Raw genomic sequence first — 51,645 nt, forward strand, 5'->3', positions numbered from 1 at the left:
CCGCCGCCGGCCACTGCTCGCGGGTGAGCGGGTGCCCATGCTCGTCCACGCTGATCCAGTCCTCCGGGCACAGCATCGCCTGCAGACTGTTGCCGTTGCCGGGAATGCCCAGGATGCGGTGTGCGGCAGGGTTGGCCGACACCACCCGCAGCTGGCGATCGAACAGGACCACGCCCTTGTCGATGGACTCCATCAGCAGGCGGTAGCGCGACTCGGCCTGCCAGCGGCTGCTGAGGTCGCGCGCGACGGCCACGATGCAGTGTTCGCCCTGGTGCTCGAAGCCGGCCGAGTGCACCTCCACCGGAAAGCGGCTGCCGTCGCCGCGCATGTTGGTGACTTCGATGACGTAGGTTTCGCCCCGGTGCAGCGCCTCCCAGACCGGGTCGAGGTGGTCGCTGGGCAGGTCCGGGTTCAGCAGCTCGATCGGCTGGCCGATGATGTCCTCGCGGCTGCGCCCGTAGGCGCGCACGCCGGCGTGGTTGAGGTCCAGCACCACGCCCGTCTCGCTGAGGATGCTGACCGGGTCGGGCACGGCGTCGAACAGCGCGGCATAGCGGCGCAGGGCGAGCTGGCGCTCGTCCATCGCCTCCTGCAGGGCGGCCTGCGCGGTTTCCAGCAGCTCGCGCAGTGCGGCAGGTGGGGCCTGGGCCAGCGCGCGCTCCAGTGCAGCCAGCGCATCGACGTGGGCGGTGAGGTGATCACCGACCGCAGCGTCCTTGCGCGGGCTGCGTCGGGTCATGTGGCCGCCAGTGCCTTCCCGGTCTTGCTGCCGGTGTCGCGGCCCAGCCGCGCCGCCAGCCAGCGGCCAGTGGCCGCCAGCGCCGGCAGGTCGATGCCGGTGCGCATGCCGATGCCGTGCAGCAGGTACACCACATCCTCGCTGGCGACGTTGCCGCTGGCGCCCTTGGCGTACGGGCAGCCGCCCGCACCGGAGACCGCCGCATCAACCACGCGCACGCCTTCGTCCAGGCAGGCGTCGATGTTGGCCAGCGCCTGGCCGTAGGTGTCGTGGAAGTGCACGGCGAGCGCCGACATCGGCAGCTCGGCAGCGACCGCATGCAGCATCGCGCGGGCCTTGCGCGGCGTGCCCACGCCGATGGTGTCGCCCAGCGAAATTTCGTAACAGCCCATCGCATGCAGGGCGGTGGCCACGCGCACCACCTCGCTCACCGGCACCTCGCCCTGGTAGGGGCAGCCGAGCACGGTGGAGACGTAGCCGCGCACCTTGACCCCGTCGGCGCGGGCGCGTTCGAGGATCGGTGCGAAGCGCGCCAGCGATTCGTCGATGCCGGCGTTGGTGTTGGTGCGGTTGAACGTTTCCGAGGCCGCAGTGAACACCGCCACTTCGTCCACGCCCACCGCACGGGCGCGGTCGTAGCCCTGTTCGTTGGGCACCAGTACCGGGTAGGCGATGCCGGGCAGGCGTTCGATGCCCTGATAGACCTCGGCGGCGTCGGCCAGCTGCGGGACCCAGCGCGGGCTGACGAAGCTGGTCGCCTCGATGGTGCGCAGGCCGGTGAGGGACAGCTGGCGGATCAGCTCGATCTTGTCGGCGGTCGCCACCGGCTGGGCTTCGTTCTGCAGCCCGTCGCGCGGGCCGACCTCGACGATGCGGACGAAATCATCCATGCGCGCGCTCCCGGGACGGGATGGGGCGGGCAACCGGAAGAGAGCGGGTCAGGGGAGAAGTCACGTAGAGTCCTGGCAGGCGAGGGTGGCCCACGTTCCCCGGCGGGCCACGAAAGGGGGATACGCGGGATGGGCGGCAAAGCGGCCAGCCCGCGGTGAAAAAACGCGGCCGCCGGGGCGGCCGGCGGGCGCTCAGGCCGGGCGGTGGCAGACCGCTTCGATGTTGTTGCCGTCCGGATCGAGCACGAACGCCCCGTAGTAGTTGGGGTGGTAGTACTCGCGGATGCCGGGGGCACCGTTGTCGCGCCCGCCGGCGGCCAAGGCGGCCTGGTGGAAGGCGTCGACCTGGGCGCGGCTCTCCGCGCTGAAGGCCACGTGCACGCCACCGTGGGCGCCGGGGGCATTGCCGATCCAGAAGTCCGGCTTGCCGGTGCGGCCGAAGCCGGCATGGTCGTGGTCGCCGGTCTGGGCGGCACTGACCTGCATCACCACGCCGATGCCGAGCGGGGCCAGCGCCTGCTGGAAGAAGGCCAGGCTGCGGGCGAAGTCGGCGCAGCGGATTCCGATGTGGTCGAGCATGGCGGCGATCTCAGTCCTGGGTAACCCAATGGGGGGCGCGCTTGTCCAGGAAGGCGCCCAGGCCCTCCTGGCCCTCGGCCGACACGCGCAGGCGGGCGATCAGCGCGGCATTGTCGTGGTCCAGCGCGTCGCGGTCACGGCCCACCGACACCCGGCGGACCAGATCCTTGGCCGAGGACGAGGCGATCGGGCCGGCCTTGTCGAGCAGGCTGAGCTGGCGCTGCACGGCTTCGTCGATGCGTTCAGGTTCGATCAACTGGTGCACCAGGCCGATGCGCAGGGCGGTCTCGGCATCGAAATGCTCGCCGGTGGCGAACCAGCGGCGCGCCTGGCGCGGGCCGATGGCGTCGATCACGTACGGGGAAATCACCGCCGGCAGCAGCCCCAGCCGGCTTTCGGTCAGGCCGAAGCGCGCGCTGGTGCTGGCGATGGCGATGTCGCAGCAGGCGACCAGACCCACGCCGCCGCCAAACGCGGCGCCGTGCACGCGGGCGATGGTCGGGCGCGGCAGTTCGTCCAGGGTGCGCATCAGGCGCGCCAGCGCGAGCGAATCCTGGCGGTTGTCCTCCTCACTGGCGGCGGCCATGCCGCGCATCCACTGCATGTCGGCGCCGGCCGAGAACGAGGCGCCCTGGCCGGCCAGGACCACCGCGCGGACCTGGTCGTCGCGGCCGGCGGCCTCCAGGGCGGCGGTCAACTGCGCGATCAGGGCCGCGTCGAAGGCGTTGTGGAGGGCGGGGCGGTTCAGCCACAGGGTCAGGACCGACCCGCTGCGTTCTATCCGTAGTGCATCACTCATCGAGGGGACCTGCGGTTACTCCATACATGTACAGATCATAGCGGGCCATTGGTCACGGGCCATGACGCGACGCGGCGATGCTAGAATTGATAACCATTCCTATCAACCAGAAGGCGCTCTGTGACGCTGTCCGATCTGCCTCTGCACAGCTCCGCCCTGGTGGAATCCGTGCAGGAACTGCATGCAAACGATGCCATCGCCCGCCGGCTCCAGGAGCTGGGTTTTGTGAAGGGTGAGGATGTGCGTCTGGTAGCCCGTGGTCCGGTCGGCGGCGAGCCGCTGCTGGTGCAGGTGGGGTTCACCCGCTTCGCCCTGCGCCGCAGTGAAGCCCGACGCATTCTGGTCACTGCGGTTGCCGCCGGAGCGGTGGCATGAGCGCCGCCGCCCTTCCGCTGCGCGTGGCGCTGGTGGGCAACCCGAACAGCGGCAAGACTGCGCTGTTCAACCAGCTCACCGGCAGCCGCCAGAAGGTCGCCAATTACACCGGCGTGACCGTGGAGCGCAAGGAAGGCCGCCTGCGCGCGCCCTCCGGCCGCGAGTTCGCCGTGCTCGACCTGCCGGGCGCCTACAGCCTGCAGCCGGCGAGCCTGGATGAAGCGATCACCCGCGACCTGTGCCGGGGCTTCTATCCCGGCGAGGCGGCGCCGGACGTGCTGCTGTGCGTGATCGACGCCACCAACCTGCGCCTGCACCTGCGCTTCGCGCTGGAGCTGCGTGAGCTGGGCAAGCCGATGATCGTGGCGCTGAACATGGTCGATGCGGCCGAGCGCCGCGGCATCCGGATCGACGTCGCCGCGCTGGAACAGGCGCTGGGTGTGCCGGTGGTGGAAACCGTGGCGGTGCGCCGCCACGGCGCGCACGCGCTGGTCGAGCGCCTCGATGCGATGGTGCCGCACCTGCAGGCGCCGGTGGCGGCACCTGACACCAGCGAGGATTACCACACCCGCGTGCGCGCCATCCTGGCCGCTGCGGTGAGCATGCCGACCCGGACTGCGAAGATCGACGACGCGCTCGACCGCTGGCTGCTGCACCCGGTGTTCGGGCTGCTCACCCTGGTGGTGGTGATGTTCCTGATCTTCCAGGCGGTGTTCGCCTGGGCCACGCCGCTGATGGACGGCATCGAGGCCGGCTTCGGCTGGCTGGGCGAAACCGTCGGCGCGGTGCTGCCCGAGGGGCCGCTGACCAGCCTGCTTACCGACGGCATCATTGCCGGCGTGGGCGGGGTGGTGGTGTTCCTGCCGCAGATCCTGATCCTGTTCGCCTTCATCCTGGCGCTGGAGGAGTCCGGCTACCTGCCGCGCGCTGCCTTCCTGCTGGACCGGATGATGGCCTCGGCCGGCCTGTCCGGGCGGTCGTTCATCCCGCTGCTGTCCAGCTTCGCCTGCGCGGTGCCGGGGATCATGGCCACGCGCAGCATCCAGGACCCGCGCGACCGCCTCGCCACCATCCTGGTGGCGCCGTTGATGACCTGTTCGGCGCGGCTGCCGGTGTATGCGCTGCTGATCGGCGCGTTCATTCCGGCCAGGACCCTGTGGGGCTTCGTGAGCCAGCAGGGGCTGGTGCTGTTCGGCCTGTATGTGGCCGGCATCCTCAGCGCGCTGGCGATGTCGTGGGTGATGAAGAAGTGGCGCCGCGACAAGAGCGAGCACCCGCTGATGCTGGAGCTGCCGTCCTACCGCATCCCGCACCCGCGCGACCTGGCGGTGGGCCTGTACGAGCGCGGCATGATCTTCCTCAAGCGCGTGGGCGGCATCATCCTGTCGCTGACCATCCTGCTGTGGGTCCTGCTGTCGTTCCCGGGTGCACCGGAGAACGCGACCATGCCGGCGATCGATTACAGCTACGCCGGCCAGATCGGTCATGCGATGGCGGTGATCTTCGCGCCGCTGGGCTTCAACTGGCAGATCTGCATCGCGCTGATCCCGGGCATGGGCGCACGCGAAGTGGCGGTGTCGTCGCTGGCGACGATCTACGCGCTGTCCGCGGCCGACGACGATGCCGCGATCCAGGCGCTGACCCCGGTGGTCGCGCATGGCTGGTCGCTGGCGACCGGGCTGTCGCTGCTGGTGTGGTTCATCTACGCGCCGATGTGCATCTCCACGCTGGCCACGATCAAGCGTGAAACCAACTCGTGGAAGCAGGTCGGTTTCGCCACCTTCTACCTGTTCGCGGCGGCCTACCTGGCGGCCCTGGTCACCTACCAGGTCACCGTGGCGCTGGGAGGCGGTTGATGGACGCCGGGCTGCTGCTGCAGTACGTGGTGGTCGCGCTGATCGTGCTGTTCAGCGCCTGGGTGGTGCTGAAGAAGCAGTTCCCGGGCACCGTACGCAAGGTGCGCGGCGCCCTGGCCCTGGCCCTGCTCAAGCCGGGCCGTTCTGCCGCGCTGCAGGCACTGGGCAGGAAGGTCGCCCCGCCGGCCACGGGCGGCAGCGGCGCCTGCGGCGGCTGTGACAGCTGCGGCCCAACCCCGCCAAAGCGGTAACGCCGGGCGTTGCCCGCCGGGTTCGCCCCGGCGTGGGTCAGATCGCGTGCCGCCCAGACGTAGAGCCGGGTTCTACCCGGCTTGGGTCAGATCGCGTGACGCCCAGACGAAAGGCAGCCCCGTAGAGCCGGGTTCTACCCGGCTTGCGTCAGGTCGCGTCACGCCCAGACGAAAGGCGGCGCCGTAGAGCCGGGTTTTACCCGGCTTGCATCAGGTCGCGTCACGCCCAGACGAAAGGCAGCCGGGCAGAGCCCGGCTCTACGGGCTTGCGTCAGGCCGCGTGACGCCCAGACGAAAAGCAGCGCCGTAGAGCCGGGTTTTACCCGGCTTGGGTCAGGTCGCGTCACGCCCAGACGAAAGGCAGCGCCGTAGAGCCGGGTTTTACCCGGCTTGTGTCAGATCGCGCGACGCCCGAACGAAAGGCAGCCGGGCAGAGCCCGGCTCTACGGGTTTGCGTCAGATCGCGTCACGCCCAGACGAAAGGCAGCGCCGTAGAGCCGGGTTTTACCCGGCTTGTGTCAGATCGCGTGACACCCAGACGAAAGGCAGCCGGGCAGAGCCCGGCTCTACGGGTTTGCGCGCCGGCCCGCGCATGGACGGTATTTCCTCTTGTGCAGCCTTGCCCCCACCCGCTAGCCTGCGGGCATGACCACTCCCCCCCTTCGTTTGCTCATCCACGGTGCCTCCGGCCGGATGGGCCAGGCCCTGCTGCGGCTGGCAGCCGGCACCCCCCATCTGCAGGTCGTTGCGGCCGTGACCGGGCGTTCGCCGGCACAGCGCGTCGTCGACGGCGTGCCGCACTTCGCCAGCGCCGAGCTGCCCGGCGCGCCGCCGTTCGATGTGGCGATCGACTTCAGCCTGCCGGAGGGGTTCGATCCCATCCTGGCACTGTGCGTGGAGCGCCAGGCCGGCCTGGTCTCAGGCACCACCGGCATCAGCGAAGCGCAGCGCCAGGCCCTGATCGCCGCGGCCGGCCGTATTCCGCTGGTGTGGGCCTCCAACTTCAGCCTCGGCGTGGCCGTGCTGGACGAACTGGTGGAACGGGCCGCCGCCGCCCTGTCCGGCTGGGATTGCGACATCGTCGAGTCCCACCATGTCCACAAGCAGGACGCGCCGTCCGGCACGGCGCTCACGCTGGGCGAGGCCGCACGCAAGGGCGGCGCGCAGCCGCACTACGCCAGTCTGCGCGCCGGCGACATCGTGGGCGAGCACCTGGTGCAGTTCACCGGGCTCGGCGAGCGCATCGAACTCACCCATCGCGCCACCAACCGCGACATCTTCGCGCGCGGCGCGCTGTTCGCCGCCACCCAGCTGAATGGGCGCGCCCCGGGCAGTTACCGGGTCCGCGACCTGCTCGACGGCCCCGCGCCCGCCCCGGCAGGCTGAACAGGGCACGGGCCACCCTGAACCCGGGGGTGGCCGTGCGTACCCGTACGTCAGCGATTGCATGCAAACGCTGGCGTCGCGGGGTGCTTGCCTTTACAATTCCCGCTCGCCGAATCACGACAGCCGGACCGGTCCCGCACCGCAGTCCGCGCTTTTTTGCAACCGCTTTTCCGTGAAGCGTGGCGTGACTTCGGTGACCCCTCGGTAGCCAAAGTGAGATTCCCGTGACCCAAGCCGCAATCCTCGTCCTCGAAGACGGCACCGTATTCGAGGGCGAATCCGTAGGCGCGCCCGGCCTGTCCGTCGGTGAGGTGGTGTTCAACACCGCCATGACCGGTTACCAGGAAGTGCTGACTGATCCCTCCTACGCCCGGCAGATGGTCACGCTGACCTACCCGCATATCGGCAACACCGGCATGACCGACCAGGACGACGAAGCCCACAAGGTGTGGTCGGCCGGTCTGATCGTGCGCGACGTGCCGCGCCGCCCGAGCAACTGGCGCAGCCAGGTATCGCTGCAGGACTGGCTGCTGCAGCGAGGCGTGGTGGCAATCTCCGGCATCGACACGCGCAAGCTGACCCGCATCCTGCGCGAGCGCGGCGCCCAGAACGGTGCGCTGATGGCCGGCGACGACATCAACGTGGACGTGGCGCTGGAAGCGGCACGCAAGTTCCCCGGCCTGAAGGGCATGGACCTGGCCAAGGTGACCAGCACCGACAAGGCCTACAGCTGGAACGAGGGCCAGCTCGACCTGGATTCCAACACGTTCGCCAGCGCTGCCCCCCAGTACAAGGTGGTGGCCTATGACTTCGGCGCCAAGCTCAACATCCTGCGCATGCTGGCCGAACGCGGCTGCGACATCACCGTGGTGCCGGCGCAGACCCCGGCCGCCGACGTGCTGGCGATGAATCCGGACGGCGTGTTCCTGTCCAACGGCCCGGGCGACCCGGAACCGTGCGACTACGCGATCGAGGCGATCAAGGTGTTCCTGGACAGGAAGGTGCCGGTGTTCGGCATCTGCCTTGGCCACCAGCTGCTGGCGCTGGCGTCCGGCGCGAAGACCATCAAGATGGGCCACGGCCACCACGGCGCCAACCATCCGGTGCAGGACCTGGACGACGGCCGGGTGATGATCACCTCGCAGAACCACGGGTTCGCGGTGGATGAGGCCTCGCTGCCGGCCACCCTGCGCGTGACCCACCGGTCGCTGTTCGACGGCACCAACCAGGGCATCGCGCGCACCGACGTGCCGGCGTTCTCGTTCCAGGGCCATCCCGAAGCCTCGCCGGGTCCGCACGACGTCGCCCCGCTGTTCGACCGTTTCGTGACCCTGATGGCGCAGGCCAAGGCCTGATGTTCCGCTGGCAGACGTGGCAGGGCTGCGGCCCATCCCGCCTGCCGGAAACCGATGAAGCCTGGATTGACATGCTGAAGCCGCGTAAATCCCTCGTTGTCGTGCTGGGCCGTGCCGCGCTGCTTTCTGCGCTGGTCATGGCCCCGGCGATGGCGCAGGACAGCGGCCAGGCGCAGCGGATCGACCAGATGGTGGCGCAGGTTGGGTGGCAGCGGTCGCTGACCCTGATTGCCGATGGTCTGGTTGCAGAAGACCCCGGCCTGAGTGCATTGGATGGCCCGCAGCGCGCGTGCGCGGCGCGGGTGCTCAACGCCACCCTGGACGAGATGATGCGCGAGCGCCTGGCCGAGCGGATGACCGTCGAGCAGGTGCAGCACTGGCTGGATTTCGCCGCCACCCCGGCCGGCGCTGCGTTCATGGCGGCCTTCGCGGCCAACATGCAGGCCAAGCTGGAGTTCGGCGACGACAGCGAGGCGCCGTTGCCGGCGCCGGAGTACCGCGCCGAGGCCGAGGCCTTCATGTCGTCGGTGCCGTTCATGGCCTTCATCAACGCGCTGTCGCGCCAGCCCGGGTTCAATTTCAAGCGAACACAGCAATTGCATCAACGGTTCCAGTCAGACTGCGGTGTCAGCAGTCCCCAAGCTACTTGATCGACAGCGTGCGATCAGTTTCCCCCGCCACGCTGTACTGACTTAGAGAAGACAATGCCCAAGCGCACTGACCTTAAAACCATCCTCATCATCGGTGCTGGCCCGATCGTCATCGGCCAGGCCTGTGAGTTCGACTACTCCGGCGCGCAGGCCTGCAAGGCGCTGCGTGACGAGGGGTACCGCGTGGTGCTGGTCAACAGCAATCCGGCCACGATCATGACCGACCCGGAGATGGCCGACGCCGTCTACATCGAGCCGATCAACTGGCAGACGGTTGAGAAGATCATCGCCAAGGAGAAGCCCGACGCCCTGCTGCCGACGATGGGCGGCCAGACCGCGCTGAACTGCGCGCTGGACCTGGCCGACAACGGCGTGCTCGAGAAGTACAACGTCGAACTGATCGGCGCCAAGCGCGACGCGATCCGCATGGCCGAAGACCGCGAGCTGTTCCGCGTGGCGATGGGTGAAATCGGCCTGGACTGCCCGAAGGCGGCCGTGGCGCACACGCTCGAAGAAGCGATCGACATCCAGACCCGTGTCGGCTACCCGACCATCATCCGCCCGAGCTTCACCCTGGGCGGCAGCGGTGGCGGCATCGCCTACAACCGCGAAGAGCTGGTCGACATCGTGACCCGCGGCCTGGAACTGTCGCCGACCACCGAAGTGCTGGTCGAGGAATCGGTGCTGGGCTGGAAGGAATTCGAGATGGAGGTGGTGCGTGACACCGCCGACAACTGCATCATCGTCTGCTCGATCGAGAACCTCGATCCGATGGGCGTGCACACCGGCGACTCGATCACCGTGGCCCCGGCGCAGACCCTGACCGACAAGGAATACCAGCGCCTGCGCGATGCCTCCATCGCCGTGCTGCGCAAGATCGGTGTGGACACCGGCGGCTCGAACGTGCAGTTCGGCATCAGCCCGACCACCGGCCGCGTGGTGGTGATCGAAATGAACCCGCGCGTGTCGCGTTCGTCCGCGCTGGCCTCCAAGGCCACCGGCTTCCCGATCGCCAAGGTCGCCGCCAAGCTGGCCGTGGGCTACACCCTGGATGAACTCCGCAACGAAATCACCGGTGGCCTGACCCCGGCCTCGTTCGAGCCGTCCATCGACTACGTCGTCACCAAGATCCCGCGCTTCGCGTTCGAGAAGTTCCCGGCCGCCGACGCCCGCCTGACCACCCAGATGAAGTCGGTGGGCGAGGTGATGGCGATGGGCCGCACCTTCCAGGAATCGCTGCAGAAGGCGCTGCGTGGCCTGGAAACCGGCAAGATCGGTCTCGACCCGACCGGCCTGGACCTGGCCAATGAAGACGACATCACCACGCTCAAGCGCGAGCTGAAGGCCCCGGGCCCGGAGCGCCTGTTCTTCGTCGGTGATGCGTTCCGTGCCGGTTTCAGTGTCGAAGACGTCTTCGCGCTGTCGCACATCGACCCGTGGTTCCTGGACCAGATCGAAGAGATCATCCAGGCGGAAATCCAGCTCGCTGCCGACGGTATCGATGCCCTGGACGCCGCACGCCTGCGCACGCTCAAGCGCGCCGGCTTCTCCGACGCCCGCCTGGCCGAGCTGACCGGCACCAACGAAGCGGCCGTGCGCGCGCTGCGTCGCGCCCACAAGGTGCGCCCGGTGTACAAGCGCGTGGACTCCTGCGCCGCCGAGTTCGCCACCAGCACCGCCTACCTGTATTCGACCTACGAGGACGAGTGCGAAGCGGCGCCGAGCAACCGCGACAAGATCATGATCCTGGGCGGCGGTCCGAACCGCATCGGCCAGGGCATCGAGTTCGACTACTGCTGCGTGCATGCGGCACTGGCGCTGCGCGATGATGGCTTTGAAACCATCATGGTCAACTGCAACCCGGAAACCGTCTCCACCGATTACGACACCTCCGACCGCCTGTACTTCGAGCCGCTGACGCTGGAAGACGTGCTGGAGATCGTCGAGCTGGAACAGCCGAAGGGCGTGATCGTGCAGTACGGCGGCCAGACCCCGCTGAAGCTGGCGCGCGCGCTGGAAGCCAACGGCGTGCCGGTGATCGGCACCTCGCCGGACTCCATCGACCTGGCCGAAGACCGCGAGCGTTTCCAGCAGCTGGTCGACTCGCTCGGCCTGAAGCAGCCGCCGAACCGCATCGCCCGCAACGACCAGGAAGCCCTGCTGCTGGCCCGCGAGATCGGCTACCCGCTGGTGGTGCGCCCGAGCTACGTGCTGGGCGGCCGCGCGATGGAAATCGTCTACGGTGAATCCGATCTGGCCCGCTACGTGCGCGACGCGGTCAAGGTCTCCAACGACTCGCCGGTGCTGCTGGACCGCTTCCTGGACAACGCCGTGGAAGTGGACGTGGACATCATTGCCGACAAGGACGGCAACGTGCTGATCGGCGGCGTGATGGAGCACATCGAGGAAGCCGGCGTGCATTCGGGCGACTCGTCGTGCTCGCTGCCGCCGTACTCGCTGTCGGCCGAGACCCAGGCCGAGCTGCGCCGCCAGGTGGTGGAACTGGCCAAGGCCCTGAACGTGGTGGGCCTGATGAACACCCAGTTCGCCATCCAGGTCGGCGACGATGGCAATGACATCGTGTACCTGCTGGAAGTGAACCCGCGTGCCTCGCGTACCGTGCCGTTCGTGTCCAAGGCCACCGGCATGCCGCTGGCCAAGATCGCCGCCCGCTGCATGGCCGGCAAGACCCTGGCCGAGCAGGGCGCGACCAAGGAAATCGTGCCGGACTACTACTCGGTCAAGGAAGCGATCTTCCCGTTCGCCAAGTTCCAGGGCGTCGACCCGATCCTCGGGCCGGAAATGCGCTCCACCGGTGAGGTGATGGGTGTGGGCCGCAGCTTCAGCGCCGCCTTCGCGCGTGCGCAGGAAGCCGGTGGCATCAAGGCACCGCCGCTGGGCAAGGCGTTCGTGTCGGTCCGCGATCCGGACAAGAAGCGCGTCCTGCCGGTGGCCAAGCTGCTGCTGGAACGCGGCTACAGCCTGGTCGCCACCCGTGGCACCGGCGCGTGGCTGCAGCAGCACGGCATGGACTGCGAGATCGTCAACAAGGTCGTCGAAGGCCGCCCGCACATCGTCGATTCGATCAAGAACGGCGAGATCGTGTATATCGTCAACACGACCGAAGGTCGCGCGGCGATCAACGACTCGTTCTCGATCCGTCGCGAAGCGCTGCAGCACCGCGTGACCTATTCGACCACCATTGCCGGCGCCAAGGCGCTGGTGCAATCACTGGAATTCCGTGGCACCGGCCCTGTCTGGTCGCTGCAGGAACTGCACAAGGAGTTGAACGCATGAGAGCACCGATCACCCTGAAGGGCGCGCAGCGTCTGCGCGAAGAGCTTGACCACCTGAAGTCGGTCAAGCGCCCCAAGGTCATCGCTGCGATCGCAGAAGCGCGTGAGCACGGCGATCTGAAGGAGAACGCCGAGTATCACGCCGCGCGCGAAGAGCAGGGGTTCATCGAAGGCCGCATCAAGCAGCTGGAAGGTGAGCTGTCGCACGCCGAGATCATCGACATCACCAAGCTCAACGCCGGCAGCAAGGTGGTGTTCGGCGCCACGGTGGAACTGGCCGATGTCGAGAGCGATGAAGAGAAGCGCTACCAGATCGTGGGCGACCTGGAGGCCGACATCAAGCTGGGCCTGATCGCGATCTCCTCGCCGCTGGCGCGTGCCCTGATCGGCAAGCTGGAGGGCGATGCGGTCACCATCGACGCACCCGCCGGCCAGCGCGAGTACGAAATCGTCAGCGTCCAGTACCTGGACTGACCGCCGATGGCCACGGCCACGCTGCTGCTGCCCGCGCGCAGCCGGTTTCCTGCCACGCCGCTTCCGGAGGACGTGGCCAGGGCATTGGGCCGGGCAGAGCGCAACAGCGTCGAGCCCGGTGAACGTGCCCAGCTGCAGCGGCATTTCCAGCTGCAGCCGGCGCACTGGCCGGTGGCCGCATTGACCCGCCAGCTCGACGTGGGCGATGCCGCCGAGGGCGTCTGGCTGCGGGCCGATCCGGCCAATGTGGTGCCGGACATGCACGGCGCACGGATGATGGGGCACGGCGATACGCTGCGCCCCGACGCCGAGGATGTGGCCCATCTGCTGCCGGCGCTGCAACCGCTGTTCGCCGGGTTTGGCTTCGTCCTGGATGCCCCGGTGCCGTCGCGCTGGTACCTGCGCCTGCCGCCGGGCACGCAGTTGCCGGCGTTCGCCGCGCCCGACGAGGTGCTGGGCGACGATCTGTTTGCCCATCTGCCCGATGGCGATGCCGGCCGGCGCTGGCGGGCGCTGTTGACCGAGGCCCAGGTGGTGCTGCACCAGCACGACTGGAACCAGCACCGCGTCGCGGCCGGCAAGCGGGCCATCAATTCACTGTGGTTCTGGGGCGGCGGTGAGCCGCCGCAGTCCGTGCGGACCGCGCATGCCCAGGTCCGCAGCCGTGAGGCGCTGCTGCAGGCGCTGGCCAAGGCGGCCGGTGTACAGGCCGATGGCGACCAGCAGGTGGATGCGCTGGTTGATCTGCGTCAGCTGCGTTCACTCGATCAGCTTGGCAACGACGCGATCCGTCCGTTGTTGTCGGCGCTGCAACGCGGCGAACTACGTCGGCTGGTCCTCGATTTCGAAGACGGCCTGCGGTTCGAGCTGGAGAAGGGCCAACGCTGGCGCTTCTGGAAGAAGCCGCTGCAACTGCACGACGCGTAACTCCGTTCCGTCCGCCCTTCGAGCCTGCCTTGTCCTCTCCCGATTCCCCCCAGATCCAGCGTCGCGCCATTCCCGTTGCCGGCCAGTGGCCGGCCGACATGCTGCCCCTGCTGCAGCGCGTGTTCGCCGCGCGCGGCGTTACCGATGCCGCGCAGGCGCAGCCGAAGCTGGCCCAGCTGCATGCGCCCGAGCTGATGGGCAGCATGGACGCGGCGGTGGCGTTGCTGGCCGATGCGATCGCCACCGACGCGCGCATTCTGGTGGTCGGCGACTTCGACTGCGATGGGGCCACGGCCTGCGCCGTCGGTGTGCGCGGCCTGCGCATGCTCGGTGCGCGCGATGTGGTGCATGCCGTGCCCAACCGCATGCTGCATGGCTACGGTCTGTCGCCCTCGCTGGTGGCGGACCTGGCGCACCTGCAGCCGGGACTGCTGGTCACCGTTGACCACGGCATCGCCTGTCACGCGGGGGTGGCGGCGGCCAAGGCGCTGGGCTGGAAGGTGCTGGTCACCGATCACCATCTTCCCGGCGAGCAGTTGCCGCCCGCCGACGCGCTGGTCGACCCCAACATCAGCGGCGATGACTTCCCGAGCAAGGCGCTGGCCGGGGTCGGGGTGATCTTCTACGTCTTGATGGCGCTGCGCCGCCATCTGCGGCTGCAGGGCGCGTTCGCTGCCGGCACCGAGCCGGACCTGCTGACGCTGCTGGACCTGGTGGCGGTCGGCACCGTCGCCGACCTGGTGGTGCTGGATGCCAACAACCGCGCACTGGTCTCGGCCGGCCTGCGCCGGCTGCGCGCAGGGCAGGGCTGCGTCGGGCTGCAGGCGCTGATTGCCGCCAGCGGCCGCGACCCCAAGCGCCTGACCGCCACCGACATCGGCTTCGCGCTGGGCCCACGCCTGAACGCGGCCGGGCGGCTGGAGGACATGGCGCTGGGCATCGAGCTGCTGCTTACCGAAGACGTTGCCCAGGCGCGTGAGATCGCCGGCACGCTGGAGCAGATCAACGCCGAGCGGCGCGCGGTGCAGCAGTTGATGACCGACGATGCCGAACGGGCGGTGTCGCGCGCGGTCCTGCAGGCCGAGGGCGAGCGCCCGATCGCGGCGTGCCTGTTCGATCCGGAGTGGCACCCGGGCGTGGTCGGGCTGGTGGCCTCCAAGATGAAGGACCGGCTGCACCGGCCGGTGATCGCCTTCGCGCCTTCCGAGCCGGGCGGCGATTCGCTGCGTGGGTCGGCGCGGTCGATTCCCGGTTTCCACATCCGTGACGCGCTGGCGCTGGTGAACGCGGCCCATCCGGGCCTGATCGACAAGTTCGGCGGCCATGCGATGGCGGCCGGCCTGAGCCTGCCGCACGCGCGGCTGGCGGACTTCCAGCAGGCCTTCGTCGCCGTGGTCGAGGCGAGCATGGACCCGGCCGCGCTGCAGCAGCAGCTGATGAGCGACGGCGAACTCGGCGGCAACGAGCTGGACTTCCACCATGCCGAAGCGCTGCGCCTGGCCGGCCCGTGGGGACAGGGGTTCCCCGAACCGCTGTTCGACGGCCATTTCCAGGTGGCGCGCTGGCAGGTGCTGAAGGAGAAGCACCTCAAGCTCAGCCTGCGCGTGCCCGGTCGCGCCGAACCGATCAACGCCATTCATTTCAGCGGCTGGACCGGCAATGCGCCGGCCAACAACGTGCATATCGCCTACCGGCTGGTCAGTGACGACTACCGCGGCGGCGGTGCGATCCAGCTGATCGTGGAGCACTGCGCCAACGCGTGAGCGCTGCCGCTCACTCCTGCACGCGGGTGATCAGCGTCGGCATCTCCCACGCACCGCCGGCGGCCACCAGCCGGCAGAGACCGGTGCTGGATTCGGCCGTGGGCACGAAGCGGGTGCCGTCCCAGCTCCAGGCGGCGGTGTACCAGCAGTCGCCCAGCCCGCGGCCCTTGCTGGCCGAGGTGATCGTGCGGCCGTCGTCGTCGCCGCCGAGCGTGGTCACCAGCACCGGCGCATAGGGTGCGTGGTCATTGACCACCCAGTAGCCATCGCCGGTGTTGTAGGCCGCGCGCCAGCAGCCCACCGACACCAGCAGCTTGCTGGCGGACAGGCGGCTGACGGTCATTTCCTGCGGCGCTTCGCCCTCGACCAGGCCTTCGCCCGGGCCGAGTGCTTCGCAGTCATCCGGTGAGGTGGCCGCTGCCAGCGCGGCGCGCAGCGCCGGGGAGTGGGCCAGGGCCGCATCGGCCGGGCGGGTGGCGACGGCCTTGCCGAGCGTCACCACCGGCACCGGCAGCGCCGGGAGCACACTGCTTTCGGCAGCGGTGCCCTTGCGCATCAGCGCACCGGGCGTGCCGAGCCGGCCCTGCAGCGCATCCATCTTCAGCAGCACTGCCGACGCGCCGCGATCGGACAGGACCCAGCGCTGGCCATCGTTGCCGATCACGTCGATGTGGCTGTCGCGTTTGAGCGCGGCCAGCAGCGTGGCCACCTGCGGCGCGGTCAGCGTGGCGCTGCCGTCCTCGCGGTTGTAGACAAGGGCGCCCAGCGCGACCCCATTGATCTGCAGGGTCAAGCCCGCGGGGAAGGTGGTGTCGTCGTACTGGCCGAGCATCAGCTCGGCGCTGACCGGCTGGTTCGGGCCGGCACGCCGGGTCAGCAGCACCGACACGGGCGCGTTGCCCCCTTCGTCATCGTTCTGGTAGCCGGCGGCGCGACAGGTGCGGGTGTTGTCGCAGGCGAGCGTCCAGTCGTGATGGGTGAAGCGCTCGCCGGGCGCAGGGACGGCCGCTGCGGCGTGGGCAGGCAACAACGGGGTCAACAGCAGCAGGGGCAGCAGGGCGGGCAGGCGCATCGGACATCCTTGCAGGGGGGCGCGGCGGGGGAGGCGCATCTTGGCCCAGCGGGCGACGGGCGCCAAGCGCTGCCCGCGTCAAACCCCGTTTGCCGGCATCATCCGTTCAACCTGCTGTCATCGGATCGGGAGCGTCACATGGAACGCGCACTTCGTGGGATCGGCATGCTCGGCATGCTGGGGCTGGTCATGCAGGTTGGCACGGTGGATGCGCGCAGATTCCCGCCGCCGCACCCGCCGGCGGTCGCCGTCAATGCGCCGGCCGTGGCGCCGCTGCTGCAGGTGGCGGGCGCGGAGGTGCCGGTACAGCTGCGCGGCGTGGTGCTGGACAGCCGGGTGGTGGCCGGGCTCGGCGAGACGCGGATCGAGATGGAGTTCTTCAATCCCAATGCGCGCGTCCTCGAAGGGCAGCTGGCCTTCCCGCTGGCCGCCGACCAGCAGATCGCCGGGTTCGCGCTGGACATCGATGGCACGCTGCGCGACGCGGTGCCGGTGCCCAAGGCGCAGGGCCGGCAGATCTTCGAGGCCATCGAACGACGCCGGGTGGATCCGGGCCTGCTTGAACAGACCGCCGGCAACCAGTTCCGGCTGCGCGTCTATCCCATTCCCGCCCGTGGCAGCCGCCGGGTCGCGCTGACGGTGCGCGAGACATTGCCGGTGGATGGCAGCGGGCTGCGTTGGACGTTGCCGATGCAGTTCGCGCGCGATGCCGCGCACGTCTCGTTGCGGCTGCAGGCCGTGGGCACGGGTGCGCCGCAGCCGGGCAGTGCAGGGCCGCTGGTTCTCCGGCTGCAGGGCGGCAGCTATCAGGGCCAGTGGCAGGGCAGTGGCGAGGCGTTGCCCGCGCAGCTGCAGTGGTCGCTGCCGCAGGTGCGCCAGCGCGATGCGGTGACCGGCCAGCATGACGGCGAGCGCTACCTGATGGCACAGATTCCGCTGCCGGCACAGACGGCGCCGCGGGTGCTGCCCGGGCGGGTGGGCCTGCTGTGGGATGCGTCCGGCTCGGCGGCGCAACGTGATCGTGCCGCAGAACTGGCGGTGCTGGACCGCTACTTCCGCGCGATCGGCAACGGGCGGGTGCAGTTGACGGTGTTGCGCGACCGCGCCGAAACCCCGCGTGACTTCGACATCCGCAAGGGCGACTGGAGCGCGCTGCGCACGCATCTGGCCAACTTGCCGCAGGATGGGGCCAGTGCGCTCGGCGCCTGGACGCCCACGGCCGACATCAAGGAATACCTGCTGGTCAGCGATGGTCTGTCCAACTACGGCGCGCGCGGCCTGCCCACGCTGCGGCCGGACCAGCGCCTGTACGCGCTGAGCACGGCCGGCGCGCGGACCGACGCGGCACGGCTGCGCGCCTGGACCGATGCCCATCAGGGCCAGACCCTGCTGCTCTCGAGCGCGCGCGACGTGGAAGCGGCGCTGCCGTTGCTGCTGGCCCAGCGCGCCGAGGTGGTGGGCCTGGACGGGCAGGGCGTGGATGCGCTGGTGGCCGACGCCAGCGCGGCCGGACAGGGCTGGTTGCGCGTGCTGGGCCGCGTGCAGCGCGACGCAGGTGAGCTGACCGTGCGTGTGCGGCTGGGCGATGGACGCGTCGAGCAGCATCGGGTGGCCGTTGCCGACGCCCGTGCGCTGGGCGGCCGTCTGGTGGCGGACGCATGGGCGCAGGCCCGCCTGGCGCAGTACGCGGCCGACCCGCAGGGCAATGCCGCCGCGATGCGGGCGCTGTCGCAGCAGTTCGGCATGGTGAGTGCGGATACCTCGCTGCTGGTGCTGGAGACGCTCGACGACTACCTGCGTTACGGCATCCGGCCGCCCGCACCGCTGCGCGGCGACTACGACCGCCTGCACGCGGTGCGCGTTGCCGACGACCAGCGGGCGCGGCAGCGCCGGCTGGACCAGATCGCCCGCCAGTTCGCCGAGCGCGAACGCTGGTGGAACACGCGCTGGCCCAAAGGCGCGCCGGTGGTGGAACAGGCCAAGGTGATGTCCGCTGCACCCGCACCCACGGCGGCCCCGTCACCGCCGCCGCAGGCGATGCTGTATGCCGCCGAGGCCGCGGCAGCCGATGCCGCGCCGGCCCCGATGATGGCCGGCACACACGCACGCCACGCGCCGACCGCCACGGCCCGCGCCGCACGCGCGGGAGGCAGGGCCAACGAGGGCGGGATGGCGATCAGCCTGGCGCCGTGGGCGCCGGACTCGGCCTATGCCCGTCGCCTGCGCGACGCCCGTCCGGACCAGCTGTATGGGCTGTACCTGGCCGAGCGCGAGCAGCATGCCGACAGCACGGCCTTCTACCTGGACGTGGCCGACCTGCTGCTCGCCGCCGGCCAGCGCGACCTGGCCCTGCGGGTGTTGTCCAACCTGGCCGAGATGCAGCTGGAGAACCGCCATGTGCTGCGCGTGCTGGGCTATCGCCTGCTGCAGGCCAAGGCCCCCGCGCTGGCCGTGGCGGTCTTCCGTGACGTACTGGCGATGGGGGAGGAGGAACCGCAGAGCTTCCGTGATCTTGGCCTGGCACTGGAGGCCAGTGGTCAGCACCAGGCTGCGCTGGCGTCGCTGTACGAGGTGGTGGTGCGCCCCTGGGATGGCCGCTTCGACGGCATCTCGCTGATCGCGCTGGACGAGGCGAACACGCTGATCGCACGCGAACGCGTCGATCCCCGTGACATCGATCCACGCCTGCGCCGCGCCATGCCGCTGGACCTGCGCGTGGTGCTGAGCTGGGACAGCGACAACAGCGACATGGATCTGTGGGTGACCGACCCCAATGGCGAGCGCGCGTATTACGGCAACCGCCTGACCTACCAGGGTGGGCAGATGTCGCAGGACTTCACCGGCGGCTACGGGCCCGAGCAGTTCTCGCTGCGCGATGCCAAGCCGGGAACCTACAAAGTGGAGGCCAACTTCTTCGGCAGCCGTGAGCAGCTGGTCACCGGCGCCACCACGCTGATGCTGCGGCTGAGCACCCGGTGGGGCAGCCGCGACCAGCGCGACCAGCAGGTCACGCTGCGCCTGAAGGACCGTGCGGAGACGGTGCTGGTCGGGGAGTTCGAGGTGAAATGAGGTGAGCGGGAGCGGTGCAGGAGGATGTCGCCGCCGCCTACCCGGCGGCGGCATCCCGGTGTACACCGCGCGCGGCCAGCGGCCAGCAGCCCGACAAGGCGATGCCGCCCATGAAGATCGTTGCGTTGCCGATGGCGTTGAAACCCATCTCCACCACAACTGTGTCAGGGAGTGCCAGTGCGATGGCAACCGCCTCCAGCACGGGGCTGATGACAAGATACAGCCCGATCACGGCGAGAACCCGCCCGATCCGCTGCCCCGGCGTGTACGGATCCAGCGGCCATCCGCGCCAGTGCAGGAAGGCGAGGACCAGCAGCAGGCCCAGATAACGCCCAGCGCTGTCTGCCGGGACGAGGTCGGTGGTCAACCCCGCTGCCATCAGGCCAACGCCCAGCGTGGCGAGGAGGAGGTAGCGCGTTCGATTGTGATGCGCGGGCGCGGGCAGACACTGCCAGGCAAACCAACCCAAGGCCATCCCGACCAGCCAGCCACCCAGAACATCGGACAGGAAGTGCCGCCCCAGGTACATCCGTGACAGCGCCATCAACAGCGGCCAGCCGATCAACAGCGCGATCCGCCAGCTCCAACTGCGGATGCCCATGCACAGCACCAGCGCCGTCATCGCCGCCGTGGCCACGCCAACGTGGCCGCTGATGAACCCGTAGTCCGGATCCGGCTGCGCGCGCACAGCGGCAATCGCTTCATCGGTCGGCAGCGCCCAGAACGACCCGGCAGCACCGTTGGCCACCAGGGCGCCGTCCGGGCGACCCTTGTCCAGTACATGGATGTCGACATCGCTTGGGCGTGGCAGCGCCGCACTCTGTTTGATCGCGTGGGTCGCCATCGACATCAGCAGCACCGCCAGCATGATGCCCAGCCCGGCGCGCAGCCGTACGCCGAAGCTGCAGATCACGATGAGCAGGACATAGGCCCACTCGTAGCCCAGTGTGCTGATGAAGCGCATCAGCGGCAGCATCCACCCCGCATCGAAGAATGACTGCAGCCACATATGCCAATGGGTCTGGAACATCCGTATTCCTCCGTGTCGGGCCTCCGCCCGCGTGAACGGCAACGATAGCCGTAGTCGGCGCCGCCCGAAAAGCGGACGCAGCCTTTCGTCGCGGCCAGGTGACCAATGGCGGTCGCCACGGGACGGGTGGGGCGCACTACCATGCCGTGATGAGGCACGCTGACGACCCTTTGCGAATGGACGATTCAATGGCGAACGGCACAGCGGTGCGCTGGCGACCCGGTGCACGGATGCTGGTGTGGTCGGTGATCCTGCTGACCTCCGCGATGGCCAATGCGGTCGTCGAGGTCATGGATGCCCGTCGTCGCGGTGAGGACCTGGGTCTGTGGCAGCCGATGATCTGGGAGCTGAGCAGCGTCTCGATGATCCTGCTGACCCTGCCGGTGCTGTGGTGGGGGTGCCAGCGCTGGCCGCTGCATGCCGATACGTGGAAGCGACGGCTGCCGCTCTACCTGCTGGCGAGCGTGGCGTGGTCGCTGGTGCATGTGGCCGGGATGATGACGCTGCGTCATCTGGCCTACGCCGCGCTCGGGTACCACTACCAGGACGACGCCACCTGGGCGGTCCGCGCGCTCTACGAGTACCTCAAGGACGTCCGCGCGTTCTTCACCTTCGTGGCCATCGAACACTTCTTCAGCTGGTTCGGGCGGCGCCGGCAGGGCGAGGCGCACCTGCTGGTGGCGCCGGACGATGCGCCGCCGGTGGAGGCGGTGGAGCGGCCGGAGCGGTTCCTGGTGCGCAAGCTGGGGCGCGATTTCCTGGTGGCCACCGCCGACATCGAATACGCCCAGGCGGCGGGCAACTACGTCAATCTGCGCGTGCGCGGGCACGACTACCCGTTGCGCACCACGATGGCGGCGCTGGAAGCGAAGCTGGACCCGGCCGTGTTCGTGCGCGCCCACCGCAGTTGGCTGGTCAACGCGCGCCGGCTGGTGTCGATCGAGCCGCTGGACGGCGGCGAGGCGCTGCTGCACATGGACGACGGGGCACGGGTACCGTGCAGCCGGCGGCAGTTGCCGCTGTTCCGGCAGGCGCTGGCGGCAGGGCCCACCGGCTGACGGCGGAGCGCCGCCAGCCGGCCCTGGCATCCCGGCAGACCCGGGATGCCGTCGGCAGCTCAGCGCTTGCCGTCTTTCTTGATCATCGCGTCGATGCGACCGGCGCGCGCTTCCGAGCCCGGGTGCGAGGACATCAGGCCACCTTCGCTGGACAGCTTGCGGAACATGCTGGCCAGTGCGGCCGGGTCGTAGCTGTGGCGCTTCATGAAGCGGTAGCCGTACTCGTCGGCCGCGCTCTCTTCCTTCTGCGAGAACTGCGCGTTGACGAAGCCTTCGGCCAGTTCGCCGAGCTGGCCCTGGGTGAGCTGGGCGATGTTGGCGTTGCCCGACGCGGCCAGGGTGTCGCGGCCGGCCGAGGTCAGCATGGCGGTCCGCATCTTGGTCTTGCTGTGGCCCAGCTTGACGTGGCCGATCTCATGGCCGATCACGCCACGCACTTCATCGTCCGAGGCCATGTCCATCAGGCCGGAGTAGACGCGCACGCAGCCATTGGCCATCGCCCAGGCATTGACGTCCTCGGTCAGGTAGACCTTGAAGTTGAGGCTCAGGCCGTCTTCGTTGGCCAGGCCGGCGGTGATCTTGGCCAGGCGCTGGGCGTAGGGGTTGTTGGCCGGGGCGACCTTGTTTTCCTTGTCCATGTAGACGCAGGCCTGGTCGGCCGCCTTGGCCACGTCCTGGTCGGACAGGGTCAGGGCCTGGCCGGCCTTCAGGCCGGTGCTGGACAGTTGCTTGAGATCGAGGGCCGAAGCGGTGCCGGCGGCCAGGCAGGCGATGACCAGCAGGGCGGCCGAGGATGACTTCCTCATCAGGGTAGAACTCCATGTGATTGCAGGGGCGGCCGGGCGTCCTGCGGGGGCAGGGCTGGCGCGGCCGGCGGGAAGTCTACCGTTGTGGCCGGGATACAGGCGCGATCTGCGTCGAATTCTTGACGCAACCCGCCCCTTCGTGTGCCCGGCGCGCGCTTCACCCCGGCGTGAAGGGCCCGGATGGGCTATCATTGGCAGTCTTTTCGCACGCATTAACTGCCGACATGATCGAGCTCAATCCTGTCCGCCAGCGGATCACCGATCTCACCGATCGCGTGCTCTCGCTCAGGGGGTATCTTTGACTACGACGCCAAGAAAGAGCGTCTGGAAGAAGTAACCCGGGAACTGGAAAACCCGGATATCTGGAACAACGCCGAGTACGCCCAGAACCTGGGGCGCGAGCGCGCCAACCTGGAAAAAACCGTCGGCGGCATCGCCTCCATCCTGGACGGGCTGGCCGAGTCCGGCGAGCTGCTGGAGCTGGCTGAGAGCGAGCAGGACGAAGATACCGCGCTGGCCGTGGTCGCCGACCTGGACAAGTACCAGAAGCACGTGGAACAGCTGGAATTCCAGCGCATGTTCTCCGGCCAGATGGACAACGCGGCCGCCTTCGTCGACATCCAGGCCGGTGCCGGTGGCACCGAAGCGCAGGACTGGGCCGAAATCCTGCTGCGCATGTACCTGCGCTGGTGCGAGTCGCGCGGCTGGAAGACCGAGCTGATGGAAGTGTCCGGTGGCGATGTCGCCGGCATCAAGTCGGCCACGCTGCGCGTGGAAGGCGACTACGCCTATGGCTGGCTGAAGACCGAAACCGGCGTGCACCGCCTGGTGCGCAAGTCGCCGTTCGATTCGGACAACCGCCGCCACACCAGCTTCACCTCGGTGTTCGTGTCCCCGGAAGTGGACGACAACATCGAAATCGACATCAACCCGGCCGACCTGCGCACCGACGTGTACCGCTCGTCCGGTGCCGGTGGTCAGCACGTCAACAAGACCGAGTCGGCGGTGCGTATCACGCACATCCCGACCAACACGGTCGTGGCCTGCCAGACCGGCCGCAGCCAGCACCAGAACCGCGACAACGCGATGAAGATGCTGGCCGCCAAGCTGTACGAGCTGGAAATCCAGAAGCGCAACGCCGAGCGTGACGCGGTGGAAGCCACCAAGTCCGACATCGGCTGGGGCAGCCAGATCCGCAACTACGTGCTCGACCAGAGCCGTATCAAGGACCTGCGCACCGGCATTGAGCGCTCGGACACGCAGAAGGTGCTGGACGGCGACCTCGACGAATTCGTCGAAGCCAGCCTGAAGTCCGGCCTGGCCGTGGGTGCCAAACGCACCGACGCCTGACCGTCGGGGCCGCCACGCGCGGCCCCGATCCGTTGTACCCCCGGCAACGCCCGGTTTCGCAATTCCCCCCGACCATCGGCATGATGGCGGGGACCCAATCCCCCCCCCGACACACACAGACCCACGCCATGAACGATCAGACCGCCGCGCCGCAGCCCCCCGTCGACGAGAACAGCCTCATCGCCGAGCGCCGCGCGAAACTGACCGCGCTGCGCGGGCAGGGCATCGCCTACCCGAACGATTTCCGCCGCGAACAGTTCGCCGGCTCCCTGCAGGCCGAGTTCGCCGACGCCGAACAGTGGACCGCCGACGCGCTGGAGGCCGCCGACCGCCACGTGAAGATGGCCGGTCGCCTGATGGCCAAGCGCGTGATGGGCAAGGCCAGCTTTGCCCAGATCCAGGACGAATCCGGGCGCATCCAGCTGTTCCTCCAGGGCAGCACCCTGGGCGATGCCTACACCGCCTTCAAGGGCTGGGACGTGGGCGACATCATCGCCGTCGAAGGCGGCCTGACCCGGACCAAGACCGGCGAACTGTCGGTCAAGGCCACCAGCATCCGCCTGCTGACCAAGTCGCTGCGCCCGCTGCCGGACAAGTGGCATGGCCTGGCCGACGTGGAGCAGCGCTACCGCCAGCGCTACGTCGACCTGATCGTGACGCCGGAATCCCGCGAGGTCTTCATCAAGCGCTCGCGGATCATCCGCGCCATGCGCGCCTGGCTGGACAACCGCGACTTCCTGGAAGTCGAAACGCCGATGATGCATTACATTCCCGGCGGCGCCACGGCCAAGCCGTTCACCACCCACCACAATGCGCTGGACCTGGACCTGTACCTGCGCGTGGCCCCGGAGCTGTACCTCAAGCGCCTGGTCGTGGGTGGTCTGGAGCGGGTGTACGAGATCAACCGCAACTTCCGCAACGAAGGCGTCAGCACCCGCCACAACCCCGAATTCACCATGATGGAACTGTACGAGGCCTACGCCACGTACAACGAAGTGATGGACCTGACCGAAGGCGTGATCCGTGACGTGGCCAGCAAGGTGCTGGGCACCACCACGGTGGAGTGGGACGGCGCCACCATCGACCTGGCCCCGGCGTTCCGCCGCTGGCGCATGGACGAGGCGGTGCGCCACCACAACCCGGAGATCAGCGCGGCCGACTGCACCGACCGCGATGCGCTGGCTGCCCACTGCGAGCGCCTGAAGATCCGGATCAAGCCGTCCTACGGCTGGGGCAAGCTGCTGCTGGAGATCTTCGAGGCCACCGTCGAGCACACCCTGGTGCAGCCGACCTTCATCACCGACCACCCGGTCGAGGTGTCGCCGCTGGCCCGCGCCAATGACGACCAGCCCGGCTACACCGACCGCTTCGAGCTGTTCATCAACGGCAAGGAACTGGCCAACGGCTTCTCCGAGTTGAATGACCCGGAAGACCAGGCGGCCCGGTTCCAGGCGCAGGTGACGGCCAAGGAAGGCGGCGACGACGAAGCCATGCATTACGACGCCGACTACATCCGTGCGCTGGAGTACGGCATGGCTCCGACCGGCGGCCTGGGCATCGGCATCGACCGCCTGGTGATGCTGCTGACCGGCAGCAGCTCGATCCGCGACGTGCTGCTGTTCCCCTACATGCGCCCGGAAAACTGAGAACTGCATTCCGGGTGGTCCGGGAGGCCCACCCGGGTGGGCTTCCGCTGGCGTGGCCGCACGCGTATGGTTTCTGCGTGGGCTATTGCGATGTTCGGGGGTGATAGCCACTGACCATGATGGGGCGGCGCGGTGCGTGACATGCGCATCACACTGTGACGACGATCATGAACTGGGCGATCATCACCGGAGGCGGGACTCATGCAAGGTGCCAGTGTGCAGAGCGGCGGGGTATCCTCTTCGCTGCATGTTCCAGTGTGGTCCAGGAAGACGGCGGAAGCAGCCTTGAATATTGTCATCGTAGACGATCAAACGTCCGCGCGAACCATGCTGCGCCATGTCATCGAGGACATCGCGCCGGAACTGAGCGTGCACGACTTCGGCGATCCGCTGACGGCGCTGGCCTGGTGCGAGTCGCATCCGGTGGATCTGTTGCTGCTCGACTACCGCATGCCGGAGATGGACGGGCTGGAGTTCGCCCGTCGGTTCCGCCGGCTGCCCAAGCACCGCGACATCCCGGTGATCCTGATCACCGTGGTCGGCGACGAACCGATCCGCCAGGCGGCGCTGGAAGCGGGCGTCATCGACTTTCTGGTCAAGCCGATCCGGCCGCGCGAATTGCGCGCGCGCTGCTACAACCTGCTGCAGCTGCGCCAGCAGTCGGAGAACGTCAAGCAACGCGCGCTGTCGCTGGAACAGCGCCTGCTGGCCAGCATGCACGAGGTCGAGGAGCGCGAACGCGAGACCCTGTCGCGGCTGGCGCGCGCCATCGAGTTCCGTGATGCGGGCACCAGCGCGTACCTGGAGCGCATGGCGCATGTGGCCGGCCTGATCGCCGAGCAGCTGGGTCTGCCGGAGGAGGAGGTCAAGCTGATCGAGATGGCCGCCCCGCTGCACGACATGGGCAAGATCGCCATCCCCGATGCCGTGCTGCTCAAGCAGGGCAAGCTCAACGAGGAAGAGCTGGTGATCATGCGCCGGCACCCGCGCATCGGCTACGAACTGCTCAGTGGCAGCCAGAACCGTTTCATCCAGGTGGGTGCGCTGATTGCCCTGCGCCACCACGAACGCTACGACGGCAGCGGCTATCCGGACGGACTGGTGGGCGATGCGATCCCGCTGGAGGCCCGGATCGTGGCGGTGGCGGACGTGTTCGACGCGCTGATCTCGCCACGCCCCTACAAGGAGGCGTGGAGCATGGAGGCGACCCTGGCCTACCTCTACGCCCAGCGCGGGCGCCTGTTCGACCCGCGCTGTGTGGACGCACTGCTGCGCGGCCGCGAGCAGCTCGATGCGATCTGTGCCCAGCACTCCACGGCGTCGACGCGCCCGGGGATGTGACATGCAGCGTCTGTACCAGCGGCTGAAACACAGGCTGGCGCAACGCCCGGATACCGAGCACGGGCAGGCCATCGTCCGCATCGTGCTGATCACGCTGATCCTCACCTACGTGGCCATGCCCGGGGTGCGCAACGACCTGCCACCCACCCAGTACCACGGCGTGCTGGCCATCGTGCTGACCGGCCTGGGGCTGTCACTGGGGCTGTTCGGCTGGCTGCTGGCGCGGCCGGGGCGCTCGGACCCACGCCGCGTGGCCGGCATGCTGGCCGATTACGGGCTGATCGCGGCGGGCATGGTGCAGATGGGCGAGCCGTTGGCCTGGGTCTACATCGTGGTGATGTGGGTGACCGTGGGCAACGGCATGCGCTTCGGCAACAACTATCTCTACGTCGCTGTCGCAATGGCGCTGGTCAGCTTCGGCAGCACCGCGGTGATGACCCCGTACTGGCAGCAGAATGCGCGCCTGGCGTTCGGCCTGTGGCTCGGGCTGGCGGCGGTGCCGCTGTATTTTTCAACCCTGCTGCGCCAGCTGACCCACGCGATGGACGAGGCGCGCCGGGCCAGCGAGGCCAAGAGCCGGTTCCTGGCCAACATGAGCCATGAGTTCCGCACACCGCTCAACGGCCTGTCGGGCATGACCGAGGTGCTGGCCACCACGCGGCTGGACGATGAGCAGCGCGAGTGCGTGAACACCATCCAGGCCTCGTCGCGCAGCCTGCTGGCGCTGGTGGAGGAGGTGCTGGACATCTCGGCCATCGAAGCCGGCAAACTGCGCGTGACGGCCGAGGATTTCTCGCTGGGCGACGTGATCCAGGCGATCGGCCTGATCCTGCTGCCGCAGGCCAAGGCCAAGCGCCTGGATTACCGGGTCAGGATTGCCGAGAACGTGCCGCCGCTGCTGCGCGGCGACATCGGCCATCTGCGCCAGATCCTGCTCAACCTGGCCGGCAACGCGGTCAAGTTCACCGACCACGGCAAGGTCGAGATCCGTGTGGCGGTGCTCAGCGCCGATGCGCAGGGCGGGGTCCGGCTGCGGTTTGACATCATCGACACCGGCATCGGCGTGGCGCCGGCGATGCGGCCGCGCCTGTTCGAGGCGTTCGAGCAGGCCGACGTCAGCATGGCGCGCCGCCACGAAGGGACCGGGCTCGGCACCACCATCGCCAAGGGCCTGGCCGAAGCGATGGGCGGCGATATCGGCTATGACGACAATCCGCCGCAGGGCAGCCGCTTCTGGGTGGAGCTGCCGTTCGCACCGCCGCGGGTGCCGCTGGGTACGGTCACCCCGGCCCTGGTCGGTGACGGCGAGCAGGACGGCAACGGCAATGTGATCGCCTTCGCCGACCCGTTCCTGCGCCACCGCGCACGCGTGCGCAGCATGCAGATCCTGGTGGCCGACGACCACGAAGCCAACCGCATGGTGCTGCAGCGGCTGCTGCAGAAGGCCGGGCACAAGGTGCTGTGCGTCAACGGCGGTGAAGCGGTGCTGGATGCAATGGCCGAAAGCGACTTCGACGCGGCCATCGTGGACCTGCACATGCCCGGCATGAGCGGCCTGGACATGCTCAAGGAGCTGCGCGTGATGCAGGCCGGCGGCGGGCCGCGCACGCCGGTGCTGGTGCTGAGCGCCGATGTGACCCCCGAAGCGATCCAGCGCTGCACCCAGGCCGGCGCACACACCTTCCTGGCCAAGCCGGTGGTGGCGGTCCGCCTGCTGGACACGTTGGCCGACATCGCGTCCAACGGGCAGCTCAAGGCCAGTGCGCCGATCGTGCGCACCGCGACCCAGCTCGATGGAGTCCTCGACCCGGGCGTGCTGGACGAGCTGGCATCACTGGGCATGGGCGACGGCTTCGAGCGGGAGTTCATCCGCCAGTGCCTGACCGACGCCGATCAGTGCGTGGCGGTGGCCACCGCCGATGGCGAGCGTTCGGACTGGGTGCACTTCCGCGAGCAGGCGCACGCCATCAAGGGCGTGGCCAGCAACCTGGGCCTGGTGCGCGTGGCCAACCGCGCCGGCGACCTGATGCGCATGGCCGACTGGCAGCTCAAGAGCGAATGGCGCCAGCGTCTGTCGGCGCTGCAGGGCGGCATCAAGGAAGGCCGCCAGGCGCTGGATGCGCGGGCCCGCCAGCGCGCGCGACCCAGCGACAACGACAGCGACGTGCGCTGAGCCCTCACTCCGTCGGCGGTGCACTGCTCGCTTCAAGGGCGCTCATGTCCAGACCTGCCGCCTGAAACCGTGCCACGGCGGTCCGCAGGCCGTCCGTGTCGTCGCGGGTTGGTCCCGCACGCCGGATGGCCTCGGCGCAGGTGCGGTGATCGGTGCGGCATTGCTCGGGGTGTTCAAGCCGCGCGGCGGTCATCGCAATCACCACCGCCATGTGCGGAATGGCACGGACCGGCGTGCGTTCGCCGCGGTAGAACGCCGCGAACTGCTGCCGCACCCTCGACGCGGCGGCGGCGGCACCCGGGGCGGAGGCGTCCGTCGGCGCGAGAAGCGACGTCTGGCCCCCCTGTTCAAGCGTGCGCACCTCATCGGCCAGCACGGTCTCGAGAATGAATGCCTCGACCGCGCTGGGCACGTCGTCGGCCGCGAGCGCGTCGGCCACGGGGGCGATGACCAGGAGTGCCGTACACAGGAGCATGCGCATGCGGCGCGGCTCCAGATCACATCGCTGCGGAGACATCAACATCGGTCCTTGAGGATGATGGGGGAGGGCACCATACAGCCGCGCGCCTGATCGGGCCAGCCCGGGTGCGGCGGCCGGGCGACAGTGGTGAAAAGCGCCATAAAAAAGCCCGGCAGCGGCCGGGCTTGAACAACAGCAGGGGAGGGTGGAACTCAGGCGACGTCAAGGGTGGCGCGGCGGGTCTGTGCCTTGATCAGGCGGTCCATCGTGCGCAGCGACTTGTCGCCCAGCGCCAGGGCCGAGTCGACCCACACCTTGGTGATCTCCAGCAGTTCGTCATACCGCACGGCCTGGGCCAGGTTGCGTGCCGCGTTCATGGCCAGGTAGGAGTGCGGAATGCGCTGGTGCTGGCGGATCAGGTCCTCGACGGCCTTCACGCCCTGGCCCTTGGGCACCAGCACGTCCACCACGCCCATCGCGTACATTTCCTCTGCGCTGTACACCCGGCCATCCAGGATGATCTTCTCGGCCAGCTGCGGGGCCACCCGCTTGCACAGGAACGAGTAGGCACCCATGCCCGGGAACAGGCCGAACAGCACCTCCGGCAGGCCCATGCCGCAGCCTTCCTCGGCCACGATGGTGTGGCAGGCCAGGGCCATCTCCAGCCCGCCGCCCAGCGCATCGCCCTGGATCAGTGCGATGGAGCGGACGTCGCCGCCGAAGCCGGTGTGCAGGTGGTGCACGCCTTCCACGCAGCGCTGGGCGTAGGTGAGCAGACGGTCGCGGTTGCCTTCGCGGATCAGGCGGGTGAACAGGTCCAGGTCGCCGCCCAGGTTGTAGGCCGTGGCATCGGAGGCCAGTACGAAGTGGCGCAGCTTGCCGCTGTTGCGCTCGGCCGGCGTGCGCGTGATCGCGCTCATGTAGTTCCACATTTCATCCAGCATGTCCTTGCGGCAGCAGGGACGGACGCCGCTGGTGGCGTCGGCATGCATGAACAGCCAATGTGCGGCATCGTCGCCGGTGGTTTCAGTACGGATGGTGGCGTAGCGGTGGCTGACGGGCAGCTTTTCGATGGTGCTCATGGCGATTTCCTCAACGATGCGGGCCCGCAGGGAGGATGTTGTGGTCGGCGGGCCGGACGGGTCCACACGCGGCGATGCTACACCCCCCGGGCCTGCAGCCATGAAAAAGGCCTGCCCCGTCGCCGGTGCAGGCCCTGTTCGTTCACGATTGGCGCAAACCCTTACGGGGCGGGCGTATCGCGCAGTTCACGGCGCAGAATCTTGCCGACATTGGTCTTCGGCAGCTCCTTTCGGAATTCAACGATTCTGGGGTGCTTGTAGCCGGTCAGGTTCGCCCGGGCGTGTTCCTTGACCTGTTCGGCGGTCAGGTTCGGGTCCTTCTTGACGATGACGACCTTGACCACTTCGCCGGACTTTTCATCCGGTACGCCGACCGCGGCCACTTCGAGCACGCCGGGCATCATCGCGATCACGTCCTCGACTTCGTTCGGGTACACGTTGAAGCCGGACACCAGAATCATGTCCTTCTTCCGGTCCACGATGTAGAAGAAGCCCTGTTCGTCCATGCGCGCCATGTCGCCGGTGTGCAGCCAGCCCTCGGCGTCGACCGCCTTGGCGGTCTCCTCCGGGCGCTGCCAGTAGCCCTTCATCACCTGCGGGCCCTTGATGCACAGCTCGCCGACGTCGCCGGCCGGCAGCGTGTTGCCGTTGTCGTCCTTCACGCAGGCGTCGGTGGACGGGATCGGCAGGCCGATCGCGCCGTTGTACTCGGCCAGGGTCAGCGGGTTGATGCACGCCGCCGGCGAGGTTTCGGTCAGGCCGTAGGCCTCGACCAGAGTCACGCCGGTGACCTTCTTCCAGCGCTCGGCCACGGCGCGCTGCACGGCCATGCCGCCGCCCAGGGTGACCTTCAGCGAGGAGAAGTCGATCTCGTCGAAGCCGGGGGTGTTGAGCAGGCCGTTGAACAGCGTGTTGACGCCGGTGATGGCGGTGAAGCGGGTCGACTTCAGCTCCTTGACGAAGCCCTTCATGTCGCGCGGATTGGTGATCAGGTGGTTGCAGCCACCGAACTTCATGAAGACCAGGCCGTTCGCGGTCAGCGCGAAGATGTGGTACAGCGGCAGGGCGGTGATGATCCACTCCTTGCCCATCTCGATGCCCGACGCGGAGATCCACGCCGAGGCCTGCTGCATGTTGGCGACCAGGTTGCGGTTGGTCAGCATGGCGCCCTTGGCCACGCCGGTGGTGCCGCCGGTGTACTGCAGGAAGGCCACGTCGTCGTGGTCGATCTCGACCTTGGGCAGGGTGTGGCCGCTGCCGATCTTCAGCGCCTGGTTGAAGCGGATCGCGCCGCGCAGGCTGTAGTTGGGCACCATCTTCTTGATGTACTTCAGGACGAAGTTCACCACCAGACCCTTGGCACCGAGCATGTCGCCCAGGCCGGTGGTGATCACCTGCCGGATGGGCGTGTCGGCGATGACCTGCTGCACGGTGTCGCCGAAGTTGTCCACCACCACCAGCACCGCGGCGCCGGAGTCCACCAGCTGGTGCTTGAGCTCGCGCGCGGTGTACAGCGGGTTGACGTTGACCACGGTCAGGCCGGCGCGCAGCACGCCGAAGGTGGCGACCGGGTACTGCAGGCAGTTCGGCATCATCAGGGCGACGCGATCGCCCTTCTTGAGCTGGAGCTCGCCCAGCAGATAGGCGGCGAACTGTTCGACCAGCGCATCGGTCTCACCATAGGTGAGCACCTTGCCGAAACTGGAGTAGGCGGGGCGGTCGCGGAACTTGGCCACCGAGGTGTCGAAAACGGCCGACACCGAGTGGAACTCGTTGACGTCGATTTCGGCGGGTACGCCTTGCGGATAACTCTGCAGCCAGGGACGTTCCAGACTCATATTCCCCCTCCAGGAAACGTGGATGAAATGGTGCGATGACGGAGAGTATCCGTCAGTTCATGCCCCGGCAGCATACCGGGCCGAATGGAAAACGCGAAGGGCCGGTGAAAGCCGCGTGCACGCCAGGTGCAGACAGGGGCCGGCCGCCGCATGGATCTGCACGCATTCCTACAGACGCCACGGCAGGCCGCTGCGCAGAATCGGGTGCTTGACCCAACCAGGAGTTGCCCATGACAGGATTCCATGCACGGCGATGGCGCGGCGGTGCTGCGGCGATGGCAATGCTGCTCGCCTCGGCGGGCGCGCATGCGCAGGCGGCACCCGAACCGCTGCGCCAGCTCGACTTTCCGGTACTGGGGCGCGGCGAGACCGCGCAGTTCCGGGTGCTGGTGCCGGCCCACGCCGGCGGCGAAGGGACGTCCGCCTATGCGGTGCATGCGGTGATCCCCGGTTCCGGGAACGACCGCGGGTACCGGTTCTTTGCGGTGCAGTGCCCGGATGGCTTCAAACAGAATGTGCATGCCGACGACCACGGGGTGGTCTGCCACCTGGGGGGTGGGCTGCCGCATCCGGCATTCACCATGACCGTGAGCGTGCGCAACGTCGACGCGGCCGACGGCGAGACGCGCCAGGACGAAGGGCTGCGCGGTGTGGCGCTGTATGGCGCCGTCACCCGCGCGCCGTGGTTCCTGTACGGCGTGCGCCCTTGACCGGCGGGATGCCAGCGCGGCTGCGCTGGCATCTCCGGTTGTCCCCGCAGCAGGGGACAGGGGGCGGCGGCGGTCCAGGCGCGGCCTTACTGGGCCGCCAACTGGCGCAGCACGTACTGCAGCAGCCCGCCGTGCTTGAAGTACTCCACTTCCTTGGGCGTCAGCAGCATCACGTGCGCCTGGAAGCGCCTGGTGGTGCCATCGGCCCTGGTCGCGGTGACGGTGGCGGTCTTGCTGGCGCCGTCCTGCAGGTCGGTGATGTCGATCGTCTCCGAGCCGTCCAGGCCCAGGCTCTGTGCGTTCTCACCGGCCTTGAACTGCAGCGGCAGTACGCCCATGCCGACCAGGTTGGAGCGGTGGATGCGCTCGAAGCTCTCGGCCATCACCGCCTTCACGCCGAGCAGGTTGGTGCCCTTCGCCGCCCAGTCGCGCGACGAGCCGGTGCCGTATTCCTTGCCGGCAAACACCACCAGCGGCACGCCGTCGGCCTTGTACTTCATGGCGGCGTCGTAGATCGCCAGCTTCTGCGGCTCGCCGCCGCCGACGGGGAAGTACAGGGTGTTGCCGCCTTCCTCGCCACCGAACATCAGGTTCTTGATGCGGATGTTGGCGAAGGTGCCGCGCACCATGACGTCATCGTTGCCGCGGCGGCTGCCGTAGCTGTTGAAGTCGGCCGGCTGCACACCGCGCTCCTGCAGGAAGCGGCCCGCCGGCGAGTCCTTCTTGATGTTGCCGGCCGGGGAGATGTGGTCGGTGGTGATCGAATCGCCGAACAGGCCCATCACCCGCGCGCCGTGCACGTCCTCGATGTGGCCGACCTGCATGGTCATGCCCTCGAAGTACGGCGGGTTCTTGATGTAGGTCGAACTGCCGTCCCAGTCGTACAGGTCGCCGTCGGGCGACTTGATGGTGTTCCAGCGGGTGTCGCCCTTGAACACGTCGGCGTAGTTCTGCTTGAACATCTCCGGCCCGATGGTCGCGGCGATCACGTCGCCGATTTCCTTGTTGCTCGGCCAGATGTCGCGCAGGAACACCGGCTGGCCATCGCTGCCGGTACCGAGCGGTTCGGTGGTCAGGTCGATGTCGGTGGTGCCGGCGATCGCGTAAGCCACCACCAGCGGCGGGCTGGCCAGGTAGTTCATCTTCACTTCCGGGTGCACGCGGCCTTCGAAGTTGCGGTTGCCCGACAACACCGAGGTAACCACCAGGTCGCCGGCGGCGATGCCGGCGCTGACCTCGGTCGGCAGCGGACCGGAGTTGCCGATGCAGGTGGTGCAGCCGTAGCCGACCACGTAGAAGCCGATCTTCTCCAGCTCGGTCAGTACGCCGGCCTTTTCCAGGTAGTCGGTGACCACGCGCGAGCCCGGCCCGAGCGAGGTCTTGACCCAGGGCTTGCGGTCCAGACCCTTGGCGGCGGCGTTGCGGGCCAGCAGGCCGGCACCGATCATCACCGCCGGATTGGAGGTGTTGGTGCACGACGTGATCGCGGCGATGACCACCGCGCCATCCTTCAGGCGGAAGCGGGTGCCGTCCATCTCGACATCGGCATAGCCCTTGGCGAGCTGTTCGTTGCCGACGGCCGCGCCACCGCCTTCGTTGACGAACTTGGACACGTCTTCGTTGCGCTTGTCGCGGTTGGTGGTCAGCCCACCGAGGTTGTCGCGGTAGTTCTGCTTGACGTCTTCCAGCAGCACGCGGTCCTGCGGGCGCTTGGGGCCGGCCAGTGACGGCTTGACCGTGCCCATGTCCAGTTCCAGCGTGGCGCTGTAGCTGGCGTGCGCGGTCTGCGCGTCGTGCCACAGGCCCTGCGCCTTCGCATACGTCTCGACCAGCGCGATCTGCTCCTCGCTGCGGCCGGACAGGCGCAGGTAATTGAGCGATTCCTGATCGATCGGGAAGATGCCGCAGGTGGCGCCGTATTCGGGCGCCATGTTGCCGATCGTGGCGCGGTCGGCCAGTGGCAGGTGCTGCAGGCCTTCGCCGAAGAATTCGACGAACTTGCCGACCACCCCGTGCTTGCGCAGCATCTGGGTAACGGTCAGCACCAGGTCGGTGGCGGTGGCGCCTTCGGGCAGCTTGCCGGTGAGCTTGAAGCCGACCACCTGCGGGATCAGCATCGAGGACGGCTGGCCGAGCATGGCCGCCTCCGCTTCGATGCCGCCCACGCCCCAGCCCAGCACGCCGATGCCGTTGATCATGGTGGTGTGGCTGTCGGTGCCGAACACGGTGTCCGGGTAGGCCACGGCCGTGCCACCTTTGTCGGCGGTCATCACCACGCGGGCCAGATTTTCCAGGTTCACCTGGTGGACGATGCCGGTGTTGGGCGGCACCACCTTGAAGTTGTGGAAGGCCTTCTGGCCCCAGCGCAGGAAGCCGTAGCGTTCCTGGTTGCGCTGGAATTCGATCTTGCCGTTGAGATCCAGCGCGTCCGGCGTGCCGAACACATCGACCTGCACCGAGTGGTCGATCACCAGCTCGGAGGGAATCTGCGGGTTGATCTGCTCCGGGCGGCCGCCGAGCTTGACCACGGCGTCGCGCATCGCGGCCAGGTCGACCACGCAGGGCACGCCGGTGAAGTCCTGCAGCACCACGCGGGCGGGCATGAAGGCGATCTCGATGTCCGGCTCGGCCTTCGGGTTCCAGCGGGCGACGGCTTCGATGTGGTCGCGGCCCACGGTGGCGCCGCCGTCCTCATGCCGGAGCAGGTTCTCCAGCAGGATCTTCATCGAATAGGGCAGGTGGGAGATGTCGAACTGCTGTCCGAGCTTGGGCAGGCTGAAGTAGTCGTAGGTCGTGCCGGCGACATCCAGCTGGCTGCGGGTGGAGAACGAATCGCTCATGCGGGGTGACTCCTCTTGCGGATGGCTTGCATTGGCCGCCCGGGGGCAGGCCTGCTTGCGTTCGCCGATGGCCGATAGGCCCGGTGACCGTCCGAGTATGAACGATTCAGCCGGCCGTCGGCCTGCGGCATCGGGTCTCAGGCTACATGGAGATATGTATCGCTGATGTCATGGGTCGCTGCGTATCCTTATGCCCTGCAAGGCCCGGGGAGGGCCGGAGCGGGGCGGCAGTGGAAGTATGCCCCCGGAAGTATGTATAATTTGTGCATACTTTGGAGGGCGTACCGATGGAAGCCACCGTTGCAGAACGCGGACAGATCACCTTGCCCAAGGCGGTCCGCGACGCGCTGGGTCTGACCAAGGGCACCCAGCTGAAGGTTGAACTGGAGGGCAGCCGCATCATCCTGCGCAAGAGCGTGGACGATGCCATCTCGCGTGCCCGCGGCAAGTTCGCGCTGGACGGCTTCGACTCGGCGCAGGCCGCCGTGGATGCGGTCCGCGACGAGGAATGAGCTGCGCATGATTGCCGTCGATTCCCCGATCCTGATCGAACTGCTCAGCAACGGCCCGCAGGCCGATGCCGTGGAAGCCTGCCTGCGCCAGAGCCTGGTGGGCGGCCGCGTGGTGATCTGCGGGGTGGTGCTGGCCGAGATCTGCGCCGCGCTGCGCGGCGGCGCCGAGGTGCAGGAAGCGCTGGAGGAGATGGGCATCCATTTCAGCCCGCTGGAAGCCAAGTCCGCCCTGCGCGCCGGCGAGATGCACCGCCGCCACCGCCAACGCGGCACCGGCAAGCGCGGCATCGATGATTTCATGGTCGGCTCGCACGCACTGCTGCAGTGCGACGGGCTGATCACCTGGAACGACACGTTTTACCGCGACTACTTCAAGGGCCTGAAGCTGATCGTGCCGCAAGCCTGAGCCCAACCTTTTCACCGCTGTACTCAACCGCATTCTTCAAAGAATCACCCGGGAGTTGTCATGTTGGAAGCCTACCGCCACCACGTAGCCGAGCGCGCCGCGCTTGGCATCCCGCCGCTGCCGCTGAGCGCCCAGCAGACGGCCGACGTCATCGAACTGCTGAAGAACCCGCCCGCCGGCGAAGCCGAGTTCCTGCTCGACCTGCTGACCCACCGCGTGCCGGCCGGCGTCGACGATGCCGCCAAGGTCAAGGCCTCGTACCTGGCCGCGATCGCCCTCGGCAGCGAAACCAATGCGCTGATCAGCCGCGCGCGCGCCACCGAACTGCTGGGCACCATGCTCGGCGGTTACAACGTCGCCCCGCTGGTCCAGCTGCTCGATGACGCCGTGGTCGGCGCGATCGCCGCCGACGCGCTGAAGAACACCCTGCTGGTGTTCGATGCCTTCCACGACGTGCAGGAAAAGGCCAAGGCCGGCAATGCCAACGCCCAGGGCGTGCTGCAGAGCTGGGCCGATGCCGAATGGTTCACCAGCCGTCCGGAAGTGCCGCAGAGCCTGACCATCACCGTGCTCAAGGTCACCGGCGAAACCAACACCGACGACCTGTCGCCGGCGCCGGACGCCACCACGCGCCCGGACATCCCGCTGCACGCCCTGGCGATGCTGAAGAACAAGCGCGATGGCATCGAGCCGGAAGAAGACGGCAAGCGCGGCCCGGTCAAGTTCATCGAATCGTTGAAGGACAAGGGCCACCTGGTTGCCTACGTGGGCGACGTGGTCGGTACCGGTTCGAGCCGCAAGTCGGCGACCAACTCGGTGCTGTGGTTCACCGGTGAAGACATTCCGTTCATTCCGAACAAGCGCTTCGGCGGCGTGTGCCTGGGCTCGAAGATCGCGCCGATCTTCTATAACACCATGGAAGACGCCGGCGCGCTGCCGATCGAACTCGACGTGTCGCAGATGAACATGGGCGATGTGATCGAGCTGCGCCCGTACGACGGCAAGGCACTGAAGGACGGTGCGGTCATCGCCGAGTTCAAGGTGAAGTCCGACGTGCTGTTCGACGAAGTGCGCGCCGGTGGCCGCATTCCGCTGATCATCGGCCGCGGCCTGACCGCCAAGGCGCGTGAAGCGCTGGGCCTGGCCCCGACCGATCTGTTCCGCCTGCCGATGGACCCGCCGGACACCGGCAAGGGCTTCTCGCTGGCGCAGAAGATGGTCGGCCGCGCCTGTGGCCTGCCGGAAGGCCAGGGCATGCGCCCGGGCACCTACTGCGAACCGAAGATGACCTCGGTGGGCTCGCAGGACACCACCGGCCCGATGACCCGTGACGAGCTGAAGGACCTGGCCTGCCTGGGCTTCTCGGCCGACCTGGTGATGCAGTCGTTCTGCCACACCGCCGCGTACCCGAAGCCGGTGGACGTCAAGACCCACCACACCCTGCCGGAATTCATCTCCACCCGTGGCGGCATCTCGCTGCGTCCGGGCGACGGCGTGATCCACAGCTGGCTCAACCGCATGCTGCTGCCCGACACCGTCGGCACCGGCGGCGACTCGCACACCCGTTTCCCGGTGGGCATTTCGTTCCCGGCCGGTTCGGGCCTGGTCGCCTTCGCCGCTGCCACCGGCGTGATGCCGCTGGACATGCCGGAATCGGTGCTGGTGCGCTTCAAGGGCACGATGCAGCCGGGCGTGACCCTGCGTGACCTGGTCAACGCGATTCCGCTGTACGCGATCAAGTCGGGCCTGCTGACCGTGGCCAAGGCCGGCAAGAAGAACATCTTCTCCGGTCGCATCCTGGAAATCGAAGGGTTGCCGGAGCTGAAGGTCGAGCAGGCCTTCGAGCTGTCTGACGCCTCGGCCGAACGTTCGGCTGCCGGCTGCTCGGTGCACCTGAACAAGGAGCCGATCATCGAGTACCTCAACAGCAACATCACGCTGCTGAAGTGGATGATCGCCGAGGGTTACCAGGACGCGCGTTCGCTGGCCCGCCGCATCGAGAAGATGGAAGCCTGGCTGGCCAACCCGGAGCTGCTGGCACCGGATGCCGACGCCGAGTACGCCGCCGTCATCGAGATCGACCTGGCCGACATCCACGAGCCGATCGTGGCCTGCCCGAACGATCCGGACGACGTCAAGACGCTGTCGGACGTGGCCGGTGCGGCCATCGACGAAGTGTTCATCGGGTCGTGCATGACCAACATCGGTCACTTCCGTGCCGCCGCCAAGCTGCTGGAAGGCAAGCGCGACATCCCGACCAAGCTGTGGGTGGCCCCGCCGACCAAGATGGACGCCTCGGAGCTGACCAAGGAAGGCCATTACGGCACCTTCGGCACCGCCGGCGCACGCATGGAAATGCCGGGCTGCTCGCTGTGCATGGGCAACCAGGCGCAGGTGCGTGAGGGCGCGACGGTGTTCTCGACCTCGACCCGCAACTTCCCGAACCGTCTGGGCCGCAACTCCAACGTGTACCTGGGGTCGGCCGAACTGGCCGCGATCTGCTCGCGTCTGGGTCGCATCCCGACCAAGGAAGAGTACATGGCCGACATCGGCGTGCTGGATGCCAGCAGCAAGGACATCTACCGCTACATGAACTTCGACCAGATCGAGGACTATCAGGACGTGGCCAAGACGGTCGCCGCCTGATGTAGTGCCGGGCGCTGCCCGGCACCGATGGACCTCAACAACACCCGGCCCAGGCCGGGTGTTGTTGTTTGACGGCCCCGGGTTCTACCGGCGCCGTGGCGGTGTCATCCGCGTGCCAGGCTCATCAGGCGCTCGGCGATGCGGTCCAGCGGCACCATTTCCTCGGCGGCGCCGAGCTTGTAGGCCGCGCCCGGCATGCCCCAGACCACGCTGGTGGCTTCATCCTGGACCAGGGTGGGGGCGCCGGCGTTGCGCAGGTCGAGCAGGCCGCGCGCGCCGTCGTCGCCCATGCCAGTGAGGATGGCGCCAATGGCGTTGGCGCCGGCGCTCTCGGCCACCGAACGGAACAGGACGTCGACGGCCGGTTTGTGGCGGTTGATCGGCGGGCCGTCGTCGATCCGGCAGCGCCAGCGGGCACCGTCGCGGATCACCCGCAGGTGCCTGCCGCCGGGCGGCAGGTAGGCGTGGCCGGGAAGCACCGCTTCGCCGTCGCTGGCCTCGCGTACCGACATCGCCGAGTGCCGGTCCAGGCGCTCGGCAAACGCAGTGCTGAAGGTGGCCGGCAGGTGCTGGGTCATCACCACGGCCGGCGCGTCGGCGGGCAGGCCTTCGAGTACCACGCGCAGGGCTTCGGTGCCGCCGGCCGAGGCGCCGATGGCGATCAGGCGGTCGGTGGTGCGGAACTGGATCGAGCGCGGCGGCGGGACGGCGGCGGTGGTTTCCAGGGTGATGCGTGGCACGTTGGTGCGGGCCAGGCTGCGCACCCGCGAGCGGGCGGCCATCTTGACCTTGGCGATGATCTCATCGGCATAGCCCTGCAGGCCGCGCGCCACATCGAGTTTCGGCTTGGACACGAAATCCACTGCGCCCAGCGCCAGCGCCTGCAGCGTGGTGTCGGCGCCGCGCTCGGTCAGCGAGGAGATCATCACCACCGGCACCGGGTGCAGGCGCATCAGGTTCTCCAGGAAGGCCAGGCCGTCCATGCGCGGCATTTCCACGTCCAGCGTGATCACATCCGGATGCAGGCGTTTGATCTTCTCGCGCGCCAGCAGCGGATCGGCCGCGGTGCCGACCACCTCGATGCCGGGATCGCTGGCCAGGATCTCGCTGAGCATCTGCCGCACGACCGCCGAGTCGTCGACGATCAGGACCTTGCAGGGCGGGCCGAAGGTCATTCGAACAGCTCCACGCCGCCGGTGACCGGTGCACGCGACAGGCGTGCGCGCACGGCCGATTCGGTGGCGGCCACTTCGGCCTCGTGCGCGTGCGGCAGGCGCTGCACCACCACGCGGCCGGTGTCGGCGAAGAACCACACCTTGCGCGGATGGATGCCGCACAGGTCTTCGGCGATGATCGGAATGTGCTCGGCCTGCAGGTACTGGCGCACGAACTCGGCGTTGCGGGTGCCGACCGGGTTGCTGGTGAAGCCCTTGAGCACGTTGGCGCCGCCGAACACCTTGGCTTCCAGGCGCTTGCGGTGCGCGCCGCGCTTGAGCAGGTCGTTGATCAGCAGTTCCATCGCGTAGCTGCCGTAGCGGGCCGGTGCGCCGTCGCCGACGTTGCCTTCGGGCAGCAGGAAGTGGTTCATGCCGCCGATCTTGAGCACCGGGTCGCGCAGGCACGCGGCCACGCACGAGCCCAGCGTGGTGGTCAGGGCGGTGTTGTCGTCCACGGCCAGGTACTGGGTCGGCAGCAGCTTGGCGGCCGTGACCTGGAAGCGGCTGTCGAAGTAGCGCATCACGTCGTCGCTGCGCGCGGCCTGGTTCATGCCGGGGCTCCGGGCGCGCGCTTGTACAGGGTGCGCCCGCAGGGCTGGATCAGGTCGGCGGCGTGCAGGTAGTTCTCCGAGTGGCCGGTGTAGAGCAGGCCGTCGTCGCCCATATGCTGGATCAGGCGCGACAGGATGCCGCGCTGGGTGGGCTTGTCGAAATAGATCATCACGTTGCGGCAGAACAGGGCATCGAAGGGACCGCCGACGTCGTAGCGGGGCGCCAGCAGGTTGAGCGGACGGAAGTCGATCAGGTCGCGCAGGGCCGGCAGCACGCGGCAATGGCCTTCATTGGGGCCGGTACCGCGCTGGAAATAGCGCTTGCGCACGGCCGGGTCCAGGCCGGAGACGCGGTCGATGGCATAGACGCCCCGGCTGGCGGTGGCCAGCACCTGGGTGTCCACGTCGGTGGCCAGGATGCGCACCGGCGGCTTGAGCGTGCCGAAGGTCTCGCAGGCGGTGATCGCCATCGAGTAGGGCTCCTCGCCGGTGGAGGCCGCGCACGACCACAACTGCAGCGTGCCGTGGCCGCCGCGCGCGCGCAGTTCCTCGGTGAGCTTCTCGAAGTGATGCGGCTCGCGGAAGAACGCGGTCAGGTTGGTGGTCAGCGCATTGGTGAAGGCCTGCCATTCATCGCCGCCGTGGGCTTCGAGCTGGTCCAGGTAGTCCTGGAAGCTGCGCATGCCGAGGGCGCGCAGGCGGCGCGACAGCCGGCCATAGACCATGTCGCGCTTGGCCGGTGCCAGCGAGATGCCGACACGCTGGTAGATCAGGTCGCAGATGCGGCGGAAGTCGCGGTCGGCAAACTCGAATTCGCGACCGGCCTGCGAGGTGGCAACAACGGGGGGAGGGGTGGACACGGCTCAGAACTCCTGCCAGTGGCCGTCGTCGCTGGGCAGCGCGGCGCGTGGCGCACGCGGTGCCGGCGTGGCGGCTGGGCGTGCGGCGGCGTGGCGTGCGGCGGCGTGGTGTGCGGTGCGGGCCGGCGCGCTGCGCACCGGCTGCGGCGCGGCGCTGCTGATCCGCGCGGTCACCGCGCTGACCGCCGCCGCCACCTGGTTGTCGAGGCGGAAGATCGCCACGGCATCGGCCAGCTGCGTGGCCTGCTCCTCCATCGCACGCGCGGCGGCGGTGGCTTCCTCCACCAGCGCGGCGTTCTGCTGGGTGGTTTCGTCCATCTGCACCACGGTCTGGTTGACCTGCTCGATGCCGGCCGACTGTTCCTGCGAGGCGGCCGAGATCTCGGCCATGATGTCGGTCACGCGCTGCACCGAGGCGACGATCTCGCCCATTGTGGCGCCGGCCTGGTGGACCAACTGCGAGCCCTCGGCGACCTTGCCGACCGACGCGTCGATCAGCCCCTTGATCTCCTTGGCGGCGCTGGCCGAGCGCTGCGCCAGGGTGCGCACTTCGCTGGCGACCACGGCGAAACCGCGGCCCTGTTCGCCGGCACGCGCCGCTTCCACCGCCGCGTTGAGCGCCAGGATGTTGGTCTGGAACGCGATGCCGTCGATCACCGAGATGATATCGGCAATCTTCCGGGACGAGGCTTCGATCGCGGTCATGGTGGTGACCACGTGGCCGACCACGTCGCCGCCCTGCGAGGCCACGGTGTGTGCGCCGATGGCGAGCTGGTTGGCCTGGCGGGCGTGTTCGGCGTTCTGGCGCACGGTGGAGGTCAGTTCCTCCATCGAGGCGGCGGTTTCTTCCAGGTTGGCCGCCTGCTGCTCGGTGCGGCGCGACAGGTCGCTGTTGCCGGTGGCGATTTCGCCGGCCGCCTGGTTGATGCTGCTGGCCGACTCCTGGATCTGGCCGACGATGCGGGTCAATTGCGTGACGGTGGCGTTGGCGTCGTCGCGCATGGTGGCGAACACGCCTTCGAAGTGGCCCTGCATGCGTGCGGTGAGGTCGCCCTCGGCGATGGCCGACAGCAGCGCGGACAGCTTGCCCAGATTCTCGTCGCTGACCTGCATCATCGCGTTGAGGTTGGCGATCATCAGGCGGAAATCGTGATCGAAGCGCGCGCTGTCGCCGCGCTGGCTGAAGTCGCCGGCCGCTGCGGCCGTACCCAGCCGTTTGATCTCGGCATTGATGCTGCCCAGGTTCTGCTTGACCGTGTCCACGGTGGCGGTGATGGCGGCCTTCTCGCCAGGATAGCGTGCGATGTCGGCGCGCAGGTCGCCGACGGCGTATGCCTTGACCACCTCCAGCACCGCGTCCATCGTCTGCACGTGGGCGCCGACCAGGGTATTGGTCTCATGCACCATCAACCCGTACTCACCGGGGAAGGCGCTCTCGTCGATGCGGTAGCTGACCTCGCCGGCGTCATGGCGGCGGGCCATGTCGCGCTGGGCGGTGATGACCCCGTGCAGCTGGCTCTGCATGCGCGACATCGCCTCGAGCAGGCGCCCGGGTTCGTCGTGGGCCTGCTCGCCGATGCGGCTGTCCAGCTTGCCGCGCGCGATGCTCTCGGCAACGGTGGTGGCCTGGCGCAGGGGCAGGGTGATGCGGTTGCCGATCAGCCAGCTCAGGGCCAGCACGATCAGCACCAGCGCGCCGCCGGCGGCGGTCATGATGGCGGTGAACACCAGCGCCTGCTGCTGCACGTCTTCCATGTACACGCCGCTGCTGATGACCCACTGCCACGGGGCGTACATCCCGGCATAGGAGGACTTGTCGAACAGCCCTTCTTCACCGGCCTTGGCCCACTTGTAGGAGACCACGCCGCCGCCGAGGCGGGCCATGCCGACCATGTCGTAGAACAGGCGCACGCCGTCCTCCGAACGGAAGTCCTTCATGTCCTTGCCGATCAGGTCCTTGCGGAACGGATGCATCAGCACGCGGTACTGCGTGTCGTAGACGCTGTAGTAGTAGGCGTCGTTGTCGGCGCGCATGCGGTCCAGTGCCATCAGCGCCGCGTCCTTGGCCGCCGCTTCGCTCAGCTCGCCGGTTTCGGCCAGGTGGTGGTAGTGGTCCAGGATGCCGTAGGTCAGTTCGACCTGGATCTTCAGGCTGTCCTTGCGGGTATCGGTCAGGTCCAGGTACTGCATGCGTGCGGCGATCACCGCCAGGGCGATGACGCCCACGGCGATCAGCGCCGTCAGCAGGTTGAGCTTGCGACGGACGGACAGGTTGGAGAAGTACTGGTTCCAGCGGCTGATCAGGGTCATGGGCATGGCATCGTTGGTCGACGAACGTGTCGCGGCAATGCAGTTATCGGCCGCGAACGGCTGCGGTTGAGGCGCGCTGGCTGAGCGTATTCAGGTTGCAGGCGGATTGCGCGGGGCCGCAACGAAAAAGGCTCCGGTGCGTGGGCACCGGAGCCTGTCGTGTGTCTGCCGTGCAGGCGCCTGGGGCGCTTAGAACTCCTGCCAGTCGCCGTCGGCCAGCTCGGTGGCGACCGGGCGGTTCGGCGCGCGACGGACCGGTGCCGGGGCGGGGGCCGAACGGGCCGGGCGCGGTGCGGCAGCGACCGGTGCGGCGACCGGTGCCGGTGTCGGCGCCAGATCGTGCTCGTCCAGCTTGAAGATCGACACGGCATCGCTGAGGTGGCCGGCCTGTTCTTCCATCGCACGCGCGGCGGCGGTGGCTTCTTCCACCAGCGCGGCGTTCTGCTGGGTGGTTTCGTCCATCTGCACCACGGTCTGGTTGACCTGCTCGATGCCGGCCGACTGCTCCTGCGAGGCGGCCGAGATCTCGGCCATGATGTCGGTCACGCGCTGCACCGAGGCGACGATCTCGCCCATCGTGGCGCCGGCCTTGTGCACGAGCGCCGAACCATCGTTGACCTTGCCGACCGAGTCGTCGATCAGGCCCTTGATCTCCTTGGCCGCGCCGGCCGAGCGCTGGGCCAGGGTGCGCACTTCGCTGGCGACCACGGCGAAACCGCGGCCCTGCTCACCGGCACGCGCCGCTTCCACGGCGGCATTCAGCGCCAGGATGTTGGTCTGGAAGGCGATGCCGTCGATGACCGAGATGATCTCGGCGATCTTCTTGGACGAGGTCTGGATCGCGCTCATGGTGGTCACCACCTGGCCGACCACGTCACCGCCCTGCGAGGCAACGGTATGCGCGCCAATGGCGAGCTGGTTGGCCTGGCGGGCATGCTCGGCGTTCTGGCGCACGGTGGAGGTCAGTTCCTCCATCGAGGCAGCGGTTTCTTCCAGGTTGGCGGCCTGCTGCTCGGTACGGCGCGACAGGTCGCTGTTGCCGGTGGCGATTTCGCTGGCGGCCGAGCTGATGGCCTGGCTGGAATGCTTGATGCGGGTGACGATTTCGCTGAGCTGCTCGGCGGTGGCGTTCGCATCGTCGCGCATGCGGGCAAACACGCCGTGGAAGTCGCCGTGCATGCGCACGCTCAGGTCGCCCTGCGACAGCGCGGCGAGCAGGCCGGAGACCTGGTCGATGCTGCTGGCGTTGGCTTCGAGCAGGCCGTTGATCTGCTGGGCCAGCTGCAGGAAGAAGCCTTCCTTGCCGGCATCGTCGATGCGGCCGGACAGGTCGCCGGCGGCGGCCTGGGCGATGACGCGGGCCACTTCGGCTTCGACGGCCGCTTCCGGGGTACGGTCACGCCATTCGACGACGTGGCCGACGGTTTCGCCCTGCTCGTTGGCGATGGAGGACACCACCTGCGCGAACTGCGCGTCGCCGAACTGCATCGGACGGCGGCTGACGCCGTGCTGCTTGAGCTGGCTCAGGGTGCGCTGGTCCATCTCGTTGCCGTGTTCGAGCACGGTCACCGGCTTGCCGATCAGCGAGGCGGTGGCGTCGAAGTCCGGCAGATCCTTGCGGATCTCGTCCTGGTACTGGGTCAGCGTGTGCTGCAGGGCGCGGTTGCTGTAGACGATGTTGAGGCTGTCGTCGGTCAGGTACACGCCGGTGGAGCTGTAGTCCAGCGCGGTGCGGATGCGCAGGTTTTCGCGGGCGATCGCCTGGTCGGTCTCGGTGCGCTCGCGCAGGTCGCGCTGCATGCGCTGCATGGCCTGCAGCAGGTCGCCGACTTCGTCCTTGCGGGTGACATCGATGTGGCCGTCGAGCTTGCCGCCGGCAACGTCGTTGGCCACCGAGACGGCACCGCGGACACTGCCCACCAGCGAGCGGGCGAACAGCCACACCAGCACCAGGCCCAGCGCCGCGCCGCCGAGGAGGGCGATCACGGTCAGGGTGGCGGAGGCGGCGTAGGTGGCTTCGGCTTCGTCGCGCGAGGCGCGGGCGAGGCGGTTGTCCTCGGCAATCAGCGCTTCGAGCGCGGCCGAGGCCTTGAGATGCGAGGTGCGGGTTTCACCGACGAAGGTGTCGACCGCGTCGTCCGGCAGGTCCAGTTCGAGCATCTCGGTGACCGAGTCGTAGGACGCCAGGGCGGCGGTCCAGTCCTTGGCGAAGGTGTCGAACAGCTTCTTCTGCTGCGGATTGTCGATCAGGGCGGGGTACTTCTTGATCGAGGCGTCGATCCTGCCGCGCAGGTCGGCGGCGCGGGTCTTGGCCTCGGCCTTGACGTCGTCGCTGGCGCGGATCAGGCCCTGGTAGGCGGAGTTGCGATATTCACCGACCATGCCACGGATTTCGCCGGCCATGCGGATGCTTTCCATCCGGTGCCCAGCCAGTTCGGTGGTGACGTTGTTGAGCGAATACAAGCCACGATAGGCCACGATGCCCTGGAGCAGCATCACCAGCAGGATGACACCGAAGGTGAGCATCAGCTTGGGCATCAGTTTGAGGTTGTTGATCCACGGCATGGGCGGTGCAGTCTCCGGTGGCAAACGCGTCCGGGCGACTTGCCCGGTTGCAGCGACCACGCCGGCCAGTGCCGGCGTGGCATGGCGTACAGCGAATTACTTGATGTTGGCGAGCTTCAGGCCGGCCGGCGAGCTGACTTCGATTTCAGCGCGCGAGGCATCGCGGGCGATCTTGCCGATCACGCACACGGTCTTGCCTTCCAGGGTTTCCAGCGGGAAGCTGAACTTGCCGCGGTTGGCGCCGGCGATGCGGGCCGAGAAGGTGTGGCGCGGGAAGGCGCCGCCCATGTACAGGAAGGTCGGCTGGCCTTCGGAGCCTTCGGCGTAACGCGCCTTCTCAACCTTGCCGCACACCATGCCGTCCTTGCCGACCGAACGCGGGGCCATTTCCGGCGGAATCATTTCGGCCGACTGGGCGAAGGCGGACGAGGCGGTGGTGGCGAGCACGGCAGCAGAAAACAGCGCAAACAGGGACTTCATCGGATGGTTCTCCGGAGGATGTGGACAAATTGGCCCGGCCTTGGGGTGTCCAGCACAGCCGGGTCCTGATTCCAGCTATCGGCCACGCGCGCGGGAACTGAAGGGCCAAATTCGACCTTCGTCGCAGTGCGCGGCGGCCGCGGGCCTGTCATCAGGCGGCGACGTCGTCGAGGGTGGCCGTCTGGCCCATGTCGGCGCTGTCCAGCAGGGTCTCGATGTCGAGCAGGATCAGCATGCGGTCGTCCTGGGTGCCGATGCCGGAGATGAAGCGGGTGTCCACGGCGGCGCCGAACTCGGGCGTCGGGCGGATCTGCTCGGCGCTGAGAGGGATGACGTCGGAGACGCTGTCCACAACGATGCCGACGACGCGGTCTTCGACGTTGAGCACGATCATCACGGTGAAGGCGTCATAGCGCGCATTTTCCAGGCGCAGCTTGAGGCGCAGGTCGATGACCGGGACGATGGTGCCGCGCAGGTTGATCACGCCCTTGATGTAGTCCGGGGCATCCGGCACGCGGGTGACCGAGTCGTAGCCGCGGATTTCCTGCACCTTGAGGATGTCCACGCCGTAGTGCTCGGCGCCGAGGGTGAAGCTGAGGTACTCGCCACCGGAGCTGGCGGCGCTGCTGTTCTTGTCGTTCATGGAGGCAATCCTGGGTCGGGCGTGGCGGTCGAAAAACCGGGCGTCACGCTGGATATCGGCCTGGGACGGAGCGACTTTAGGCGGGGCTGGGGCGGGCTCCGTTCAGCTTTCGCCGTTCTTGCGTGCCTTGCGCTGGCGGTCGATGCGGAAGATGTAGCGCTGGATCGCGCTGTCCGCGCCGCGCGGAAGCGCGTCGAAGCGCAGGCCGACGCGTTTCATCTCCACGCCGTTGGGCAGCTTCTGCGCACGCATGTTGCAGGCCACCAGCGACAGGGTGATCGGGCTGCTGTCGGGCAGTTCCAGCCGGCAGCCGTCGTAACGCTTCTGCAGGCCGAAGACCGGGCAGTCCTCGGCCACCGTGACCGCCAGGCCGCCGCCGCTGATGTCCACCACGCGCAGCGTCAGGGCCTCGCTGCGGTCGTCGTCGATCGGCAGGATCAGCTTGGGCGAGTCGGTGATCGGCGTTTCCAGCCGGTACAGCTCGCGCCGCTGCAGGTGCACCAGCTCGGTCGGGAACGCGGCGCGGAAGCCGACATGCCCCTCGTTGTGGATGCGCACCAGGCCATCCAGCCGGAAGCGGACCATCACCCGTTCGAGCTGGCCGAAGCACAGCAGGTGGTCGGCCGCTTCGGCGGCGCGGTTGGAGGTTTCCGAGGGGCTGCCGTCGAGCAGCAGTTCGTCCTCGTCCTCGTCCAGTTCCAGCACCGCCGTGGGGAACGACTGGTCGCGGCCGTCGATGTGCGCATTGATCAGCGAACGCTGGTCGATGAGCGCCTGCAGCAGCTGGCGGATCTGCCGGGGGTTGCGGACCAGGTACTTGTCATCCGTGCCCGGATCGGGCGCGGCATGGGTTCCGTCGTGTGCGAGAAGGCTGCCTTCGGACATGGAATCTGCTGGGTTGGGCGAATGCCGGCATCACGCGATCCCGGGGCGTAGTCCGTTTATCGGCATCAGATCACATTTATGTAGGGCGAATCTCGGTAGGGCCGGTCCGAAACGACGACACCCCGCCGGGGCGGGGTGTCGGATCAAACGGTGTGCCTGGGGCGGCGCGGCATCAGAACTCCTGCCACTCCGTGTCATTGGCCAGTGCCGGCTCGCGGGCCGGCGCGCGGCGCGGCGGTGCGGCGACCGGGCGCGGACGTGCTGCGGGGGCCGGGCGTGCCGGTGCGGCCGCCATCACCGGGCGTGCGGCTGGCGCGGCGGCCGCCTGGCCGTCGAGCTTGAACAGCGCCACGGCATCGGTCAGATGGCCGGCCTGTTCTTCCATCGCACGCGCGGCGGCGGTGGCTTCTTCCACCAGCGCGGCATTCTGCTGGGTGGTTTCGTCCATCTGCACCACGGTCTGGTTGACCTGCTCGATGCCGGCCGACTGCTCCTGCGAGGCGGCCGAGATCTCGGCCATGATGTCGGTCACGCGCTGCACCGAGGCGACGATCTCGCCCATCGTCGCGCCGGCCTGGTTGACCAGCTGCGAGCCCTCGGCGACCTTGCCGACCGACTCGTCGATCAGCCCCTTGATTTCCTTGGCGGCGCTGGCCGAACGCTGTGCCAGCGTGCGCACTTCGCTGGCGACCACGGCAAAGCCACGGCCCTGCTCACCGGCACGGGCAGCTTCGACGGCGGCATTCAGCGCCAGGATGTTGGTCTGGAACGCGATGCCGTCGATGACCGTGATGATGTCGGCGATGCGGCGCGACGACGCGTCGATCTCGTGCATGGTGCTGACCACCTGGCCGACCACGTCGCCGCCCTGCGAGGCCACGGTGTGCGCGCCGATGGCGAGCTGGTTGGCCTGGCGGGCGTGCTCGGCGTTCTGGCGCACGGTGGAGGTCAGTTCCTCCATCGAGGCGGCGGTTTCTTCCAGGTTGGCCGCCTGCTGCTCGGTACGGCGCGACAGGTCGTTGTTGCCCGACGCGATCTCGCCGGCCGCCGTGCTGATGCTGGACGAGGCCTGCTGGATGCGCCCGACGATCTGGGTCAGCTGGGCAACGGTGGCATTGGCATCGTCGCGCATGCTGGCGAACACGCCGTGGAACTCACCGTGCATGCGGGCGGTCAGGTCGCCGTTGGCGATGGCCTGCAGCAGCTGCGACAGCTGCGACAGATTGCCGTCGGCCACTTCCATCATCGTGTTCAGGTTTTCGATCATGACCCGGAAGTCGTGCTCGAAACGCAGGCTGTCGCCGCGCTGGCTGAAATCGCCGGCGGCCGCGGCCTGGGCCAGGGTCTGGATCTGGGTGTTGATCGCCAGCAGGCTGGCCTTGGCCGCATCCATCGATTCGTGCAGGATCGCGCGGCTGCCCGGCAGGCGGCGCGCATTCTGCGACAGGTCGCCTGCCGCGTACTGGTTGAGCACGTCGATGGCGTCCTTGATCGCATCCAGGTGGTCGAACACCACGGTGTTGGTGCCGACGGCCAGCTCACCGTAGACGCCGGGGAAATCGACCGGCATGCGGTGGGAGATGTCCGGGCCGGCATGCATCGCGGCCATTTGACGGGTTTCGTCGGAATAGCGGCGCAGCATGGTGGTCATCTCGCCGGTGGCGGCCAGCATCTGGCCGGCTTCATCGGCGCCGGCGGTGCGGATGGTGACGCTCAGGTCGCCACGGGCTACCGACTTGATCGCATGCACCGCCTGCGACAGCGGACGGGTGATCACCCTCGAGATGACCACGGCCAGCGCGCCGGCCACCAGCGACAGCAGCACCATGCAGGCGATGATGGCGATGACGCTGGTGCGATGGACGGCGTTGGCATCGGCGATCTTGCTTTCCATCAGGCTGTTGCTGAACGCACCCAGCTCTTTCAGGTCGTCGAACAGGGTGCGACGGGCCGGGCGCGACTTCTCGTCGGAGACCTGACGCGCCAGGGCGCCATCACCGGCAGCCACGGCGGCGCGTAGTTCGGCATTGGCGTGGAAGTAGGCGTCCACGTCGGCAGCCACCTTCTTGAACAGCGCCCGCTCACGGTCGCCGGCCGGCAACGCGGCGTAGGCAGCCAGTTCATCGCGCACGAGCTTGGCGGTGGTGTCCATGCGCGTGTTGTAGTCGGCGACCTTTTCCGGCTGGTCGAACATGCTGACCTGCGCCATCTCGTAGGTGCGGAACTCGCCGAGCTGCGAGCGCACTTCGCCCAGGTGCTGCACCGACGGAATGTCGTTGCCCGCCATCGCGGCCAGCTGGGCATTGGCACCGTTGAGGCGGACCAGCGCGAACACGCCGAGAACGACGGTCATCAGGGTGGTGAGGGTGAACCCCACCGCAAGCTTGCGGGCGATGGGCAGATCGTGGAACCACTTCATGGTCGGAACTCCGGGCAGGGCGGGGTGCACAGCCGTGGGGTGCTGGGCGCAAGGGGCGTTTCGAAATGCGGGGGTGGGGCGTGGGAGGCGTGACGATGGTGTCAACGCTCTTCCGGGATAACGGCGCTGTGACGCCGCAACTTGAGTGTTGGATGTCACATTTTTTTGTGGACCAAGGCAGGGCGGCCGTCGATGCACACGCAAGCAATGGCGGGGCATTCGCGTGGCGAAAGACGGGTCGCAGTCTGTACGCCGGCGTATCGACGCCAATCAACATCACAGTTTCAGGGGAACACAGGACGACGTGCGGGACTGCGTGGAGCCGGCCAGCGGCCG

General features: G+C 68.1%; 40 protein-coding genes (1 of these 40 running past the window's edge). 20 read left to right on the top strand and 20 right to left on the bottom strand.

What is annotated here, in order from left to right; translation table 11 throughout:
- From ACO6VK_RS09035 to ACO6VK_RS09050, 4 genes are all read right to left on the bottom strand, one after another.
- Positions 1-739, bottom strand: the beginning of a protein-coding gene (locus tag ACO6VK_RS09035) for a sensor domain-containing protein (protein WP_422506543.1). 1,871 nt of this gene lie to the left of the window's left edge; 739 of the gene's 2,610 nt are visible here — the first part of the coding sequence; it begins with the start codon at positions 737-739; the stop codon falls past the left edge of the window.
- Entirely contained in the window at positions 736-1,629 is an 894-nt protein-coding gene (locus ACO6VK_RS09040; protein ID WP_422506544.1) for a hydroxymethylglutaryl-CoA lyase, read from the bottom strand. The genes ACO6VK_RS09035 and ACO6VK_RS09040 overlap by 4 nt, the downstream gene beginning before the upstream one ends.
- 192 nt (positions 1,630-1,821) lie before the next feature.
- The gene (locus ACO6VK_RS09045) at positions 1,822-2,208 is read right to left on the bottom strand and encodes a VOC family protein (RefSeq protein WP_422506545.1); all 387 of its coding nucleotides are present in this window, start codon (positions 2,206-2,208) and stop codon (positions 1,822-1,824) included.
- A gap of 10 nt (positions 2,209-2,218) precedes the next feature.
- The gene (locus tag ACO6VK_RS09050) at positions 2,219-3,007 is read right to left on the bottom strand and encodes an enoyl-CoA hydratase-related protein (RefSeq protein ID WP_422506546.1); all 789 of its coding nucleotides are present in this window, start codon (positions 3,005-3,007) and stop codon (positions 2,219-2,221) included.
- A 120-nt stretch (positions 3,008-3,127) separates the two neighbouring features.
- On the opposite strand from ACO6VK_RS09050, the gene ACO6VK_RS09055 reads away from it, so the two are divergent.
- The 10 genes from ACO6VK_RS09055 (at position 3,128) to recJ (ending at position 15,340) form a co-directional block, all read left to right on the top strand.
- On the top strand, positions 3,128-3,382 hold the full coding sequence (locus ACO6VK_RS09055) for a FeoA family protein (protein ID WP_422506547.1): 255 nt from the start codon (positions 3,128-3,130) through the stop codon (positions 3,380-3,382).
- Positions 3,379-5,238 (top strand): ferrous iron transport protein B, encoded by a 1,860-nt coding sequence (gene feoB, locus ACO6VK_RS09060; protein ID WP_422506548.1) that lies wholly within the window; start codon positions 3,379-3,381, stop codon positions 5,236-5,238. Before ACO6VK_RS09055 ends, feoB begins: the two co-directional genes overlap by 4 nt.
- Entirely contained in the window at positions 5,238-5,489 is a 252-nt protein-coding gene (locus tag ACO6VK_RS09065; protein WP_422506549.1) for a DUF6587 family protein, read from the top strand. Before feoB ends, ACO6VK_RS09065 begins: the two co-directional genes overlap by 1 nt.
- Positions 5,490-6,134: 645 nt before the next feature.
- Entirely contained in the window at positions 6,135-6,875 is a 741-nt protein-coding gene (gene dapB, locus ACO6VK_RS09070) for a 4-hydroxy-tetrahydrodipicolinate reductase (protein WP_422506550.1), read from the top strand.
- Between the two features lie 224 nt (positions 6,876-7,099).
- Positions 7,100-8,230, top strand: a complete 1,131-nt coding sequence (carA, locus tag ACO6VK_RS09075) for a glutamine-hydrolyzing carbamoyl-phosphate synthase small subunit (RefSeq protein WP_422506551.1) — start codon at positions 7,100-7,102, stop codon at positions 8,228-8,230.
- A 71-nt stretch (positions 8,231-8,301) separates the two neighbouring features.
- Positions 8,302-8,880, top strand: coding sequence for a hypothetical protein (locus ACO6VK_RS09080; RefSeq protein ID WP_422506552.1), 579 nt, complete (start codon positions 8,302-8,304; stop codon positions 8,878-8,880).
- Between the two features lie 54 nt (positions 8,881-8,934).
- Positions 8,935-12,177: a carbamoyl-phosphate synthase large subunit gene (gene carB / locus ACO6VK_RS09085; protein ID WP_422506553.1), complete on the top strand. Its 3,243-nt coding sequence runs from the start codon at positions 8,935-8,937 to the stop codon at positions 12,175-12,177.
- Between the two features lie 8 nt (positions 12,178-12,185).
- On the top strand, positions 12,186-12,650 hold the full coding sequence (gene greA, locus ACO6VK_RS09090; protein ID WP_026070814.1) for a transcription elongation factor GreA: 465 nt from the start codon (positions 12,186-12,188) through the stop codon (positions 12,648-12,650).
- A gap of 6 nt (positions 12,651-12,656) precedes the next feature.
- Positions 12,657-13,577, top strand: coding sequence for a phosphoglycerate mutase (locus ACO6VK_RS09095; protein ID WP_422506554.1), 921 nt, complete (start codon positions 12,657-12,659; stop codon positions 13,575-13,577).
- Between the two features lie 29 nt (positions 13,578-13,606).
- Entirely contained in the window at positions 13,607-15,340 is a 1,734-nt protein-coding gene (recJ, locus tag ACO6VK_RS09100) for a single-stranded-DNA-specific exonuclease RecJ (protein WP_422506555.1), read from the top strand.
- A 10-nt stretch (positions 15,341-15,350) separates the two neighbouring features.
- On the opposite strand, the gene ACO6VK_RS09105 is transcribed toward recJ, so the two are convergent.
- The gene (locus tag ACO6VK_RS09105) at positions 15,351-16,412 is read right to left on the bottom strand and encodes a DUF1176 domain-containing protein (RefSeq protein ID WP_422506556.1); all 1,062 of its coding nucleotides are present in this window, start codon (positions 16,410-16,412) and stop codon (positions 15,351-15,353) included.
- 138 nt (positions 16,413-16,550) lie between these two features.
- Between ACO6VK_RS09105 and ACO6VK_RS09110 the strand changes: the two genes are divergently transcribed.
- Positions 16,551-19,481 (top strand): VIT domain-containing protein, encoded by a 2,931-nt coding sequence (locus tag ACO6VK_RS09110; protein ID WP_422506557.1) that lies wholly within the window; start codon positions 16,551-16,553, stop codon positions 19,479-19,481.
- 37 nt (positions 19,482-19,518) lie between these two features.
- Here ACO6VK_RS09110 and ACO6VK_RS09115 read toward each other — a convergent pair whose 3' ends face one another.
- Positions 19,519-20,511, bottom strand: a complete 993-nt coding sequence (locus ACO6VK_RS09115; RefSeq protein ID WP_422506558.1) for a phosphatase PAP2 family protein — start codon at positions 20,509-20,511, stop codon at positions 19,519-19,521.
- 188 nt (positions 20,512-20,699) lie between these two features.
- On the opposite strand from ACO6VK_RS09115, the gene ACO6VK_RS09120 reads away from it, so the two are divergent.
- Positions 20,700-21,569, top strand: a complete 870-nt coding sequence (locus ACO6VK_RS09120; RefSeq protein WP_422506559.1) for a LytTR family DNA-binding domain-containing protein — start codon at positions 20,700-20,702, stop codon at positions 21,567-21,569.
- A 59-nt stretch (positions 21,570-21,628) separates the two neighbouring features.
- Here ACO6VK_RS09120 and ACO6VK_RS09125 read toward each other — a convergent pair whose 3' ends face one another.
- Positions 21,629-22,375, bottom strand: a complete 747-nt coding sequence (locus ACO6VK_RS09125) for a M48 family metallopeptidase (protein ID WP_422506560.1) — start codon at positions 22,373-22,375, stop codon at positions 21,629-21,631.
- A 224-nt stretch (positions 22,376-22,599) separates the two neighbouring features.
- On the opposite strand from ACO6VK_RS09125, the gene prfB reads away from it, so the two are divergent.
- From prfB to ACO6VK_RS09145, 4 genes are all read left to right on the top strand, one after another.
- Positions 22,600-23,725 (top strand): peptide chain release factor 2 gene (prfB, locus tag ACO6VK_RS09130; RefSeq protein ID WP_411850883.1). Its coding sequence is split into 2 segments (ribosomal slippage): positions 22,600-22,674 and positions 22,676-23,725, totalling 1,125 coding nucleotides; the frame shifts between segments, so codons are not numbered across the junction.
- 128 nt (positions 23,726-23,853) lie between these two features.
- The gene (lysS, locus tag ACO6VK_RS09135) at positions 23,854-25,371 is read left to right on the top strand and encodes a lysine--tRNA ligase (protein WP_422506561.1); all 1,518 of its coding nucleotides are present in this window, start codon (positions 23,854-23,856) and stop codon (positions 25,369-25,371) included.
- Between the two features lie 201 nt (positions 25,372-25,572).
- Positions 25,573-26,712 (top strand): HD domain-containing phosphohydrolase, encoded by a 1,140-nt coding sequence (locus tag ACO6VK_RS09140; RefSeq protein ID WP_411850885.1) that lies wholly within the window; start codon positions 25,573-25,575, stop codon positions 26,710-26,712.
- 1 nt (position 26,713) lies between these two features.
- Positions 26,714-28,885 carry an ATP-binding protein gene (locus ACO6VK_RS09145; protein ID WP_422506562.1) on the top strand — a complete coding sequence of 724 codons (2,172 nt, stop codon included), beginning with the start codon at positions 26,714-26,716 and terminating at the stop codon, positions 28,883-28,885.
- A 4-nt stretch (positions 28,886-28,889) separates the two neighbouring features.
- On the opposite strand, the gene ACO6VK_RS09150 is transcribed toward ACO6VK_RS09145, so the two are convergent.
- The 3 genes from ACO6VK_RS09150 to ACO6VK_RS09160 form a co-directional block, all read right to left on the bottom strand.
- Entirely contained in the window at positions 28,890-29,366 is a 477-nt protein-coding gene (locus ACO6VK_RS09150) for a hypothetical protein (protein WP_422506563.1), read from the bottom strand.
- A 191-nt stretch (positions 29,367-29,557) separates the two neighbouring features.
- Positions 29,558-30,427, bottom strand: coding sequence for a crotonase/enoyl-CoA hydratase family protein (locus ACO6VK_RS09155; RefSeq protein ID WP_422506564.1), 870 nt, complete (start codon positions 30,425-30,427; stop codon positions 29,558-29,560).
- 161 nt (positions 30,428-30,588) lie between these two features.
- Positions 30,589-32,265, bottom strand: a complete 1,677-nt coding sequence (locus tag ACO6VK_RS09160) for a long-chain fatty acid--CoA ligase (RefSeq protein ID WP_422506565.1) — start codon at positions 32,263-32,265, stop codon at positions 30,589-30,591.
- Between the two features lie 230 nt (positions 32,266-32,495).
- Here ACO6VK_RS09160 and ACO6VK_RS09165 point away from each other — a divergent pair, with 230 nt between their 5' ends.
- Positions 32,496-32,975 (top strand): hypothetical protein, encoded by a 480-nt coding sequence (locus ACO6VK_RS09165; protein ID WP_422506566.1) that lies wholly within the window; start codon positions 32,496-32,498, stop codon positions 32,973-32,975.
- 86 nt (positions 32,976-33,061) lie between these two features.
- Here the strand turns inward: ACO6VK_RS09165 and acnA are convergent, their stop codons facing one another.
- Complete coding sequence (acnA, locus tag ACO6VK_RS09170; RefSeq protein ID WP_422506567.1) at positions 33,062-35,815, bottom strand: aconitate hydratase AcnA; 2,754 nt, start codon at positions 35,813-35,815, stop codon at positions 33,062-33,064.
- 287 nt (positions 35,816-36,102) lie between these two features.
- Here acnA and ACO6VK_RS09175 point away from each other — a divergent pair, with 287 nt between their 5' ends.
- From ACO6VK_RS09175 to acnB, 3 genes are read left to right on the top strand one after another with little or no spacing between them, the layout of a single operon-like run.
- Positions 36,103-36,327 (top strand): AbrB/MazE/SpoVT family DNA-binding domain-containing protein, encoded by a 225-nt coding sequence (locus tag ACO6VK_RS09175; RefSeq protein WP_017356396.1) that lies wholly within the window; start codon positions 36,103-36,105, stop codon positions 36,325-36,327.
- A gap of 7 nt (positions 36,328-36,334) precedes the next feature.
- Complete coding sequence (locus ACO6VK_RS09180) at positions 36,335-36,733, top strand: type II toxin-antitoxin system VapC family toxin (RefSeq protein WP_422506568.1); 399 nt, start codon at positions 36,335-36,337, stop codon at positions 36,731-36,733.
- A 60-nt stretch (positions 36,734-36,793) separates the two neighbouring features.
- Positions 36,794-39,379, top strand: a complete 2,586-nt coding sequence (acnB, locus tag ACO6VK_RS09185; RefSeq protein WP_422506569.1) for a bifunctional aconitate hydratase 2/2-methylisocitrate dehydratase — start codon at positions 36,794-36,796, stop codon at positions 39,377-39,379.
- A 104-nt stretch (positions 39,380-39,483) separates the two neighbouring features.
- Here the strand turns inward: acnB and ACO6VK_RS09190 are convergent, their stop codons facing one another.
- The 9 genes from ACO6VK_RS09190 to ACO6VK_RS09230 all read right to left on the bottom strand — a co-directional run bounded on the left by ACO6VK_RS09190 (position 39,484) and on the right by ACO6VK_RS09230 (position 51,309).
- The gene (locus ACO6VK_RS09190) at positions 39,484-40,554 is read right to left on the bottom strand and encodes a protein-glutamate methylesterase/protein-glutamine glutaminase (protein ID WP_422506570.1); all 1,071 of its coding nucleotides are present in this window, start codon (positions 40,552-40,554) and stop codon (positions 39,484-39,486) included.
- Positions 40,551-41,147, bottom strand: a complete 597-nt coding sequence (cheD, locus tag ACO6VK_RS09195) for a chemoreceptor glutamine deamidase CheD (RefSeq protein WP_422506571.1) — start codon at positions 41,145-41,147, stop codon at positions 40,551-40,553. Before cheD ends, ACO6VK_RS09190 begins: the two co-directional genes overlap by 4 nt.
- The gene (locus ACO6VK_RS09200) at positions 41,144-42,007 is read right to left on the bottom strand and encodes a CheR family methyltransferase (protein ID WP_422506572.1); all 864 of its coding nucleotides are present in this window, start codon (positions 42,005-42,007) and stop codon (positions 41,144-41,146) included. The genes cheD and ACO6VK_RS09200 overlap by 4 nt, the downstream gene beginning before the upstream one ends.
- A gap of 3 nt (positions 42,008-42,010) precedes the next feature.
- On the bottom strand, positions 42,011-44,317 hold the full coding sequence (locus ACO6VK_RS09205) for a methyl-accepting chemotaxis protein (protein WP_422506573.1): 2,307 nt from the start codon (positions 44,315-44,317) through the stop codon (positions 42,011-42,013).
- Positions 44,318-44,506: 189 nt separating this feature from the next.
- On the bottom strand, positions 44,507-46,882 hold the full coding sequence (locus ACO6VK_RS09210) for a methyl-accepting chemotaxis protein (RefSeq protein ID WP_422506574.1): 2,376 nt from the start codon (positions 46,880-46,882) through the stop codon (positions 44,507-44,509).
- Positions 46,883-46,978: 96 nt separating this feature from the next.
- On the bottom strand, positions 46,979-47,362 hold the full coding sequence (locus ACO6VK_RS09215; RefSeq protein WP_411850899.1) for a hypothetical protein: 384 nt from the start codon (positions 47,360-47,362) through the stop codon (positions 46,979-46,981).
- Between the two features lie 151 nt (positions 47,363-47,513).
- Positions 47,514-48,005 carry a chemotaxis protein CheW gene (locus ACO6VK_RS09220; RefSeq protein ID WP_411850900.1) on the bottom strand — a complete coding sequence of 164 codons (492 nt, stop codon included), beginning with the start codon at positions 48,003-48,005 and terminating at the stop codon, positions 47,514-47,516.
- 102 nt (positions 48,006-48,107) lie between these two features.
- Positions 48,108-48,890 carry a flagellar brake protein gene (locus tag ACO6VK_RS09225; RefSeq protein WP_422506575.1) on the bottom strand — a complete coding sequence of 261 codons (783 nt, stop codon included), beginning with the start codon at positions 48,888-48,890 and terminating at the stop codon, positions 48,108-48,110.
- A gap of 172 nt (positions 48,891-49,062) precedes the next feature.
- The gene (locus tag ACO6VK_RS09230) at positions 49,063-51,309 is read right to left on the bottom strand and encodes a methyl-accepting chemotaxis protein (protein ID WP_422506576.1); all 2,247 of its coding nucleotides are present in this window, start codon (positions 51,307-51,309) and stop codon (positions 49,063-49,065) included.
- Between the last annotated feature and the right edge of the window lie 336 nt (positions 51,310-51,645).

Origin of the sequence: Stenotrophomonas sp. GZD-301 (assembly GCF_049310345.1) — a bacterium.
GTDB lineage: Bacteria > Pseudomonadota > Gammaproteobacteria > Xanthomonadales > Xanthomonadaceae > Stenotrophomonas.

Bases quoted from the DNA above. Each gene is read 5' to 3' on its own strand.
- ACO6VK_RS09125 (WP_422506560.1), bottom strand. From the start codon at position 22,375: ATGAGGAAGTCATCCTCGGCCGCCCTGCTGGTCATCGCCTGCCTGGCC.
- acnA (WP_422506567.1), bottom strand. From the start codon at position 35,815: ATGAGCGATTCGTTCTCCACCCGCAGCCAGCTGGATGTCGCCGGCACG.
- lysS (WP_422506561.1), top strand. From the start codon at position 23,854: ATGAACGATCAGACCGCCGCGCCGCAGCCCCCCGTCGACGAGAACAGC.
- ACO6VK_RS09225 (WP_422506575.1), bottom strand. From the start codon at position 48,890: ATGTCCGAAGGCAGCCTTCTCGCACACGACGGAACCCATGCCGCGCCC.
- ACO6VK_RS09155 (WP_422506564.1), bottom strand. From the start codon at position 30,427: ATGAGCACCATCGAAAAGCTGCCCGTCAGCCACCGCTACGCCACCATC.
- carB (WP_422506553.1), top strand. From the start codon at position 8,935: ATGCCCAAGCGCACTGACCTTAAAACCATCCTCATCATCGGTGCTGGC.
- ACO6VK_RS09040 (WP_422506544.1), bottom strand. From the start codon at position 1,629: ATGGATGATTTCGTCCGCATCGTCGAGGTCGGCCCGCGCGACGGGCTG.
- ACO6VK_RS09230 (WP_422506576.1), bottom strand. From the start codon at position 51,309: ATGAAGTGGTTCCACGATCTGCCCATCGCCCGCAAGCTTGCGGTGGGG.
- ACO6VK_RS09210 (WP_422506574.1), bottom strand. From the start codon at position 46,882: ATGCCGTGGATCAACAACCTCAAACTGATGCCCAAGCTGATGCTCACC.
- ACO6VK_RS09145 (WP_422506562.1), top strand. From the start codon at position 26,714: ATGCAGCGTCTGTACCAGCGGCTGAAACACAGGCTGGCGCAACGCCCG.
- ACO6VK_RS09175 (WP_017356396.1), top strand. From the start codon at position 36,103: ATGGAAGCCACCGTTGCAGAACGCGGACAGATCACCTTGCCCAAGGCG.
- ACO6VK_RS09220 (WP_411850900.1), bottom strand. From the start codon at position 48,005: ATGAACGACAAGAACAGCAGCGCCGCCAGCTCCGGTGGCGAGTACCTC.
- acnB (WP_422506569.1), top strand. From the start codon at position 36,794: ATGTTGGAAGCCTACCGCCACCACGTAGCCGAGCGCGCCGCGCTTGGC.
- ACO6VK_RS09205 (WP_422506573.1), bottom strand. From the start codon at position 44,317: ATGACCCTGATCAGCCGCTGGAACCAGTACTTCTCCAACCTGTCCGTC.
- dapB (WP_422506550.1), top strand. From the start codon at position 6,135: ATGACCACTCCCCCCCTTCGTTTGCTCATCCACGGTGCCTCCGGCCGG.
- ACO6VK_RS09165 (WP_422506566.1), top strand. From the start codon at position 32,496: ATGACAGGATTCCATGCACGGCGATGGCGCGGCGGTGCTGCGGCGATG.
- ACO6VK_RS09065 (WP_422506549.1), top strand. From the start codon at position 5,238: ATGGACGCCGGGCTGCTGCTGCAGTACGTGGTGGTCGCGCTGATCGTG.
- cheD (WP_422506571.1), bottom strand. From the start codon at position 41,147: ATGAACCAGGCCGCGCGCAGCGACGACGTGATGCGCTACTTCGACAGC.
- ACO6VK_RS09105 (WP_422506556.1), bottom strand. From the start codon at position 16,412: ATGCGCCTGCCCGCCCTGCTGCCCCTGCTGCTGTTGACCCCGTTGTTG.
- ACO6VK_RS09120 (WP_422506559.1), top strand. From the start codon at position 20,700: ATGGCGAACGGCACAGCGGTGCGCTGGCGACCCGGTGCACGGATGCTG.
- ACO6VK_RS09115 (WP_422506558.1), bottom strand. From the start codon at position 20,511: ATGTTCCAGACCCATTGGCATATGTGGCTGCAGTCATTCTTCGATGCG.
- ACO6VK_RS09180 (WP_422506568.1), top strand. From the start codon at position 36,335: ATGATTGCCGTCGATTCCCCGATCCTGATCGAACTGCTCAGCAACGGC.
- ACO6VK_RS09160 (WP_422506565.1), bottom strand. From the start codon at position 32,265: ATGAGTCTGGAACGTCCCTGGCTGCAGAGTTATCCGCAAGGCGTACCC.
- feoB (WP_422506548.1), top strand. From the start codon at position 3,379: ATGAGCGCCGCCGCCCTTCCGCTGCGCGTGGCGCTGGTGGGCAACCCG.
- ACO6VK_RS09190 (WP_422506570.1), bottom strand. From the start codon at position 40,554: ATGACCTTCGGCCCGCCCTGCAAGGTCCTGATCGTCGACGACTCGGCG.
- ACO6VK_RS09215 (WP_411850899.1), bottom strand. From the start codon at position 47,362: ATGAAGTCCCTGTTTGCGCTGTTTTCTGCTGCCGTGCTCGCCACCACC.
- ACO6VK_RS09150 (WP_422506563.1), bottom strand. From the start codon at position 29,366: ATGCGCATGCTCCTGTGTACGGCACTCCTGGTCATCGCCCCCGTGGCC.
- ACO6VK_RS09110 (WP_422506557.1), top strand. From the start codon at position 16,551: ATGGAACGCGCACTTCGTGGGATCGGCATGCTCGGCATGCTGGGGCTG.
- ACO6VK_RS09080 (WP_422506552.1), top strand. From the start codon at position 8,302: ATGCTGAAGCCGCGTAAATCCCTCGTTGTCGTGCTGGGCCGTGCCGCG.
- ACO6VK_RS09050 (WP_422506546.1), bottom strand. From the start codon at position 3,007: ATGAGTGATGCACTACGGATAGAACGCAGCGGGTCGGTCCTGACCCTG.
- ACO6VK_RS09045 (WP_422506545.1), bottom strand. From the start codon at position 2,208: ATGCTCGACCACATCGGAATCCGCTGCGCCGACTTCGCCCGCAGCCTG.
- ACO6VK_RS09140 (WP_411850885.1), top strand. From the start codon at position 25,573: ATGCAAGGTGCCAGTGTGCAGAGCGGCGGGGTATCCTCTTCGCTGCAT.
- ACO6VK_RS09095 (WP_422506554.1), top strand. From the start codon at position 12,657: ATGGCCACGGCCACGCTGCTGCTGCCCGCGCGCAGCCGGTTTCCTGCC.